Source organism: Streptomyces sp. ISL-10 (genome assembly GCF_018614575.1).
GTDB lineage: Bacteria > Actinomycetota > Actinomycetes > Streptomycetales > Streptomycetaceae > Streptomyces.
Genome location: NZ_JAGGOJ010000011.1, coordinates 624,596 through 682,266, shown reverse-complemented (window position 1 = coordinate 682,266; position 57,671 = coordinate 624,596). Strand labels below are relative to the sequence as shown.

Genomic DNA, 57,671 nt, shown 5'->3' with positions numbered 1-57,671 from the left:
AAGGTGCGGGCGCCCACCACGTGCAGCTCCGGCAGGCCGCGCGCCCCGCTCGAGAACAGCAGCTTTCCGAACGGGGCCAGCTCCAGGATCTCCGCGAGCACCGCCGCGGCCCGCGCGCCCGTCCGCGTCACCGCGGGCCCCAAGTCGGCGTACACGTGCGGATACTCGCTCGCCAGCCGGGCGGCGCCGCGGTGGTGCGGATAGCCGTGCAGCAGCACCAGGTCCGTGCCGAGGCCCGCCGTCGCCGCGGCGAACGCCGCGAGCAGCACGGGGTCGCCGGCGCCCAGGTGCAGTTGCAGCGGCCGGCCCGACGCGACCGCGATCCACAGCAGATGGCGCAGCAGCACCGGGTCGGTCAGCGGGTCGCCCGCGCGGCGCCCGGCGATCCAGCGGTCCGCGGCCCCGCGCACCTCCCCCGGTCCTGGCGGCTTCGGATCGCGGGCTGCGCCGCCCGCCGCGCCCGCGACGGTGGTGAAGGCGACGGCCGATCCTGCCGCTCCGTGCACCGCCTCGGCGAGGTTCGCGAGGAAGGACTCGACCGTGCCGGAGGTGTCGGCGACCTGTTCGGCGAGCAGCTCCAGGCGGACAATCTCCCGTGCGTCCGCCGCGCCCGCCGCGGCGATCTCCGCCGGCCCCGCGAGGTCCCCGGGAGGACCGGTGTCGACCAGGTAGGTGTCGATGCCGGTACCCCTGAGCAGCCGTCTGCCCGCCTCGGTCACTCCCAGCTCGCGTCGGCGGGCCAGATAGTGGGCGGGCGGGCAGTGGGCTTCGAGGCCGAGCAGCGGCGGGCACCAGCGCCGTACGGCGAAGCCGGTCTGGGTGTCGAAGAACGTGGTGCCGGAGGCCGGTGTCCCGGCGCCGGGGCCGAGGTGTGTCTCGAAGGTGCCGAGGCCCAGTTCCGTACGGAGCACCCCGTGGCAGTACTGGTCGACCAGACGCACCGAGGACGCGGCGTCGATCATCGGGAGCTCCCTGTCTAGGACCGTGCTTCCACAGACCTAACGGGTGAGCCCCGCGCGAGGTGTTGCTCAGTCGTTGGACGGGCCGCCGAGCTGGATGCCCGCCATGCGGGTCCACTCGTACGGGCCGGTGCGGACCTTCGCCGCGAAGTCGCCGTCGAAGGACTCGTGGAGCGTGATCCCGGCCTTCTCGGCGGCGCTGACGGCGACGGCGTGGGTCGGCGCGACGAGGTCGCCCCAGTCACCGTCCTCGCCGACGAGGACGATACGGGTGCCCATCTGTCCGATGTAGGCGAGCTGCCCCTCGGCGCCGCCGTGCGCCTTGGAGAACGACCGGATCTGCTTGGCGAGCTTCGCCGCCCTGTGCTCGGCCTTCGCGGCCCGGCCGGCGTCCTGCGCGCTCGTCTCAACCTGGGTGTCTGCCATGGTCAGGATGCTACCCGTGGGTAGATCGCTTGGCGACGCCGGAACGAGTGGCATGCCCCACGCCGGAGGCCGTGGGGAGCGTGCCAGCGCACGAGTCCGGCAGGATCCGAACGCGAGGCCCTAGCGGAGGAAGGGGTCCACCGCCACGGCCACGAACAGCAGCGACACATAGGTGATCGACCAGTGGAACAGCCGCATCTCCTTGAGCTTGCCGCCCGTCGCCCCGCTCTTCGCGCGGTTCTGCAACCCGTGGGCCTCCCACAGCCACCAGCCGCCCGCCGCGAGCGCCACCGCCGTGTAGAACCAGCCGGTGTAGCCGAGGGGGGTCAGCAGCAGGGAGACGGCGACCATCACCCAGCTGTAGGCGACGATCTGCCGGGCCACGACGCTGTTGCCCGCAACGACCGGGAGCATCGGCACGCCGACGCGCGCGTAGTCCTCCTTCACCTTCATCGACAGCGGCCAGTAGTGCGGCGGCGTCCAGAAGAAGATGACGAGGAAGAGGACGACGGCGGCCCACGACATCGAGTTCGTGACGGAGGACCAGCCGATCAGCACCGGCATGCAGCCGGCGATGCCGCCCCAGACGATGTTCTGCGCGGTGCGGCGCTTGAGGATCATCGTGTAGACCACGACGTAGAACAGCAGCGCACCGAGGGACAGGGCGGCGGACAGCCAGTTGACGAGCAGGCCGAACCAGAGTGTGGAGATCACGGCGAGGGCGAGGCCGAAGACAAGCCCCTCCCGCGGCGAGACCATGCCGGTGACGAGCGGGCGCTGGGACGTGCGGTCCATCAGTGCGTCGATGTCGCGATCGATGTACATGTTGAGCGCGTTGGCACCGCCGGCGGACAGGTAGCCGCCGAGACAGGTCGCGAGCACCAGCCACAGGTCCGGAACGCCCTGTTCGGCCAGGAACATCACCGGCACGGTGGTGATCAGCAGCAGCTCGATGATCCGCGGCTTGGTCAGCGCCACGAATGCCTTGACGCGGGCCCCGAACGGCCGATGGCCCCCCGGGCCGGTAGCCAAGACGACCCCCGCGGGTCGGGACTCGACGGCCGTCACGCACACCCCTGACAGAGAAATCCCAGCAAGCTTCTGGAGGCACCTCCCATGCCGAGAGGCTATGGGGGAGCGAAGACCCGTGAAGACTTGCGCGTACCACGCCACTCTAGACGTTGCCCAGACGCCGATCTTCGCGGGGGTGGCTCGTGTTGAGCCCACCCCCCGACGCCGTGCGTATACATGCCCGCCGGGCGAACGGCACCCGGGACCCGCACTCTGACAATGTCCGACCCATCTCGTGAGACACGCACTCGAAAAGGGGCGCGTTACTGCGAGGGTAGGCTCGACACCGCCCGGTGCACCCCTCGTCGCCGGGATTCGACATGTGGAGAGGAGCCCTGACTCAGGGTGAGCACCAAGCCGACCACCACAGACCTCGAGTGGACCGCAGTGGACCAGCGGGCAGTCGACACCGTCCGCGTCCTGGCCATGGATTCCGTACAGAAGGTCGGCAACGGCCATCCCGGTACGGCCATGAGCCTGGCACCGGCCGCGTACACCCTCTTCCAGAAGGTGATGCGGCACGACCCGGCGGATGCCGACTGGACCGGACGCGACCGCTTCGTGCTGTCCGCGGGCCACTCGTCCCTGACCCTCTACATCCAGCTCTACCTGGCCGGCTTCGGTCTGGAGCTGGACGACCTCAAGGCGTTCAGGACCTGGGGCAGCAAGACCCCGGGCCACCCGGAGTACGGGCACACCACCGGTGTCGAGACGACGACCGGCCCCCTCGGCCAGGGTGTCGCCAACGCCGTGGGCCTGGCCATGGCCGCCCGCTACGAGCGCGGCCTGTTCGACCCCGAGGCCGCACAGGGCACCTCGCCGTTCGACCACTTCGTGTACGCGATCGCCGGTGACGGCTGCCTCCAGGAGGGCATCTCCGCGGAGGCGTCCTCGCTCGCCGGCCACCAGAGGCTCGGCAACCTGATCCTGCTGTGGGACGACAACCACATCTCGATCGAGGGCGACACCGAGACCGCGATCTCCGAAGACACCATGAAGCGGTACGAGGCCTACGGCTGGCACGTGCAGCGCGTGGAGCCCAAGGAGAACGGCGACCTGGACCCGGCGGCGCTGTACGCCGCGATCGAGGCAGCCAAGGCCGTCACGGACCGCCCGTCGTTCATCGCGATGCGCTCGATCATCGCCTGGCCGGCCCCGCACGCGCAGAACACCGAGGCCGCGCACGGCTCGGCGCTGGGCGAGGAGGAGATCGCGGCCACCAAGCGCGTCATGGGCTTCGACCCGGAGCAGCACTTCGAGGTCTCCGACGAGGTCATCGCGCACACCCGCAAGGCGCTGGACCGCGGCCGCGAGGCGCGCGGCGAGTGGGAGAAGGCGTTCGCCGCGTGGCGCACGGCCAACCCGCAGCGCGCCGCGGAGTTCGACCGCATCCGGGCCGGTGAGCTGCCGGCGGGCTGGGAGGAGAAGCTCCCCGAGTTCGAGACCGGCAAGGGTGTCGCCACCCGTGCCGCGTCGGGCAAGATCCTCCAGGCCCTGGGCGCGGTCGTGCCCGAGCTGTGGGGCGGCTCGGCGGACCTGGCCGGCTCGAACAACACGACGATCGACAAGACGTCGTCGTTCCTCCCCGCGGACAACCCGCTGCCGGAGGCGGATCCGTACGGCCGCACGATCCACTTCGGCATCCGCGAGCACGCCATGGCCGCGGTGATGAACGGCATCGCCCTGCACGGCAACACCCGCATCTACGGCGGCACCTTCCTGGTGTTCTCCGACTACATGCGCAACGCCGTACGCCTGTCCGCGCTGATGCACCTGCCGGTCACCTATGTGTGGACGCACGACTCCATCGGCCTCGGCGAGGACGGCCCGACCCACCAGCCGGTCGAGCACCTGGCCTCGCTGCGTGCGATCCCCGGTCTGAACGTCGTGCGCCCCGCGGACGCGAACGAGACCGCCGTCGCCTGGCGCGAGATCCTCAAGCGGTACACCAAGGAGTTCGGCAAGGGCGCCCCGCACGGCCTCGCGCTGACCCGCCAGGGCGTGCCGACGTACGAGCGCAACGAGGACGCGGCCAAGGGCGGCTATGTGCTGTTCGAGGCCGACGGCGGCGAGCCGCAGGTCGTGCTGATCGGTACCGGCTCCGAGGTGCAGCTGGCCGTCGAGGCCCGCGAGCAGCTCCAGGCGGCCGGTGTGCCGACCCGCGTGGTGTCGATGCCTTCGGTCGAGTGGTTCGAGGAGCAGGACCAGGGGTACCGGGATGCCGTGCTTCCCCCGTCGGTCAAGGCACGTGTCGCGGTCGAGGCAGGTATCGGCCTGACCTGGCACCGCTACGTCGGCGACGCCGGACGCATCGTCTCGCTGGAGCACTTCGGTGCGTCGGCCGACGGCAAGGTCCTCTTCCGCGAGTTCGGCTTCACCGCCGACGCGGTCGCCGCCGCCGCGCGGGAATCGATGGAAGCCGCCGCGCGCTGACGCCGGTATACGACAAGTAGGAGATGCAATTCTCATGACAGACGCACTCAAGCGCCTCTCCGACGAAGGCGTGGCGATCTGGCTGGACGACCTGTCCCGCACGCGGATCACCTCCGGCAACCTCGCCGAGCTGATCGACCAGCAGCACGTCGTCGGTGTCACCACCAACCCGTCGATCTTCCAGAAGGCGATCTCGGAGGGCCACGGCTACGACCAGCAGCTGGCGGACCTCGCCGCCCGCAAGGTGACGGTCGAGGAAGCCCTCCGCATGATCACGACCGCGGACGTGCGTGACGCCGCGGACATCCTGCGCCCGGTCTTCGACGCGACGGACGGCCAGGACGGCCGGGTCTCCATCGAGGTCGACCCGCGCCTGGCGCACAACACCAGGGCCACGGTGGCCGAGGCCAAGCAGCTGGCATGGCTGGTGGACCGCCCGAACACGCTCATCAAGATCCCGGCCACCAAGGCGGGTCTGCCTGCGATCACCGAGGTCATCGGCCTCGGCATCAGCGTGAACGTGACGCTGATCTTCTCGCTGGAGCGTTACCGCGAGGTCATGGACGCCTACCTGGCCGGACTGGAGAAGGCCAAGGAGCGCGGCCTGGACCTGTCCAGGATCCACTCGGTGGCGTCGTTCTTCGTGTCCCGCGTGGACACCGAGATCGACAAGCGCCTGGACGCCCTGGGCACCCCGGAGGCCAAGGAGGCCCGCGGCAAGGCCGCGCTGGCCAACGCCCGCCTCGCCTACCAGGCGTTCGAAGAGGTGTTCAGCGGTGACCGCTGGGCCGCGCTCGACAAGGCCCAGGCCAACAAGCAGCGTCCGCTGTGGGCTTCGACGGGTGTCAAGGACAAGGCGTACAAGGACACGCTGTACGTCGACGAGCTGGTCGCCCCGGGCACGGTCAACACCATGCCTGAGGCCACCCTCGACGCCACGGCCGACCACGGCGAGATCACCGGCGACAAGGTCCGCGGCACCTACGAGCAGGCCCGGGCCGAGCTCGACGCGGTCGAGAAGCTGGGCATCGCCTACGACGACGTCGTCCAGTTGCTGGAGGACGAGGGCGTCGACAAGTTCGAGGCGTCCTGGAACGACCTGTTGAAGTCGACCGAGGCAGAGCTCAAGCGCCTCGCACCGTCGGAGGGCTGACCTACCTTGTCCGGTATTGGCGGAGCCAACCCGCTCCGTGATGCTGCAGACCGACGGCTCCCGCGTATCGCGGGGCCGTCGGGCCTGGTCATCTTCGGCGTCACCGGGGACCTGTCCCGCAAGAAGCTGATGCCCGCCGTCTACGACCTCGCCAACCGGGGGCTGCTGCCGCCGGGCTTCTCGCTCATCGGGTACGCCCGCCGCGAGTGGCAGGACGAGGACTTCGCGCAGGAGGTCCACGACGCGGTCAAGCAGCACGCGCGCACGCCGTTCCGCGAGGAGGTCTGGCAGCAGCTGAGCCAGGGCATGCGCTTCGTGCAGGGCACCTTCGACGACGACGACGCCTTCGAGCAGCTGAAGGCGACCATCGAGGACCTGGACAAGGTGCAGGGAACGGGTGGCAACTTCGCGTTCTACCTGTCCGTGCCGCCGAAGTTCTTCCCCAAGGTCGTGCAGCAGCTGAAGAAGCACGGTCTCGCGGACCAGACGGAAGGCTCCTGGCGCCGCGCGGTCATCGAGAAGCCGTTCGGTCACGACCTGACCTCCGCCAAGGAGCTCAACCAGGTCGTCCACGAGGTCTTCCCGCCCAACGAGGTCTTCCGCATCGACCACTACCTGGGCAAGGAGACCGTCCAGAACATCCTGGCGCTGCGGTTCGCGAACACTCTGTTCGAGCCGATATGGAACCGGTCCTACGTGGACCACGTGCAGATCACGATGGCCGAGGACATCGGCATCGGCGGCCGGGCCGGCTACTACGACGGCATCGGCGCCGCCCGTGACGTCATCCAGAACCACCTCCTCCAGTTGCTGGCGCTGACCGCGATGGAGGAGCCCGCCTCCTTCGATGCCGACGCGCTGGCGGCCGAGAAGACCAAGGTGCTGGGCGCGGTGAAGCTGCCGAAGGACCTGGGCCTCAGCACGGTCCGCGCGCAGTACGCGGCGGGCTGGCAGGGTGGCGAGAGGGCTGTCGGCTACCTCCAGGAGGACGGCATCGACGCGGCCTCCAAGACCGACACCTATGCCGCGATCAAGCTGGAGATCGACAACCGCCGCTGGGCGGGCGTCCCCTTCTACCTGCGCACCGGCAAGCGTCTCGGCCGCCGGGTCACCGAGATCGCGGTCGTCTTCCAGCGCGCCCCGCACTCCCCGTTCGACTCCACGGCCACGGAGGAGCTGGGGCAGAACGCCCTGGTCATCCGGGTCCAGCCGGACGAGGGCGTCACCATGCGCTTCGGCTCCAAGGTGCCCGGCACCTCCATGGAGGTGCGGGACGTGTCGATGGACTTCGCCTACGGCGAGTCGTTCACGGAGTCCAGCCCGGAGGCGTACGAGCGGCTGATCCTCGACGTCCTGCTCGGCGACTCCAACCTCTTCCCGCGGGTGGAGGAGGTCGAGCTGTCCTGGAAGATCCTCGACCCGATCGAGCAGTTCTGGGACACCAACGGCAAGCCCGCGCAGTACCCCGCCGGTACCTGGGGGCCCACCGAGGCGGACGAGATGCTCGCACGAGACGGACGGAGCTGGCGCCGGCCATGAAGATCGACCTTACGGACACCACGGCCAGCAAGATCAACAAGGCGCTGGTGCAGGGTCGTCGTGCGATCGGCACCCCGGCCGTCGGCATGGTGCTCACCCTCGTCATCGTCACCGACGAGGAGAACGCCTACGACGCGCTCAAGGCCGCCAATGAGGCCTCGCGCGAGCACCCTTCGCGCACCCTCGTCGTCGTCAAGCGTGTCTCGCGCTCCCCGCGCGACCGCGCCAAGGCGCGTCTCGACGCCGAGGTCCGCGTCGGCGCCGACGCGGGCACGGGCGAGACGGTGATCCTCCGGCTGTACGGAGAGATCACCGAGCATGCCCAGTCCGTGGTGCTCCCGCTGCTGCTGCCCGACGCCCCCGTCGTCGTCTGGTGGCCGGTGAACGCGCCGACCGACCCGGCGGCCGACCCGCTCGGCGCGCTGGCGCAGCGCCGCGTGACCGACACGTACGCAGCCGAGCAGCCGGTGCAGGAACTCACCGCCCGCGCCGAGGCGTACAGCCCCGGCGACACCGACCTGTCCTGGACCCGGATCACGCCGTGGCGCTCGATGCTCGCGGCCGCCCTGGACCAGGTCACGTGCAAGGTCACCTCGGTCGAGGTGGAGGGCGAGGAGTTCAACCCGAGCTGCGAGCTGCTGGCCATGTGGCTCGCGGACCGGCTGGACGTCCCGGTGAAGCGGTCGTCGTCCGCGGGCCCGGGACTCACCTCGGTGCGGATGGAGTCCACGTGCGGGCCGATCGTGCTGGACCGGCCGGACGGGTCGCTCGCGACCCTGTCCATCCAGGGCCAGCCGGACCGCGCGGTGGCGCTCAAGCGGCGTGAGACGGCCGAGCTGATCGCGGAGGAACTGCGGCGGCTCGACCCCGACGACACCTACGCCTCGGCGCTGCGGTACGGGGTCGACCGGCTGAGCGACACGGCAGTGGCCGTGGGCGAGTCGGCTGACCCGGTGGCCGACGCCGCGCAGGCTCCGGCGGAGAAGAAGGCGGCGCCCGCGAAGAAGGCCGCTCCGGCGAAGAAGGCGGCGTCGAAGTGAGCGCGGCGCAGGTGGTCGTGCACCACGACAAGGAGCTGATGGCACAGGCCGCGGCGGCCCGGCTGATCACGAGGATCGTGGACGCCCAGGCCGCCCGCGGTTCGGCCTCGGTGGTCCTCACCGGCGGCCGCAACGGCAACGGACTGCTGGCGGCGCTGAGTTCGGCCCCCGCGCGGGACGCGATCGACTGGTCGCGGCTCGACCTGTGGTGGGGCGACGAGCGCTTCCTGCCGGACGGCGACCCCGAGCGCAATGTCACGCAGGCCCGTGCGGCCCTGCTGGACACGGTGCCGGTGGACCCTGCGCGGGTGCATGTCATGCCGGCGTCGGACGGTCCGTACGGCTCGGACGTGGACGCCGCGGCTGCGGCCTACGCGGCCGAGCTGGCCGCGGCGGCCGGCCCGGAGGACCACGGCCCGGTGCCGACGTTCGACGTGCTGTTGCTGGGGGTGGGCCCCGACACGCATGTGGCGTCGCTCTTCCCGGAGCTGCCTGCCGTTCGCGAGACCGAGCGCACGGTGGTCGGCGTCCACGGGGCGCCGAAGCCGCCACCGACGCGTGTCTCGCTCACGCTGCCCGCGATCCGCGCGGCTCGCGAGGTGTGGCTGCTCGCGGCGGGCGAGGACAAGGCGAAGGCGGTCCAGATCGCGTTGTCCGGCGCGGGCGAGATCCAGGCACCGGCGGCGGGGGCGTACGGCAGGGCCCGCACGCTGTGGCTGCTGGATTCGGCGGCGGCGTCGCAACTGCCGCGGGCGCTGTATCCGCCGGCGTCGGCGTAGGTGGTGGGGCGGGGCGGTTTTCGGTTTTCCCCTCCTCGCCCATACCCGGGACCTGGGCTGCGCCCGTGACCCCGTAACGCCCTTCGGGGCGCGTTGTCCTCCCCACCGGACCGGCCCGAGCGGCAGTTGCTGCCCGCCGCCGATCCAGGGGCGATCCCGGTCGGGGGCAAGCGTCGACAAGCCTTTCAGCCCCGCCTGCGATTGAGGCGCGGGCCCGGGCAGAGGCCCGGGGCCGGCACAGGCGCGGGCCCGGGCAGAGGCCCTGCGTTGCTACCCCGCCCGGTTCTCCGTGCGGCGGACGAACTTCAGGGCCGACCAGTCCTCCCCCAGCGCCGCCACCTTCACATCCACGACGCCCAGTGGCAGGAACACCTCCCGCAGCACGTTCTCGGTGATGTCGCTGTCATGCCCGGCGGCCTTGCGCGGCCATGCGACCCAGAGCATCGCCCGGTCCGCCAGCCGTTCGACGAGGCCCGGCGCCTCGCGGGCCAGTTCGCGGCGGGTCCGGTGGAAGGTCAGCGTCACATCGGCGGTGTGCGAGGCCCGTTCGGTGAGGCTGACACCCTCGGGGAACCCGGGGACCTCCCAGTCGTCGGGGCGGTGACGCAGCACCACACGGTCGCCCGCCCTGATGCCGATCTTCCCGGCCAGGGGCGTACCCGCGTACCCGGCTGCGCTCATGGCGCGATTGTCGCGCCGTCAGCCGCCCGTGCGCACCCCGTCGTCGCGAATCAGGAACGGCTCCAGCAGACCCGGCACCGCTTCCGCCGCGAAGGTCAACCCCTGCGACTCCCCCGCGTCGGGAACGTCGTACGCCCCCGCGCCCGCCGCTGTCGTCGCCGTCACCGTGATCAGGCCCGCCCGGCGCTGGAAGACGGACTGCCGCACCGTCCAGCCGATCACCCCGGACCTCTGCAGCGCCACGGTGCTGCGCCGTACGGTGCCCGAGCGGCTCAGCAGGTACGCGCCCGTGACGCCGTGGCCCAGGCTCCGGTACGCGTCGAGTCCGAGCGCGACCGCCACCGGGACCGCGGCCACCGCGCAGCCCAGCGCTGTCCACAGCAGCACCGGCGTGAGCCACCACCCCAGCAGAGCGAGCAGCAAGGCGGGGAGCAGCGCCGTCGTCAACGCCCAGCGCAGGCGCCTGCCACGGGCGGCCCGTGGGTGCGGGGTCAGCAGCGACGCGGCGGTCGGGGCGACGGGCTCGCGCAGCACGCGCCCCGCGACCTCGTCGGCCAGGGCACGCGGCACCGCCGGGAGAAGGGTCTTGCGGTCGGCGTGCTCGTCCTCGCCGTCCTTGACGAGCCCCGTGGCCACCGCGTCCAGGCGTGCCGCGCCGACCAGCCGTACCCCCAGCGGCTCGACGAGGTCGATTCCGCGCAGGCGCCGTTCCTCGATCGATGTCGAGCGGGCGGTGAGCAGACCGCGCCGCACCCGCAGGGTGCCGCCCGGTTCCCGCTCCAGGCGGTAGTTCCACCACATCTCGATCCACAGGCCGAGCGCGCCCACGACGCCCGTGGCGATCGCCGCCCCGGCCAGCACGACGATCATCCATATCAGCGGGGTGTCCCTGAAGCGGCCCCATATCCAGTCGATGACCTCGGCCTGGGCGCCGAACCACTCGCTGACCTGCATCACGGCCCCGACCGCCGCGCCGCCGAGCAGTGGTGCGACGAAGGACACCGGCGCGTAGCGGATCCAGACGGGGTCGAGAGCGGCCAGGACGCCGTCCGTCGCCTCTACCGGGCCGGGGGACGGCGCCGTACGGGCCAGCAGTTGTATGCGCAGCCGCTCGGCCTCCGCCTTGGAGACGGCATCGAGTTCGAGCGTCGACTCGCCACCGGCGGTCTGCTCACCGGTGCCGATCCGCACCCGGACGAGGCCGAGGATCCGCAGCAGAACGTTGGCCGTCAGGTCGACGCTGCGGATGCGCTCGCGGGCGAGGGAACGCCGCTTGACGAGCAGCAGTCCGGTGCGGAGTTCGGCGCGTTCGGGTCCGATGCGGTAGCGGGTGCGGCGCCAGCGGACGTAGTCGGCTCCGGTGGCGGCGGTGACGAGCAGGACGGCGCCGGCCAGCACCCAGCCGAGCGCCTGCCACAGGGGCATGCCGCGGAGCAGACCGAACAGCGCGGGCAGACCGGCTCCTCCGGCGACGCCCGCCATGACGAGGGCGTTGACCAGGACCGTACGCCCGTCCAGGCGACGCCACTCGTGGTCAGGGGCGGGGAGCGCCTGGGCCTTTTCCCCCAGGTCACCGGGTCCGCCGGGACCACCAGGGCCGGCCTGGCCGCCGGCGCGGAGCGGGCCGTCCGGTACGCCAGGGCCCGCGGCGGCCGGACCCGGCGGGACACCGTCCGAGCCGCCCGAGCCCGCTGACCCGCCGCCCTCGCTCATGTCGCGTCCCCCGGCGTCGCCTGCGTGATCCGGGTGAGCCGCTCCGCGAGCTCCGCCGCGAGCTCGTGGTCGAGCCCCTCGATCCTGATCGCACCCTTGGACGAGGCGGTCGTGACGGTCACCGTGGCGAGCCGGAACGCCTGCTCCAGCGGGCCCCGCACGGTGTCCACGGTCTGGATGCGGGACATCGGGGCGATCCGCCACTCCTGCCACAGCGCGCCGGTGCGGACGTACACCGCTTCGTCGGTGACCTCCCAGCGGTGCACCCGGTACCACCAGGCGGGGAAGAACGCGGTGCCGGCGAGGCCGATGACGGCCACCGCGGCGGCCGGGCCCCACAACCAGGCGCGTGCGGGCACGATGAGCGTGCCGAGCACGGCCAGTACGGCCGCGGGAACGGCTGCCATCAGCAGGCACTGCGTGCGCCACCAGCCGACGGCGCGTTCGTTCAGCCGGTTCTGCGGCGGCCGCAGCCGCACCGCGTTCTCCCCCCGCATCGGCTCAGCGGCCGCGCAGCGCGCGGTACTCGGCCGCCAGCGTGGCGGTCGAGCTGTCGAGCTGCTCGCCGCCGGTGCCCTTGGTCAGCACGGGCTCGATCTTCTTGGCGAGCACCTTGCCGAGCTCGACACCCCACTGGTCGAAGGAGTCGATGTTCCAGATCGCGCCCTGGACGAAGACCTTGTGCTCGTACAGCGCGATGAGCTGGCCGAGCACGGACGGGGTGAGTTCATCGGCGAGGACGGTGGTGGTGGGGTGGTTGCCGCGGAAGGTCTTGTGCGGCACGAGCTCCTCCGCGACGCCTTCCGCCCGCACCTCATCGGGCGTCTTGCCGAAGGCCAGGGCCTGCGTCTGCGCGAAGAAGTTGGCCATGAGCAGGTCGTGCTGGGCGACGAGGCCGGGCAGCAACTCGTCGACCGGCCGGCCGAAGCCGATGAAGTCCGCCGGGATGACCTTCGTCCCCTGGTGGATCAACTGGTAGTAGGCGTGCTGCCCGTTGGTGCCGGGCGTGCCCCAGACGACGGGGCCGGTCTGCCAGTCGACGGGGTTGCCGTCCCGGTCCACGGACTTGCCGTTGGACTCCATGTCCAGCTGCTGGAGGTACGCGGTGAACTTGGACAGATAGTGGGAGTACGGCAGGACCGCGTGCGACTGGGCGTCGAAGAACGCCCCGTACCAGACACCCAGCAGACCGAGCAGCAAAGGTGCGTTGGCCTCGGGAGCCGCGGTGCGGAAGTGCTCGTCGACGAGGCGGAAGCCGGCCAGCATCTCCCGGAAGCGGTCCGGGCCGATTGCGATCATCAGCGAGAGGCCGATGGCGGAGTCGTACGAGTACCGCCCGCCGACCCAGTCCCAGAACTCGAACATGTTCGCCGTGTCGATGCCGAAGTCGGCGACCTTCTCGGCGTTCGTCGACAGGGCGACGAAGTGCTTGGCGACAGCCTCCTGGTCCGCGCGGAGCCCGGTGAGCAGCCAGGAGCGCGCGGAGGTGGCGTTGGTGATCGTCTCGATCGTGGTGAAGGTCTTGGAGGCGACGATGAACAGCGTCTCGGCCGGGTCGAGGTCGCGTACGGCCTCGTGCAGATCGGCGCCGTCGACATTGGAGACGAAACGGAACGTCAGGTCGCGCGCCGTGTAGGAGCGGAGCGCCTCGTACGCCATCGCGGGCCCGAGGTCGGAACCCCCGATGCCGATGTTGACCACGTTCCTGATGCGCTTGCCGGTGTGGCCGATCCACTCGCCGGAGCGGATCCGGTCCGAGAAGGCGGCCATCTTGTCGAGCACGGCGTGCACGGCGGGGACCACGTTCTCGCCGTCGACCTCGATGACGGCGTCACGCGGGGCGCGCAGCGCGGTGTGCAGGACCGCCCGGTCCTCAGTGGTGTTGATCTTCTCGCCGCGGAACATGGCGTCGCGCAGGGCGTACACGCCGGTGGCCTCGGCCAGCTCGCGCAGGAGCGCGAGCGTCTCGTCGGTGACGAGGTGCTTGGAGTAGTCGATGTACAGATCGCCGACCCGCAGGGTGTATCCGCTGCCGCGCCCGGCGTCGGCGGCGAACAGCTCCCGCAGGTGGGTGTCGCCCAACTGCTCGCGATGCTTGCCGAGAGCGACCCATGGCGACATCTGGTGGAGCCTCGTAGGACGTTCTGCGTTCATCTCGGACATCAGCCCACTTCTTCTCGTACCTGCCTGCATGCCCCGCTGCGTCTCCAACCTAATTGATCAGGCGGATGGATGACGTGCCAGCGGGCCGCGGGACGGCGAGAAGCGGCCGGGCGGCCCCGGAACGACGAAGTCCGGCCGGCACCCCATCAGGTGTCCGGCCGGACTCAACGTCTAGATCTCGCCCCGCAGTTTGGCGAGCGCCTCAGCGAGGATCGCCTCACCGTCCGCGTCACTGCGCCGCTCGCGCACATACGCCAGGTGCGTCTTGTACGGCTCGGTGCGCGGCGGGTCCGGCGGATTGTCCCGGTCCTGGCCGGCCGGGAACCCGCAGCGCGGGCAGTCCCAGGTGTCGGGGACCTGTGCGTCACTGGCGAAGCTCGGCTGCGTCTCGTGCCCGTTGGAGCACCAGAAGGAGATGCGGAGGCGCGGTGCCGACTCGCCCCGCTCTGCCTCGCCCATCGGCCCCGCTCCGACCCGGCTTCCCCGGATCGCGTTGCCACTTGCCACGGTCGTAACTCCCTGCGTGATGGTGCTGCACAGCGTCTCACAGCGGCTGCGCCGCGAGTGCCCCAGTCTACGTAAGGCCCAACGCTCGTCCAGTGATTGGAGTTACACCCCAGGTCGGGACGGGAAGGAGGTGGGTCAGCTGTCGAGCTTCACCAGCAGACCAAGTACGACAATGCACGCAAACCACAGCAGACCGATCACGACGGTGATGCGGTCGAGGTTGCGCTCGGCGACCGACGAGCCACCGACGGACGACTGCATGCCGCCACCGAACATGTCGGAGAGGCCGCCGCCCTTCCCCTTGTGCATCAGCACCAGCAGCATCAGCAGCAGGCTGAAGACGATCAGGGCGATCGAGAACCCCATAACCACGGCTGGACCAACTTCCTCGGACTGATCAGAACTGATACCGACATGTACTGCGGGGGCCGGGCTCGCCACGCGGCGGAGCCGCATAGTGGCACTGTGAGCCTCGGCCCCCGCAAGGGTACGCCGGATCCGCGCTAGCGCATACTCACTGGTCGCGGAAGCGGACGATCTTGACGAACTCGTCCGCGTCCAGTGCCGCGCCGCCGACCAGGGCGCCGTCGACGTCGGGCTGAGCCATGATCGCGGCGACGTTCCCGGCCTTCACCGAGCCGCCGTACTGGATGCGGACCCTTTCGGCCAGCTCCTGGCTGTACAGCTCCGCGAGACGGCCGCGGATCGCCCCGCAGACCTCCTGCGCGTCCTCGGGCGTCGCGACCTCACCGGTGCCGATGGCCCACACCGGCTCGTAGGCGATCACGATGGACTCGGCCTGCTCGGCCGGGACGTCCTTCAGGCCGCCGTCGAGCTGCGCGAGCGTGTATTCGACCTGGTTTCCTGCCTTGCGGATCTCCAGGCCCTCGCCGACGCACAGGATCGGGGTCAGGCCGTGCCGGTAGGCGGCCTTCACCTTGGCGTTGCAGACCTCGTCGCTCTCGGCGTGGTACTGACGGCGCTCGGAGTGGCCCACGGCGACGTAGGTGCACTTCAGCTTGGCCAGCATCGGGCCTGAGATCTCGCCGGTGTAGGCGCCGGAGTCGTGCGCCGAGAGGTCCTGGGCACCGTACTTGATCTTCAGCTTGTCGCCGTCGACCAGGGTCTGCACGGACCGCAGGTCGGTGAAGGGCGCCAGGACGGCGACCTCGACGGCGTCGTAGTCCTTGTCGGCCAGCGCGAAGGCGAGCTTCTGGACGTGGGCGATGGCCTCGAGGTGGTTGAGGTTCATCTTCCAGTTGCCCGCCATCAGCGGGGTGCGGGTGTTCATAAAGGGGTCAGTCCTCCAGTGCGGCGAGGCCGGGAAGCGTCTTGCCCTCGAGGTACTCGAGGCTCGCGCCGCCGCCGGTCGAAATATGGCCGAATGCGTTCTCGTCGAAGCCGAGCGTGCGGACGGCGGCGGCCGAGTCGCCGCCGCCGACGACGGTGAAGGCGGAGCTGTCGACGAGCGCCTGGGCGATCGAGCGGGTACCGCCGGCGTAGTCGGGGTGCTCGAAGACGCCGACGGGGCCGTTCCAGAAGACGGTCTCGGCGTCGGCGATCTTGGAGGCGTACAGCTCGCGGGTCCTGGGGCCGATGTCCAGGCCCTCCTTGTCGGAGGGGATCTTGTCGGCGTCGACCGTGATGACGTCGGCGGGGGCCTTGGTCTTCAGGTCGGGGAACTCGCCCGAGGCCAGGATGTCGACCGGAAGCACCAGCTCGACGCCGTTCTTCTCGGCGCGCTCCATGTACTCGGTCACGATCGGGATCTGGTCCTCCTGGAGGAGGGAGATGCCGACCTCGTAGCCCTTGGCCTTGAGGAAGGTGTACGCCATGCCGCCGCCGATCAGGAGGCGGTCCGCCTTGGCCAGCAGCTGGTCGATGACGGCGAGCTTGTCGGAGACCTTGGCACCGCCGAGGACGACGACGTACGGCCGCTTGACGTCCTCGGTGAGCTTCTTCAGCACGCCGACCTCGGTGGCGATGAGGTAGCCGGCGGCGTGCGGCAGCCGGGCCGGGAGGTCGAAGACGGAGGCGTGCTTGCGGTGCACCGCGCCGAAGCCGTCGCCGACGTAGACGTCCGCGAGGGCCGCGAGCCGGTCCGCGAAGGCACCGCGCTCGGCGTCGTCCTTGGCGGTCTCACCGGCGTTGAAGCGGAGGTTCTCCAGAACGGCGACCTGGCCGTCGGCCAGACCCGCGACGACGGCCTGCGCGGACTCGCCGACCGTGTCGGTCGCGAAGGCGACATCGGCGCCCAGCAGCTGTCCGAGCCGCTCGGCGGCGGGCGCGAGGGAGAAGGCGGGGTCCGGGCTGCCCTTGGGGCGGCCCAGGTGGGAGGCGACGACTACACGCGCGCCGGCCTCGGCCAGTTTCGCGATCGTCGGCTGGACGGCGCGGATGCGGCCGTCGTCGGTGATGGTGGTGCCGTCGAGCGGCACATTGAGGTCGGCGCGGACGAATACCCGCTTGCCCGCGACCCCGTCGGCCAGCAGCTGGTCGATGGTCTTCATGGTGTTTTACGGCTCCTCGGGGGACTGCACGCGCGACAGGGCTCGAACGGCGCCACATTGCGCTGCCCGAGCCCTGTCGCTCACATCGTGGTGCTCTCGTTGCAGTTCGGATCAGAAGGTACGGATCAGAGCTGGTTGCCGACGAAGACCGTCAGGTCGACGAGGCGGTTGGAGTAGCCCCACTCGTTGTCGTACCAGCCGACGACCTTGACCTGCTTGCCCTGGACCATGGTCAGGGAGGAGTCGAAGGTGCAGGAGGCCGGCCAGTTCACGATGTCCGAGGAGACGATCGGGTCCTCGGTGTACTCCAGGATGCCCTGCAGCTGGCCCTCGGCGGCCTTCTGGAAGGCGGTGTTGATCTCGTCCTTGGTGACCTCTCGGTCCAGCTCCAGGACGAGGTCGGTGACGGAGCCGGTGGGAACCGGGACGCGCATGGCGATGCCGTCCAGCTTGCCCTTGAGCTGCGGAAGGACCAGAGCGGTGGCCTTGGCGGCACCGGTCGAGGTCGGGATGATGTTCTCCGCGGCGGCACGGGCGCGGCGCAGGTCCTTGTGCGGGAAGTCCAGGATGCGCTGGTCGTTCGTGTACGCGTGGACCGTCGTCATCATGCCCTTGACGATGCCGAAGCTCTCGTCCAGGACCTTGGCCATCGGCGCCACGCAGTTGGTGGTGCAGGAGGCGTTGGAGACGACGTGGTGGTTGGCCGCGTCGTACTTGTCCTGGTTGACGCCCATCACGATGGTGATGTCCTCGTCGGTGGCCGGAGCCGAGATCAGGACCTTCTTGGCGCCACCGGCGATGTGCTTTTCGGCGTCGGCCTTCTTGGTGAAGATGCCGGTCGACTCGATGACGATGTCGACGCCCAGCTCACCCCACGGAATGTCGGCGGGGTTGCGCTCGGAGAGCACCTTGATGGTGTGACCGTCGACGGTGATGGTGTCGGCGGTGTGGGTCACGTCGGCCTTGAGACGGCCGAGGATGGTGTCGTACTTCAGCAGGTGGGCCGTGGTCGCAGTGTCACCCAGGTCGTTGACAGCCACGATCTCGATGTCTGCACCCTGCTCCAGCAGCGCGCGGAAGTAGTTACGACCGATGCGGCCAAAGCCGTTGATGCCTACGCGGATCGTCACGAACCGATCTCCTCGTTGGTACGCCGGTTTCGACGCCGGCGAGCTGTATGGGATGTCCCCGACCGCCTACGACCCTACCCCTCCGAGGTGCTCGTGGTGACATCGAGAGGGGCACGTCTGCGACAAGGTGGCCCGTACCCGCCAGTAGGAATACGGACCGCCTCGTTCTGTCCGGATACCGGGCTGCTCATCGGCCCGGCCTTGGCCCTTTCTGGCCGGTCAGCGCCGCAGAGCGGCGAGTGCCCTGCCGATGATCCGCGCCCGGTCGGCGGTGGCGGGCACGTGCTCGAGACCGAAACCGATCAGCACGCTGTCACGCGTGGTGACCGCCGACGCGGAGGGGTACAGGTCCTGGCTGCGTGCCCAGTTCCCGCGCAGCGCGGGGCTGCCCTGCGGCGGCCCCGTGACGGTCCAGGGGCCGAGCGAGGTCTCGAAGCCCTCGGCACCCTGCGGCTCCCCGGCCGTCACCAGACGGGTGTCGTCGACGAAGATGCCGCGGCCGCCGTCGCCGGGGTCGGTGATGGAGGAGACGGACACCTCGATCCGCTTGCCGGCGTAGGCACTGAGGTCGAAGGAGGCGGCGCGCCAGCCGTCGGACGCCCCGGTGAAGGAGTTCCAGACGCCGGTCGTGCCACGGGCCGTGCACCCGTCGGGACCGACGGTGAGGTAATGCTTCAGGAAGGGATGCATGGCGACGTAGAAGCCGCCGTCGCACTGGGTGGGGACGCGGGTGGAGGTGGCACCGTTGGCGTCGGGCAGGGTCGTCCAGTCGTCCTGGCCGACGGTGTGGACCTCCAGGACCGCGTTGTCGTAGCCGGGCTCGGTGTTGAAGCTCAGCTGCAGATTCAGCGCGGGCGCGTCGGCCGCGCTCGTACCGCTCAGGTCGATGGTACGCGCGAGCCGCATCCAGGAGGCGTTGCGGTGGCCCGCCGCCGCGTACCAGTCGCCCTCGTACGGTGAGAAGGGCATCCGCACCCCGGGGTAGTCGCCCGCCGGCGCGCTGCGGAACTGCGGGAACTCGTCGGACGGCAGGGTGTCGGACGTGATGGTGTACGCACCGGCCGCGTCCAGCGCGTTGCCGGGCGCCGCGGCGAGGGGCCCCGAGGCGCCGGCGAGGCGCCCGGTGCCGAGGAAGCTGCCGGCTCCGGCGAGCGAGGCGCGGCCCGACGCGCCGAGGTAGTACTGGGCGAAGTCGTCGCTCAGGGCACGGCCGAGGTCGGCGTCGCCGCCTGCGCGCTCACCGGTGGTGACGAGCTTCCCGCCCTCGTTGAGATAGGCGCGAACCGCCTGTGTGGTGGCCCAGGACGGCGCTTTCGCGCCGGTGTACCAGACGACGGTGTCGAAGTGACCGAGCACCGCGAGCGGGTGCGGGGCGCCCTGGGTCGCGACGTCCCAGACGGCGCTGCGCCGCTTGTTGTCGGCGAGTGCCCCGGTGTAAGCGGCGGTGTGCTGGGCGGGTCCGCTGCCGCCCTCCTCCGCCAGCACCAGCGTGGATGCCCGGGGCCGTTCGGCGATCCGGTAGGTGAAGTGCTCGCTGGAGGTGCTCTTTCCACTTGCCGTACGGCCGGTGAACCAGACCTCGACGCTGTCGCCGACGTCGCCGTCCTGCACCGGGGCGCGGTACTCGTCGAAGCGGATGTTGTCGTGGCCTCCGAAGGTCTCCCCGCCCTTCCAGGGGCGCAGCGCCTGGTCGTGCGTAGTGCCGCCGTTGACGCGGTACTTGAGCTCCTTGTCCCGCAGCGACTTGCGGGCGACCACGGACACTTCCTGGTCGCCGCCGCGGGCGTAGGAGGTCGTGAAGGTGTCGGGGGTGAAGTCCGCGGCGCCGAGGCCGATCGAGGAGGACGGCCGGTCGGGGTGGGCCGCGGTCTCGGCGACGGAGAGCGCGAAGGGAATGTTCTTCGCGAACTCCTGCTGGATCAGCTTCTCGTCGTCGGGGAAGGTGAAGACGGAGGCGCAGTCGGCCGCGTTCCAGGGGTCGTCGGGGTCGATGCGGGACGCGGTGGCGCAGGTCGACATCTCGGGGGTGTACATCATCATCCCGTTGACGTTGGCCGCGTGGCCGTCGCTCTCGCCGTTGGTCGTGTACAGCTCGGAGGAGACCTGGGGGCGGTAGCCCGGGACGGCCGGATTCTCGGGCGTGCCGGCCAGCGACTTGTACAGGACGTCGTCGGGCGTGGGGGTGGCGACCTGCCAGCCCACCCCGTAGAGGATCAGCTCGGCCGCCGAGTGGTAGTTGATGCCGTACTCGAAGCCGATGCGCTTTTGGAAGGAGTCCAGTGCGCGGGTCTCGGGTTCGGAGGCCGGGCCGGTGCCCCGGTAGGTCTCGTCGAACGGGTCAGGGGAGGAACCCTCGTTGTCGTAGCCCCACTTGTAGGCGAAGTTGCGGTTGAGGTCGACGCCGTCGCCGGGCGCGATCTTCCCGTCGCCGTTGTTGTCGCGCATGTTCTTGCGCCACTGGCGCTCGGCGGTCCCGGTGAAGGTGTAGTCGTAGCCGTCCGGGTTGGCGGAGAGCACGAACCACAGCTCGGTGGAGTCCACGATCTTCGTGATCCGCGGGTCCTTGCCGTAGTTCGTGAGGTAGTGGTGCATCAGGCGCCGGGTCATCTCCGGCGTGATCCACTCCCGGGCGTGCTGGTTGGACAGGTAGAGGGTGGCCGGCTTGCTGCCGTCCCGGACGCTGTCCGCGCCCTTGGAGATCTTCAGGGCGAGGATGTCCTGGCCCTTGACGGTCTTGCCGATGCTGACGGGCTTGGTGAGGGCGGGGTGGGCCGCGGCGGTCGCCAGGATCTCGCTCATGAGGCCGCCCTCGCCGCTGTACGGGCGGTAGACGCCGTCGCCCGCGGCGGCGACGCGGCGCTCGGCCGCGGGCGGGACGGTGTGCTCCGTGACGCCGACGCCCTGGCCGCGCAGTTCGTCCGCCTGCCGCTCGGTGAGGTACAGCTCGACCGTGGCGGTGCCCCTTTCCGGCACCTGCTCGGTGAGCTCGTGGCCGTCGGCGCCAGCTGCCAGGATCAGCGGCACCTGGGCCCTGGTGACTTCCGCATGCCATACGGACAGTTCGTCACTGTCGCCTCCACCTGGTTCGGCCTGCGCGATCGGCGCCGCCAGTCCCGCGACGAGCAGTGAAGCCGCTGCGAGGATCGATCTCGCCCTGCGTCTCATACGCCCCCCTTTTTGCTGTGGTCTGCCCGGTGAATGGACACGCGCAAGGCTCATGACTCTCCATGATCATGTCAATAGGGCATCGGATGGACCGGCGGCCCTCCGGGAAACGCCGCTGCCGACGCCCCAACGGGCGTCGGCAGCAAAGCTCTTGAGCTGCATGCCGGGGAGGGCTCAGCCGACGAGTCCCTCGGCCATCTCCTCGGTCAGATTGGACTCCGTACCCGGAATGCCCAGGTCCTGCGCCCGCTTGTCGGCCATCGCCAGCAGCCGCCGGATACGGCCGGCGACCGCGTCCTTCGTCAGCGGCGGGTCGGCGAGCGCCCCCAGCTCCTCCAGGGACGCCTGCTTGTGCTCCATGCGCAGCCGGCCGGCGGCGGCGAGGTGCTCGGGCACCTCCTCGCCGAGGATCTCCAGGGCGCGCTGCACGCGAGCCCCGGCAGCGACGGCGGCGCGGGCGGAGCGGCGCAGGTTGGCGTCGTCGAAGTTCGCCAGGCGGTTGGCGGTCGCCCGCACCTCGCGGCGCATCCGCCGCTCCTCCCAGGCCAGCACCGACTCGTGCGCCCCGAGGCGGGTCAGCAGCGCGCCGATCGCGTCACCGTCCCGGACCACCACGCGGTCCACGCCGCGGACCTCCCGCGCCTTCGCGGCGATCGAGAGCCGGCGTGCGGCGCCGACCAGGGCCAGGGCGGCCTCAGGGCCCGGGCAGGTGACCTCCAGCGACGAGGACCGGCCGGGCTCGGTCAGCGAGCCGTGTGCCAGGAACGCGCCCCGCCAGGCGGCCTCGGCATCGCAGGTGGCGCCGGAGACGACCTGAGGCGGCAGGCCGCGGATCGGGCGGCCGCGGCCGTCGACGAGGCCGGTCTGCCGCGCCAGCTGGTCACCGCCCGCCACGACCCGCACGACGAAGCGGGAGCCGCGGCGCAGCCCGCCGGGGGCCATCACCATCAGCTCGGAGCTGTGGCCGAAGATCTCCAGGATGTCGCGCTTGAGGCGGCGCGCCGCGATCCCGGTGTCGAGCTCCGCCTCGATCACGATGCGGCCGCTGACCAGATGCAGACCGCCCGCGAACCGCAGGATCGACGAGACCTCCGCCTTTCTGCAGCAGGTCCGGGTGACGGGAAGCCGGGAAATCTCGTCCTTCACCGCTGCCGTCATCGCCATGGGCCGATCCTTCCATGCATCCGAAAAATACGGTCGTACGCGGCGGCCAACAGCTCCGGGTCGTGCTTCAGAGCGCCGTCGGGCGAGGCCACGGGCGCCAGCTCGACCGCGGCGCCGAGCCGCTGCGCGGCGTCGTCGAGAGACTCGCGGTCGGGCACGGCGGCCTCGTCGGCCAGCACCACGTCCAGGGCGAGTTTAGGCGCGTGTCGTCCCAAAACCTCCAAATGACGCTGCGGGGAGAAGCCTTCTGTTTCGCCCGGCTGCGGCGCGAGATTGAGGGAGAGGACCCGGCGCGCCTTGGTCTCTACCAGGGCATCCAGCAGCTCGGGCACCAGCAGGTGCGGTATGACCGAGGAGAACCAGGAACCGGGCCCGAGAACCACCCAGTCGGCGTCCAGGACGGCCTCGACGGCCTCCGGGACGGCCGGCGGGTCGTTCGGCACGAGGTGCACCGACTGCACCTCGCCCGGGGTGAGCGCGACGGTCGCCTGACCGCGCACCGTGGACAGCTCGTCCGGGCGCGCCGGATCATGCCCGCGAACAAGCGCCTGGAGCTCCAGCGGCACGGCCGACATGGGCAGCACGCGGCCGTGCGCGCCGAGCAGCCTGCCCACCAGGTCCAGGGCCTGCACATGGTCGCCGAACTGTTCCCACAGCGCCACGATCAGCAGATTGCCCACCGCGTGCTCGTGCAGCTCGCCCTGCGACTGGAATCGGTGCTGGATGACGCGGGCCCACGTCTGACCCCAGTCGTCGTCCCCGCACAGGGCCGCGAGCGCCTTGCGCAGGTCGCCCGGCGGCAGCACCCCGAGCTCCTCGCGGAGGCGGCCGCTGGAGCCGCCGTCGTCGGCGACCGTGACGACCGCGGTCAGGTCGCCGGTGATGCGGCGCAGGGCCGCGAGCGACGCGGACAGACCCATGCCGCCGCCGAGGGCGACGACCTTGGGCTGTGCGCCGCGCTTCCGTGTCGAGGGCGTGCGCGTGGACCTGCGCAGCCGACGCAGACGGAGGTTCCGTCCGGTCACTCGCGCCCCATGTCCCGGTGCACGACCACGGTCTCTACGCCGGCGGAGGACAGCCGTGCCGCCAGCTTCTCGGAGGTGGCGACCGAGCGGTGCTTGCCGCCCGTGCAGCCCACGGCGATGGTCACGTACCGCTTGCCCTCGCGGCGGTAACCGGAGGCGATCAGCTGGAGCAGCTCCGTGTAGCGGTCCAGGAACTCCTTGGCACCGGGCTGGTTGAAGACGTAGTTCGACACCTCATCGTTGAGGCCGGTGAAGGGGCGCAGCTCGGGGACCCAGTGCGGGTTCGGCAGGAAGCGCATGTCGACGACGAGGTCGGCGTCGACGGGCAGTCCGTACTTGAACCCGAACGACATCACGGTCGCCCGAAGCTCCGGCTCCTCGTCGCCGGCGAACTGGGCGTCCATCTTGGCGCGCAGCTCGTGCACATTGAGGCTGGAGGTGTCGATCACCAGGTCCGCGTCGCCGCGCAGCTCGCGCAGCAGATCGCGCTCGGCCGCGATGCCGTCGACGATCCGGCCGTCACCCTGGAGCGGGTGCGGGCGGCGGACCGACTCGAAACGGCGCACCAGGGCGTCGTCGGAGGACTCCAGGAACACGATCCGGCGCGTGACCTGCTTGGCGTCGAGGTCGGCGAGGGATTCGCGGAGATTGTCGAAGAAACGCCGGCCACGCACGTCCACGACGACGGCGATGCGCGCGACATTGCCCTGCGAGCGGGCGCCGAGCTCCACCATGGTGGGGATCAGCGCGGGCGGCAGGTTGTCCACGACGAACCAGCCGAGGTCCTCCAGGCACTTCGCCGCCGTGCTGCGGCCGGCCCCGGACATGCCGGAGATGATCACCAGCTCCGGGATGGCCACGTCACCGGCGGCGTCGGCGGGCTCGGCCGTATTGCCCGTACTCACGTCTGCTGCTCCGTCTCCGTCGTGCTCAGTCATGTCGTCCTGCCCCCGTCGTTCTCTTCAATGATCTCTCCTGTCGCCGTGTTCACGGCGGGTGCGGCCGGGGCCGCCTGCGCAAGGGCCACGACGACCGACTCGGCCGTCTTGCGGCCCATGCCCGGGACCTCGCAGATCTGCTCGATTGTCGCCTGCCGCAGCCGCTTCACCGAGCCGAAATGCTTGATCAGAGCCTGTTTCCGCGTTTCCCCGAGGCCGGGGACGGCGTCCAGCGGGCTGGTCCTGATGCGCTTCGTCCGCTTGGAGCGCTGATAGCGGATGGCGAAGTCGTGAGCCGTGTCACGGACCCGCTGCAGGAGGTACAGGCCCTCGCTGGAGCGGGGCAGCACGACCGGGTCGTCGTCGTGCGGCAGCCAGACCTCTTCCAGGCGCTTGGCGAGGCCGCAGACGGCGACGTCGTCGATGCCCAGCTCGTCCAGGGCGCGCTGGGCGGCGGCGACCTGGGGCTGACCGCCGTCGACGACGACGAGCTGCGGCGGATAGGCGAACTTCTTGGGGCGGCCGTCGTCCTCGGGGGCCTGGGTCTCGGGGTCGTCGCCGCCGATCCACTCCCCCGTCCTGTCCTTCTCGGCGAGGTACCGCTTGAAGCGGCGGGCGATCACCTCGTGCATGGACCGGACGTCGTCCTGGCCCTCGAAGCCCTTGATCTGGAAGCGGCGGTACTCGCTCTTGCGCGCCAGGCCGTCCTCGAAGACCACCATCGACGCCACCACGTCCTCGCCCTGGAGGTGGGAGATGTCGAAGCACTCGATGCGCAGCGGCGCCGAGTCGAGGCCGAGTGCCTCGGCGATCTCCTCCAGGGCCCGCGAGCGGGTGGTCAGATCGCTGGCGCGCTTGGTCTTGTGGAGCGCGAGGGCCTGCAGGGCGTTGCGCTCGACGGTCTCCATCAGCGCCTTCTTGTCGCCGCGCTGCGGGATCCTCAGGGAGACGGCGGAACCACGGCGGCCGCTCAGCCACTGGGTGACCGCGCCGTCGTCCTCGGGCAGCGCGGGGACGAGGACCTCCTTGGGGACGGCGTCGCCGCTCTCCTCGCCGTACAGCTGCTGGAGCGCGTGCTCGACCAGGCCGGCGGTGTCCACGTTCTCCACCTTGTCGGTGACCCAGCCGCGCTGGCCGCGCACCCGGCCGCCGCGGACGTGGAAGATCTGCACGGCGGCTTCCAGCTCGTCCTCGGCGAGAGCGATCAGGTCGGCGTCGGTGGCGTCGGCAAGCACCACCGCGTTCTTCTCCAGGGCGCGCTTGAGCGCCTCTATGTCGTCGCGCAGCCGGGCCGCCTTCTCGTACTCCATCTCCTCGGCGGCCGCCATCATCTGCTTCTCCAGGCGGCGGATGTAGGTGCCGGTGCGGCCGGCCATGAAGTCGCAGAACTCCTCGGCCAGTTCGCGGTGCTCCTCGGGGGTGACCCGGCCGACGCAGGGGGCGGAGCACTTGCCGATGTAGCCCAGCAGGCAGGGCCGGCCCTTCTGCACGTGGTTCTTGAACACGCCCGCCGAGCAGGTGCGGACGGGGAAGACGCGCAGCATCAGGTCGACGGTCTCGCGGATCGCCCACGCGTGTGCGTACGGCCCGAAGTAGCGCACGCCCTTGCGCTTGGCGCCGCGCATCACCTGGACGCGGGGGAACTCCTCGTTCAGCGTGACCGCGAGATACGGGTAGCTCTTGTCGTCGCGGTACTTGACGTTGAACCGGGGGTCGTACTCCTTGATCCAGGAATACTCCAGCTGAAGCGCCTCCACCTCGGTGGAGACCACCGTCCACTCCACGGAGGCGGCGGTGGTGACCATGGAGCGGGTGCGCGGGTGGAGGCCCGCCAGGTCCTGGAAGTAGTTGGCAAGGCGCTGGCGCAGACTTTTGGCCTTGCCGACGTAGATCACGCGGCGGTGCTCGTCGCGGAACCTGTAGACCCCCGGCGAGTCGGGGATCTGTCCCGGCTTGGGGCGGTAGCTGGAGGGGTCTGCCATGCCAACCACCCTACTTGCGGGCGGTGACAGCGTGGTCATCACCGGGCAGGGACATGATCAGCCCGGCCCGGGGTGGCCGGGCTGGGCGCGGGGCGGAGCACGGGCTGCTGGTGCGGGCTGCCGGTACAGGCTGCGGGGGCGGAAGGCCGGAGGCCGGTACAGGCTGCTGGTGGAGGGACGGAGGCCGGTCGCAAAGGCGGTGCAGGAGCCCGGGAAGCCGGCCGTGGAGGCCGGATCCCGGCCACCGGCCCTGCATCCCTCCTTGTCGCGGGAAGATCAACACGCTTCAATGCGGAGTGACGCGGCGCTGTGATCGGTACGGCCCGGATGTGAAGACCTCCGTCCCTCCCCGCCCGGAATGCCGCCGCCCACCCCCAGCGGCGTCCCCCGCCACGTGATCATCCAACGCACGCCATGAGCCCCCGGAGGAGTCCATGGGCCACACCCAGGCAGACCTGGCACAGGTGCTGAACAGCGGCCCGTTCCACCTGGCCCTGCGCGCCGCCCTCGCGGTGCGCGGTCTGCCGCTCCAGCGCGTCCAGCACCACCTCGCCCACCGGGGGATCAAGGTCGGGGTGACCAGCCTCAGTTACTGGCAGCAGGGCGCGCGCCGCCCCCAGCGTCCCGAGTCGCTGCGGGCCGTGCGCGCCCTGGAGGAGGTGCTGGAGCTGCCCGCGCAGTCACTGGTCCGGCTGCTCGGCCCCGGGACGGACAGCGCCCACGCGGACGCCGACCGTCCCGGCGCGCGCTCCTACCGCTCGCTGGTGGAGGCCTCCGGCACGGTGGAACGGCTCTTCGCCGGTCTCACGCCGCCTGCCGACGGCGGACTGCACACGGTCGGGCACCAGGAGCGGGTGCGCATCGGCGCCGACCGGCGCCTCGCGGGGCGCGACTCGCACCACGTCGTACGCGCCCAGCGGGACGGCATCGACCGTTACCTGGCCGTGCACCACGGCGATCCGGGCTGTGATCCGGCTCGCGTGCGGGTGAACGCGCTGGAGAACTGCCGTACGGGCCGGGTGCGATGGGACACCGACTCCCGCGTGGTGGTCGCCGAGCTCCTCTTCGACACACGGCTGCGCGTCGGCGAGACATACGTCTTCGGCTACGGCTTCGTGGACGGTACCGGCGGCCGGAGCAGCGAGTACGTGCGCGGCTTCGGCCTCGCGGGCGGGCAGTACGTGCTCCAGGTGCGGTTCGACGAGAGCGCGCTGCCGGTGCGCTGCCACCGGTTCGCCCGGGCTACGACGGGCGCGCCGCGCGGCGCCCGTACGGATCTGCCGCTCAGCGGGCGCCATCGCATGGTGCATCTGGTGGAGCAGGGCGTACGGCCGGGGATCCTCGGGATCGACTGGGACTGGGACTGACGGCCCGGGCTCACGAGGCTGCCCGGGCTTGCCGACTCAGGCGCTCTAGGCGTCCGGGCCCGCGACGAGCCTGCCGCCCTCCGCCGTGATCGGGACCTCCGGAAGCGGCACGGTGGCCGGGCCCACGAGCGCCTTGCCGGTCGTCACATCGAAGCGGCTGCCGTGGCAGGGGCAGTTGCCCTCCGTACCCTCCAGCTTGTCGAGTACGCAGCCGGCGTGGGTGCACTGAGCGCTGAACGCCTTGTACTGCCCCTTCGCCGGGCAGTGCACGACCAGCCGCTGCTCGCGGTAGAGCTTCGCACCGCCGACGGGCACGGCGTCGGCGGCCCCGAGGTCGACGGGCGCGGTGGGCGTGGGGTTCTCCGCATGGCCGACCTTGGACTCGGTGGAGCAGGCGGCGACGCCCAGCCCCGCGGCCCCGGCGAGGGCGGCGCCCTTCAGGACGGTACGGCGGGCGGGCGGCTGGCCGGGCATGGGAACTCCACAGTTCAAAGGCGTCGGGTGCGTCCGAGGGCGCGTGTCGGTGACGCAAACGACGATACCGGCGCAACCCTGCGGTGCCCTGGGCGGGCTCCCTGGTCGGCGCACTGCGCCATGGGCTGCGTTCTGGGCCGTGATCGTCGTCGCCGGTGAGTCCCTGATCGACCTGGTCCTGCAAGGGGCCGGCACCCCCTGCCTCGCTGCTGCCGCGCCTCGGCGGCGGCCCCTACAACACGGCGGTGACTCTCGGCCGGCTGGGCTCCCGGGCGGCGTTCTGCTCACGGGTGTCGACCGACGCCTTCGGCGAGGCCCTGCTGGGTGGGCTGCGCGCGGCCGGCGTTGACGTCTCACTGGTGCAGCGCGGCCCCGAGCCGACGACGCTGGCTGTGGCCGTGATCGGCTCGGACGGCTCGGCCGGTACGGCTTCTACGCGGAGGGCAGCGCGGACCGCCTCTTCACCCTTCCCGGCGCACTTCCCGAGGAGGTGCGGGCGGTGGCGCTCGGCACCTGTTCGCTGGTGCTGGAGCCGGGCGCGAGGGCGTACGAGGCGCTGCTGCGGCGGGAGGCCGGCCGCGCGGTCTTCACCCTGCTCGATCCGAACATCCGGGCCGGTCTGATCCCCGATGCGGACGCCTATCGGGCGCGGTTCGCGGGCTGGCTGCCGTTAGTCACGCTGCTGAAGCTCTCGGAGGACGACGCCGACTGGCTGGGCGGCGTGCCGAGGGCCCCCGGCGGTGGTCCTGACGCGAGGCGGCTCGGGGCTGACGGTGCGGACCCGGTCCCGTGTCGACGTCTCGGCCCCCGCCGCGCCGGTGACGGTCACGGACGCGATCGGGGCGGGCGACACGGTGAACGCGACGCTGCTGCACGTCCTCGCAGCCCGGGACGCGCTGTCCCCTGCCGCGCTGTCGTCGCTGGACGCGGCTGCCTGGACCGAGGTGCTGGGCTTCACCGCGCGGGCGGCGGCCGTGACGTGTTCCCGTACAGGAGCGGAGCCGCCGTACGCCGCGCCTGAGGACCGGGCGCAGAGTCCGGCGGCGGAGAGGCGGGGGTACGGAGTCCCAAAACCGGACTCCGTACCCCTTCCCCCGGCCCCGTCAGGCGCGGCGCGCCCGCGCCGCCGCCGTCTTCTTCGCCGCCGCCTTCCGTACCGGCTTCCGCGCCGCCGGTACGGACACCGCGTCGCTGATCCGCTCCGCGTCCAGGATGTCCCGCAGGAATTTGCCGGTGTGGCTCGCCGGGATGCCCGCGACCTGCTCCGGGGTGCCCTCGGCGACGACCAGTCCGCCGCCGCTGCCGCCCTCCGGGCCCATGTCGACGACCCAGTCGGCCGTCTTGACGACATCGAGGTTGTGCTCGATGACGATCACCGTGTTGCCCTTGTCGACCAGGTTCGACAGCACGCTGATCAGCTTGCTGATGTCCTCGAAGTGCAGACCGGTCGTCGGCTCGTCCAGCACGTAGACCGTCCGGCCGGTGGAACGCTTCTGGAGCTCGGAGGCCAGCTTCACGCGCTGGGCCTCACCGCCGGAGAGCGTCGGCGCGGACTGGCCGAGCCGGACGTACCCCAGGCCGACCTCGTTGAGCGTGCGCAGGTGGCGCGAGATCGTGGGGACGGCCTCGAAGAAGTCCAGTGCCTCCTCGATCGGCATGTCCAGCACCTCGGCGATGGACTTGCCCTTGTAGTGGACCTCCAGGGTCTCGCGGTTGTACCGCGCGCCGTGGCAGACCTCGCACGGGACGTACACGTCCGGGAGGAAGTTCATCTCGATCTTGATGGTGCCGTCGCCGGAGCAGTTCTCGCAGCGGCCGCCCTTGACATTGAAGGAGAAGCGGCCCGGCAGGTAGCCGCGGACCTTCGCCTCCATCGTCTCCGCGAAGAGCCTGCGGACGTGGTCGAAGACGCCGGTGTACGTCGCCGGATTCGACCTCGGGGTGCGGCCGATGGGCGACTGGTCGACGTGCACGACCTTGTCGACGAGGTCGTCGCCGTCGACACGGGTGTGCCGGCCCGGCACCGACTTCGCGCCGTTCAACTCGCGAGCGAGGTGGGTGTAGAGGATGTCGTTGACCAGGGTCGACTTTCCGGAGCCGGAGACGCCGGTGACCGCGGTGAGCACACCGAGCGGGAAGGAGACGTCGATGTCCCGCAGGTTGTTCTCCCGGGCGCCGTGCACCGTGAGCCGGCGCGTCGGGTCCATCGGGCGGCGCAGGTCGGGCGTGGGGATGGACCGCTTGCCGGACAGGTACTGCCCGGTCATGGACTCCTTGTTGCCCAGCAGTTCCTTGAGGGGGCCGGAGTGGACGACCTTGCCGCCGTGCTCACCCGCGCCGGGGCCGATGTCCACGACCCAGTCCGCGACCTTGATCGTGTCCTCGTCGTGCTCGACGACGATCAGGGTGTTGCCCATGTCCCGCAGGCGTACCAGCGTCTCGATCAGGCGGTGGTTGTCGCGCTGGTGAAGGCCGATGGACGGCTCGTCCAGCACGTACAGCACGCCGACCAGTCCGGAGCCGATCTGGGTGGCGAGCCGGATGCGCTGTGCCTCACCGCCGGAGAGGGTGCCGGCGGCCCGGTTGAGGGAGAGGTAGTCCAGGCCGACGTCGACGAGGAAGCGGAGCCGCTCGTTGACCTCCTTGAGGACTCGCTCGGCGATCTTCTTGTCGCGGGCACTGAGCTTGAGGCGGCCGAGGAACTCGGCGCAGTCGCTGATCGACATGGCGGAGACCTCGGCGATGGACTTCTCCATCACGGTGACCGCGAGGACGATCGGCTTGAGGCGGGTGCCCTCACAGGTCGGGCACGGGACCTCGCGCATATAGCCCTCGAAGCGCTCCCTGCTGGAGTCGCTCTCGGCCTCGGAGTGCCTTCGCTTCACGAACTGGACGGCGCCTTCGAAGGCGGGTGTGGTGTACGCCCGCTCGCGCCCGTACCTGTTGCGGTAGCGGACCTCGACCTGGGTCTTGTGACCGAACAGCAGGGCCTTCTTGGCGCGCTGCGGCAGCCCGGCCCAGGGCATGTCGGTCGAGAAGCCGAGCGCCTGGGCGAGCCCGCCGATCAGGCGCCCGAAGTACTCCTTGGTGTGGCCGTGCGACCAGGGGTGGATCGCGCCGTCGTCGAGGGACTTCTCCTCGTCGGGAACGATCAGCTCGGGATCGACCTCCATGCGCGTACCGATGCCGGTGCAGTCGGGGCAGGCGCCGAACGGCGAGTTGAACGAGAAGGAGCGGGGCTCGAGCTCCTCGAAGGACAGGTCGTCGTAAGGGCAGTACAGATGCTCCGAGTACATCCGCTCGCGCTCGGGGTCGTCCTCGGGCAGGTCGACGAAGTCGAGCACGACCATGCCGCCGGAGAGGCCGAGCGCGGTCTCGACGGAGTCGGTCAGCCGGCGCTTGGCGCTGTCCTTGACGGTGAGGCGGTCGACGACCACCTCGATGGTGTGCTTCTCCTGCTTCTTGAGCGTGGGCGGCTCGGCGAGCTGGATCGTCTTCCCGTCGACCCTGGCGCGGCTGTAGCCCTTGGTCTGGAGGTCGGAGAAGAGGTCGACGAACTCTCCCTTGCGCTCGCGCACCAGCGGCGAGAGCACCTGGAAGCGGCTGCCCTCGGGCAGCTCCAGCACCTTGTCGACGATGGCCTGCGGCGACTGGCGCGAGATGGGGCGGCCGCACTCGGGGCAGTGCGGCTTGCCGATGCGGGCGAACAGCAGACGGAGGTAGTCGTAGACCTCCGTGATGGTGCCCACCGTGGAGCGCGGATTGCGCGAGGTCGACTTCTGGTCGATCGAGACGGCCGGCGAAAGGCCCTCGATGAAGTCCACGTCCGGCTTGTCCATCTGGCCGAGGAACTGCCGGGCGTACGAGGAGAGGGACTCGACGTAGCGGCGCTGCCCCTCGGCGAAGATCGTGTCGAACGCGAGGGACGACTTCCCCGACCCCGAGAGCCCGGTGAAGACGATGAGGGAGTCACGCGGGAGGTCGAGCGAGACGTTCTTCAGATTGTGCTCGCGCGCGCCACGGACGATGAGACGGTCGGCCACGCCGGTCCGCACCTTTCTTGAGAGAAGCGGGGGCACGGCCCCCGTCCCAGACTGTTCCAAGCCTAGGGGGGCCGCCAGAAGGATGAATGCCTGACTTTCAAGGATGCCTCCACCGAGCGTATAGCACGCGCATTCGATTTACGGACACCTGCCGATTCCTTCACCCGATCGAGTGCCGAGGGCTAGGGTCGGCCTCATGATCGATCCTCACAGCGACCTGCGCTCCGTGCGCGAAGCGACCGAGCGGCTCCTCACGGGGGTCGCCGCGCTGGACAGCGCTGCCGTGGCGCAACCGTCACGGCTGCCGGGGTGGACCCGCGGCCATGTGCTGGCCCACCTCTGTCGTAACGCCGACGCGCTCGTGAATGTTCTCGAGGGCCGCCCCATGTACGTCAGCGGCGAGGCGCGCGACGCCGACATCGAGCGCGACGCACCCCGCCCCCTCGCCGGACAGCTCGACGACCTGCGCACGAGCGCCGCGCGCTTCCAGGACGCCGGCTCCGCACCGGCCGACTGGGAGCGCACGGTCGAGCTGCGCAACGGCGTCACCGACCGGGCGGCGCGGCTGCCCTTCCGCCGCCTCGTCGAGGTGGAGCTGCACCATGTCGACCTCGGCATCGGCTACGAACTGGAGGACCTGCCGAAGGACTTCACCGAGCGCGAGACCGAGTTCCTCGCCCAGCGGTTCACCGGTGCCGCGGGCGTCCCGCCGACCCGCATTCTCACCACCGGCGGCGAGTGGCGCACGGGCGGCGCCGAGGGGCCCGGAGTGACGGTCTCCGGCACCCCGGCGGACGTGCTGGGCTGGCTCGCGGGACGACGGGACGGCGCAGCTCTGGAGACGGTGGGAGGCCCGCTTCCCGCGTTGCCCCCGCTATAGGCTGAGACACATGACATACAGCGGAGTGGTGAAGGTCGGCGGCCCTGCGGATGTGCACGAACTGACCGACCTGATGATCTCCAAGGTCGCGGTCGGCCCGATGGACAACAACGCCTATCTGCTGCGCTGCCGGGCCACGGGCGAGCAGTTGCTGATCGACGCCGCCGCCGAGCCGGACACCCTGCTGCGCCTGATCGGGGACGACTCGATCGCGTCGGTCGTCACCACGCACCGCCACGGCGACCACTGGCAGGCGCTCGCCGACGTCGTCGCGGCGACGGGCGCCCGCACCTACGCCGGTCGTCACGACGCCGAGGGCATCCCCGTCCCCACCGATGTGCCGGTGGAGGACGGGGACACGATCCGGGTCGGCCGCGTTGAACTGACCGCCCGTCACCTGGCGGGCCACACCCCGGGTTCGATCGTCCTTGTCTACGACGACCCGCACGGGCATCCCCATGTGTTCACCGGGGACTGCCTCTTCCCGGGCGGTGTGGGCAACACCCATGACGACCCGAAGGCGTTCACGGACCTGCTGAGCGGTGTCGAGGAGAAGCTCTTCGGTCAGCTGCCCGACGAGACCTGGGTCTACCCCGGCCACGGCAAGGACACGACACTGGGCGACGAGCGGCCGAAGCTGCCGGAGTGGCGCGAACGCGGCTGGTAGCACAGCCGGGGACGGCGAGGCGCGTGGCGCGAACCACGCGCGTCGGCGGCGGGGCCGCGCAACCCGGCCGAGTGCCGGGTGGTCGGCGCGGCCAGCGCATCCGTCACCCTCCGTTGCCGCCGTCCGGCCTGCGCCCTCCATGGGACGGCTCGCGGCTGCCTCACTCCAGGAGACCGCCGCGGGGTCCTTCGACTCTTCTCTACGGTTCGCCCCACGGGCGCGGCGGTCGGCTCCAACCCCGCGGGGTGCTCGGAGGTCCTGACACCGCCGGTGGAGACGGCTACCTCCGCCGGCTCGGAAACGCCGTGGGGAGTGGCGGCCCACCTGACGACGATGCCGCCACTGACCCTCCGGCTGCTTCGCCCCGCCGCCGGACTCCCGGCCCGAACCGACGCCCCGGCCACGTGGCCGACCCCGGCCTGGACGGCGCGAGGCCGGCCCGGAGCGTGCTCCGGGCCGGCCATCGGGTCGGCACTGGGCGTCAGACCTCGACGCCGGTCTTCTCGCCGGACTCGGCGGCTTCCCGCTCGGCCTGCCTCTTCGAGGCGATGAGGCTGGTGATCGTCGTGACGACCAGCACGCCGCAGATGACGGTCAGCGAGAACGGGATGGAGATCTCGGGGACATGCACCCCGCTCTCGTGCAGTGCGTGGAGCACCAGCTTGACGCCGATGAAGCCGAGGATCACCGACAGGCCGTAGCTGAGGTGGACCAGCTTCTTCAGCAGCCCGCCGATGAGGAAGTACAGCTGGCGCAGACCCATCAGCGCGAAGGCGTTGGCCGTGAAGACGATGTACGGGTCCTGGGTGAGGCCGAAGATCGCGGGGATGGAGTCCAGCGCGAAGAGCACATCGGTGGTGCCGATGGCGAGCATGACCACCATCAGCGGGGTCAGGACGCGCTTGCCGTTGTTCTGTATGAAGAGCTTGGTGCCGTGGTACTTGTCGGCGACACCGAACTTCTTCTCGACGGACTTGAGGAGCCTGTTCTCCTCGAACTCCTCGTCCTCCTCGTCCGAGCGCGCCTCCTGGATGAGCTTCCAGGCGGTGTAGATGAGGAAGGCGCCGAAGATGTAGAACACCCACGAGAAGCTGGCGATGATCGCGGCGCCGGCGGCGATGAAGATCGCCCGGAGCACGAGCGCGATCAGCACACCGATCAGCAGCACCCGCTGCTGGAGGTGGGAGGGCACCGAGAACTTCGCCATGATCAGGACGAAGACGAAGAGGTTGTCGACGCTCAATGACTTCTCGGTGATGAAGCCCGCGAAGAACTCGCCGGACGCCTGGCTCTCACCGACGACGAGCAGGCCGAGGCCGAAGAGCGCGGCCAGCACGATCCAGACGACGGTCCAGATACCGGCTTCCTTGATCGACACGTCATGGGGCTTGCGCCCGATGAAGAAGTCGATCGCGATCAGGGCGCTGAGACCGAGAATGGTCAGCACCCACAGGGTCAGGGAAACGTCCACTGTGCCTCCGGCTTCGTACGGCTACTGATCAGCGTCGTCGCTGCCGGAGGTCTCCTCCACCCGCGCGGCGTCGTGCCGCACCACGGGCCGGCGCCCCGGGACCTTCTCTGTGGGTCCGTACTGACGGGCACGCCGCGAGTCGGGAGTACTCCCCTCCGCTCGAAGAAGAGTACAGGAAAGACCAAGGGAAGGTAAAGGGAAAGAAAAGCCGGACCATGTCGCCAGGTCAGCGGCCCCATGAGCGGCGGGCGTCGGCCACCTGGTCCAGTACCTGACGCAGAACGGCGCTGCCGGGCGGCACGGTCAGCGGCTCGTACGTCCATGCATGCCGCACCCAGGGGTCGGCGAGATGGTCGTCGGGCACGGGCGTGATCCGCAGGAGCGAGCGCCACAGGGGATCGAGCACCGGACCGTAGGCGGAGGCGTCCTCGCGGTCGGCGACCATCAGCAGATGGACGCCGACCGCCGGGCCCTCATCGGCCAGATACCGCAGCTGGGTGACCGCGCGGTCGTCGAAGCCGTGCGGGAAGTCGTTGACGATCAGCAGTTGCTCGCCACGGTCGAGGTCCGGCGGGAGCGAGTCGGCCGCGCCGCCGCGCAGCGCCATCGTCACCAGGTCGACCCGCTGCGTCAGTTCGGCGAGCACGGAACTCACGCCCTGGGCACCGGCTGCCGGGGGCCGGGCGAGCACGCCCGAGCCGACCAACGGGGCCAGCGATCCGGACGCCGCCCCCGCGGGGTCGATCACATGCACCGTGAACTCGCCGGGCGGATACACCGCGATGAGCCGGGCGGCGAGCGCGACCGCCGTGTCGGCGGCCTGTCGGCGCAGCAGCCCTTCGTCCAGCGCCATGGCGGCGTCCGAGCCGGACCGTCCGCTGTCCACCCACAGCCCCCGCTCCAGCGGGAGCCGTACGAGCAGCGGAAGGCGCAGTTCGGGACTCTCGGGCAGGTGGATGTCCCCGATGCGCAGCGCCATGGGGATCTCCATGGGGACGCGGTAGGCGTGCCAGGCCGGGTTGTCCCAGCGCGCGAAGGCCGGCGGAAGCGCGGGCTCCACGACCTCCGCCTCGGCGGTGAGCTGGGCCAGGTCGCGGTCGAGGACCTGCCGGGCCTGGTCGGTCAGCTCCTCGTACTTGGCACGCGCGGCGGCCCTGGCGGCGTCGCCGCCGCTGCCGATACGACTGCGCGGGTCGGACAGGACCCCGTCGAGCTCCTTGTCCATACGGGCCTCGGCGAACTCCACGGCGCTGCGGTAGGCGGCGACGGTCCGGGCCAGGTCCTCGAACATGCCCCAGATCTGGTTGTAGAGGCGCTCCTCCATGGACCAGCCGGTGGCGTCGCCCGCGACGGGCGCGGAGGGGCGGCCGGGCTCACCGGGTGGTGTGGCCGGGGGCGGCGTCGGAGGCGCCGACTGCCGCCGGGGGTGGGAGTAGTTGACGGGGCCGCCGGGCACTTGCGGCGCGTCGGGGCCGGGGGTCTGCTGCGGCCCCGCCGAGGCCGCCGCGGCCTGGGCCGCGGGCACGGAGAGACCGTCCGGGCGCGAACGGCCGCCGGACCTCGTCGTGTCCGGATTGGCGGGCTGGTCGGGGCTGGGCGCGGCGGGAGCGGCCGGACCCGCCTCGGCACCCGTGCCCAGCCGCGCGGGTTCGGTGCGTGGGGTCCGGGGAGCGGCGGTCGCGTGTATGTCCGCGGCGATCTGCCGGGCCCGGGCGAGGCCCTGGTCGGCCAGGAGGTCCGCGAGCCCGCCCTCGTACCCCTGGCCCACCGCGCGGATCTTCCAGGCGCCCTGGCGCCGGTAGACCTCGACCGCCACGAGCGCGGTCTCGGTGTCCAGTCCGGTGACGGTGAAGCTGGCGATGTCGTCGCCGTCCTCGCCGACGACGGCGACGAAGGGCGCCGCGGTGGCGCCGAACCGGTCGGGGCCACCCGCCCCGGCGAGCGCGAGGAGCACATTGATCTGCTGGGCGGCCTCGGGCACGGCGTCGAGGTGGAGCGTGAACCGGGGCGTCCGCTCGGCCTGTTCCGGCACTTCGATCCCGGGCCGCGTACGGGCGCCGGGATGGGCGATCCACTCCTCGCGTGCGACGCCGCGGTCGTCGACGTAGCTCGCGCAGGCCACGACCGGATGACCGGCCGACACCCGTACGTCCAGGCGGGTGTGCGGCAGCGGGTGGTTCTGCCCCCGGACCAGCTCGGCCGTCATCGCTCTGTCCCCTCAGTGCTGTGCGGTGCTCGTGGTGTGTGCGTCGTGCACGGTTGCCGGTGTGCGGGCGGCCGGTGCACGGTTGCCGGTGTTGCGGGTGGCCGGCGGTGTCGTGCGGTGCAAGCGGTGCAGCTCCCGGCGGCGATGCCTCCGGGAGCTGCGGGTCCGTCGATACGGTCCGTGCCTGCGGTGAACGCCTACAGGTGCGGCAGGATCGCCGGCATCAGGTCCTGGAACGTACGGCCGTTGGCCGGGTTGCCCAGGGCGGTCATCTGCCAGCCGGCACCGGCACGGTGCACCTTGGCCATGATCTGCGCCGTGTACTGGCCGCCGCCGTCGAGCGTGTAACGGGCGAGCTCCTGGCCGTTGGTCTCGTCGACGATGCGGCAGAACGCGTTCTGCACTTCCTGGAACGTCTGGCCGGTGAAGGAGTTCACCGTGAAGACGATCTGGTCGATGTGAACCGGCACCCGCTGCAGGTCGACGAGGATCGCCTCGTCGTCCCCGCCCGAACCGGCGCCGCCGACCAGGTTGTCACCGGTGTGCTTGACGGAGCCGTCGTCGCTGACGAGGTGGCGGAAGAAGACCACGTCCACCGGCTGCTTGTCGGCGAACAGCACCGCCGACGCGTCGAGGTCGATCTCGCGGGTGCGCGAGCCGAACAGACCGCGGCGCGGCGCCGCCTGCCAGCCGAGCCCCATCCGCACAGCAGTGAGGGTGCCCCCGTCGCTCTTCTGCAGGCTGATGGCCTGGCCCTTGGTCATGTTGACCGTCACGCGCTGTCCCCTTCTTGAGAATTGCCACCGCCCAAATGTGCGGTTGACCTGCACCCTACGCAGTCATGACGGCGGAGCAGGACCGTCCGCCCGATTTTGTGTCGGTCTTGCAACACAGCGTCCCCGGCTGCTTCACGCGAGACCCGCCTCCTTCATCTGGCGGAGCTCCTTCTTCAACTCGCTCACCTCATCGCGCAGTCGTGCAGCCACCTCGAACTGCAGCTCTGCCGCGGCGGCCCGCATCCGCTCGGTCATCTCCTCGATGATTCCGGCCAGTTCTTCCGCGGGACGGTCGCTGAGCACCTCGCCCTTCCTGCCGCCCGACGTGCCGAGAGCCGGGACCGGGGCCTTGGCGGCCCTGCCCGCCTTCTCGGCCTTCGCCTGGCGGTAGCCGGTGCCGAGCAGCTGCTCGGTGTCGACCTCCTCGCGCGCGATGGTCGCGACGATGTCGTTGATCTTTTTGCGGAGCGGCTGCGGATCGATGCCCCTCTCCGTGTTGTACGCGATCTGCTTCTCGCGGCGGCGGTTGGTCTCCTCGATGGCCTTCTCCATCGCGGCCGTGATCTTGTCCGCGTACATATGGACCTGGCCGGAGACATTGCGCGCCGCGCGGCCGATGGTCTGGATCAGGGAGGTCCCGGAGCGCAGGAATCCCTCCTTGTCGGCGTCCAGGATCGCCACCAGCGACACTTCGGGGAGGTCGAGGCCTTCGCGCAGGAGGTTGATGCCGACGAGGACGTCGTACTCGCCCGCGCGCAGTTCGCGCAACAGCTCGACGCGGCGCAGGGTGTCGACGTCGCTGTGGAGGTAACGGACCTGGATGCCCAGCTCGAGGAAGTAGTCGGTGAGGTCCTCGGCCATCTTCTTGGTGAGCGTGGTGACGAGGACCCTCTCGTCCTTCTCCGTGCGCAGCCGGATCTCGTGCACCAGGTCGTCGATCTGGCCCTCGGTGGGCTTGACGACGACCTCCGGGTCGACGAGACCGGTCGGGCGGATGATCTGCTCCACGAAGCCGTCGCCGCGCGAGAGCTCGTAGGTGCCGGGAGTGGCGGACAGGTAGACGGTCTGGCCGATCCGCTCCTTGAACTCCTCCCACTTCAGCGGGCGGTTGTCGAGCGCGGACGGCAGCCGGAAGCCGTGGTCCACCAGCGTGCGCTTGCGGGAGGCATCGCCCTCGTACATCGCCCCGATCTGCGGGACCGTCACATGCGACTCGTCGATGACGAGCAGGAAGTCCTCGGGGAAGTAGTCGAGGAGGGTGTTCGGCGGGGATCCGGGCTCGCGGTCGTCGAAGTGCATCGAGTAGTTCTCGATGCCCGAGCAGGAGCCGATCTGGCGCATCATCTCGATGTCGTACGTCGTGCGCATGCGCAGCCGCTGCGACTCCAGCAGCTTTCCCTGCCTGTCGAGCTCCGCGAGGCGCTGCTCCAGCTCGGCCTCGATCCCGTTGACCGCCTTCTCCATGCGCTCGGGGCCGGCCACGTAGTGACTGGCGGGGAAGACGTACAGCGACTGGTCCTCGGTGAGGATCTCGCCGGTCAGGGGGTGGAGGGTGGACAGGGCCTCGATCTCGTCGCCGAACATCTCGATGCGGACGGCGAGCTCCTCGTAGACCGGGAAGATCTCGATGGTGTCGCCGCGCACCCGGAAGGTGCCGCGCTGGAAGGCCATGTCGTTGCGCGTGTACTGGATGTCGACGAAGCGGCGCAGCAGCTGGTCCCGGTCGATCTCGTCGCCGACCTTGAGCTGGACCATGCGGTCCACGTACTCCTGCGGCGTGCCGAGGCCGTAGATGCAGGACACGGAGGCGACGACGACCACGTCACGGCGGGTGAGCAGTGAGTTCGTCGCCGAGTGGCGCAGGCGCTCGACCTCCTCGTTGATCGAGGAGTCCTTCTCGATGTAGGTGTCCGACTGCGGGACGTACGCCTCGGGCTGGTAGTAGTCGTAGTACGAGACGAAGTACTCCACCGCGTTGTTCGGCAGGAGCTCGCGGAATTCGTTCGCCAGCTGGGCGGCCAGAGTCTTGTTCGGCGCCATCACCAGGGTGGGGCGCTGAAGCTTCTCGATCATCCAGGCGGTGGTCGCCGACTTGCCGGTGCCCGTCGCGCCGAGCAGGACCACGTCCTTCTCGCCAGCGCGGATACGCCGCTCCAGGTCGGCGATGGCCGTCGGCTGGTCGCCGCTGGGCTGGTAGGGGCTGACGACCTCGAAAGGCGCCACCGTACGTTCGATCTTGGAAACGGGCCGCATGGAATCCACCGTACGACCCACCACTGACAGCCGGGCGTGAACCGCCCGGATCCCCGGTCCGCCAGGTCCCGATCGCCGGCCGGACCCGTTCCGACCAGCAGCTTTCCCGCCGTGCTGGGTCGCCACGCCCCCTGGAACGGTGCTCAGCGGCCGTCGGCACGCCCCGTGAGACGTCGGCGGCGGTCGCGGTCACGAGCCCGGTCGCGGTCGGCGGCCCAGGCGGCCGGGCGACGGCTCGGCACCGTCCCGCGGCCGGCCGGGACTCCCGTGCGCCGGCCCCCGTCGCGGGCGCTCCACCCCCGTTCCGGTTCGCCCAGCACGAGCAGCGGGTCGAACATCACTACGACAGCGGCGAGCAGCAGGAAGACGGCGGGACCGACGAGGATGGGCGTGAGGAGGCCGGCCGGAGACTCACCCGCGGCCGCCAGGTCGATCACCGGGTGCAGATGGACGCTCACGGCCGCCATCCCGACGTAGTGCATGCCGCTCACGGCGAAGCCCATCATGAGGCTGGCGCCGAGACTGGCCAGGAAGCCGTGCACGGACACCGCCGCCCACAGCGCTGCGGTCGCCGCGACGACGGCGATCACCGCGGAGAGCGCCACGGTGAGGGTGTCGTATTCGAGGGTGCCCTGCAGTCGCATTCCGGCCATGCCCAGATAGTGCATGGAGGCGATGCCGAGCCCGGTGAGCGTTCCGCCGGTGACGAGCACCATCACGGATGTGCCGCGGTGGCCGACGACGAATATCCCGATGCCGACCATGACGACTGCCACCGCCAGGCTCGCGTAGGTCGTCGGCCTGTCGTAGCTGATCGGAACCTCCTCGACGGTGAACCCCATCATCGCGATGAAGTGCATCGTCCAGATCCCGGAGCCGATGGCCGTGGCGCCGAGCGCGAGCCAGCCGGCCTTGAAGCGGCCGTTGTCGCGCACGGACCGCGTGGTGCAGCGCAGGCCCAGGGCGCCGCCCAGGCATGCCATGAGATAGGCCGCCACCGGGGTGACGAGGCCGTAGCCGAAACCGTCCACCGTGCCCTGCATCCCCTGGCCCTTCAACCGCGTGATCCCCTGCGCCCGCGCCCGACGTTCCCCTGTGACCCCCGCGATCGACAGGGAACGTCCGGTTGTGGGCGAGAGTACGGCCAAGGGAACGGGAAGCAAACGCCGGGGCGGCGATTTGTCGACATCCGCGCGGAGTGCGGTCTCCGGCGGGCGGATCCGTTCACGCTGTGGCCATACTTCGCCTGTCCCGCGTTGACCGACAACTGTCACTCTCGGCCCGTCCGTGACCCGACGACGTGAGGAAATCCTGTGCACGCACGCCCCGTCACAGCCCTGGCCGCGACCGCACTCGGAATCGCCGCGTTCCTGGCTCCCGGCTCGGCCTCGGCCACGCCCGAAGCCGCCGCGCAGCACGACGAACCCCTCGTGATCGCCCACCGCGGTGCCTCCGCCTACGCCCCCGAGAACACCCTCGCGGCGGTCGATCTCGCGGACAGCATGGGATTCGTGTGGGTCGAGAACGACGTCCAGCGCACCAAGGACGGCGAACTGGTCGTCGTGCACGACGATTCACTCGCCCGGACCACCGACGTGGAGCAGCTCTTCCCCGACCGCGCCCCGTGGAAGGTGAAGGACTTCACCGCCGCCGAGATCGCCCGCCTCGACGCGGGCAGCTGGCGCGGCGCCACGTGGGCGGGAGCGCGGGTGCCCACGCTGAAGCAGTACCTGAACCGCGTCGACGCCAACAACCAGAAACTCCTTCTGGAGATCAAGAAGCCCGAGCTGTACCCCGGCATCGAGCTGGACACACTCCGGGTGCTGGGCGCGGAGGGCTGGCTGGACCGCCGGCACGTGGCGGGCCGGCTCGTCATCCAGAGCTTCGGCGCGGACAGCGTGAGGGCCGTGCACCAGCGGCGGCCCGACGTCACCACCGGCTTCCTCGGTACGCCGGCGGTCGCCGATCTGCCGGCGTACGCGGCGTTCACCGACCAGATCAACCCCACGCACACCTCCCTCACCGCCGAGTACGTCGCGGCCGTCCACGCGCTCAAGGGCGCGCACGGCAAGCCTCTGCGGGTCAACACCTGGACCGTGAACGAGGCGGCCGGCGCCGTGCGCGTGGACGCCTTCGGGGTGGACGGGATCATCACCAACAACCCCGACGTCGTCCGGGACGCGGTCGGCTGAGGGCCGCTTCGGCACCGGGCCCGGCCTCGATGTCGGTGCCCGGCCGTACGGTGGTCCGTATGAAGACCACCGGCAGGAACACCTTCGAGTGGAGCGTCGTCGCCACGGGCATCGGGCCGCTGTTGCTCGCGGCGACCGCCGACGGTCTCGTGAGCGTGGTGTTCCATGCCCGGCCCGCAGTGCGGGACCGGGCGCTGAAGCAGTTGGCGGACCGTCTCGGGGCCGGACCGGTCGAGACGGCGACCGGTCGGCTCGCCGAGCCGATACGCCAGCTGCGGGCGTACTTCGAGGGTGGTCTGCGGGAGTTCGACCTGCCGCTGGACTGGTCGCTGTCGGCGGGATTCAACCGCCAGGTGCTGCGCGAGCTGCTCGCCGCCGCGCCGTACGGGACGGTCGTCGGCTACGGGGACCTCGCGGCGCGGGTCGGCCAGCCGGGTGCTGCCCAGGCGGTCGGGGCGGCGATGGGCTCCAATCCGCTGCCGGTCGTGGTGCCGTGCCACCGGGTAGTGGAGACGGGCGGAGGTCTCGGCGGCTTCGGCGGGGGCCTGGAGACCAAGCGCAGGCTGCTCGCACTGGAGGGCGTGCTGCCGGAGCCGCTGTTCTGACACGGTCCGCAGCCGGCATGGCCGCGCGGTCGCTCGGGGCCGTCGTCCGCACCCGGCACGGCCGCGCGGTCCCCCAGCCAGCACGGTCGGTCGCTCGGGCTGGGCGTCCGCCCCGACACCCCGGCGCGGACGCCCTTGGAATACACGGTTTCGTCCGGGCGTGGCCGCTGGCACACTGCGCCAAGTGACCATCAGCCCTGACGCTCCTGACATATCCAAGGCCCCTGGCATCGGGGCCGCCGAGCTCCCGGCGCTGCGGCGCCGTATCAACGCCGTGCTGATCGCGAGCCAGATCCTGGGCGGCCTGGGCGTCGCCACCGGTATCGCGCTGGCCGCGGTACTGGCGCAGGATGTCAGCGGCACAGAGGCCCTGTCCGGGCTCGCGCCGACCGCGACCGTGGCCGGGACCGCGCTGCTCTCGATGCCGCTGGCCGCGCTGATGACCGCCCGAGGACGGCGGCCGGGTCTGGTCCTGGCGTACCTCATCGGGGCACTGGGCGCGGGCGTGGTCGTGGTGGCCGCCGTCGTCGACAACTTCCCGCTCCTGCTGCTCGGCATGGCCGGCTTCGGCGCGGCCTCCTCGGCGAATCTCCAGGCCCGGTTCGCCGCGGCCGATCTGGCCGAACCGGAGCGGCGCGGGCGGGCGATCTCCACGGTGGTGTGGGCGACGACGATCGGGGCGGTGCTCGGCCCGAACATCGCCTCACCCGCCGGACGCAGTGTGTCCGGCATCGGCATTCCGGCGGCCGCGGGTCCGTTCCTCTGGGCGGCGGGCGTCTTCCTCGTCTCGGCGGTGCTCGTGCTGGTCATGTTGCGGCCCGACCCGCTGCTGACAGCCCGTGCGCTGTCCCCGGGCGACCGCTCCCCCGAGGGCCGTTCGCTGCGTGCGGGGGTACGGGCCGTACGCGACTCCCCCATGGCGCAGCTGGCCCTCGTGACGGTCGCCGTGTCGCACACCGCGATGGTGTCGATCATGTCGATGACCCCGGTCGCGCTGAGCCACCACGGTGCCGGGATCCAGCTGATCGGCCTGGTGATCAGCGGCCATATCGCGGGCATGTACGCGTTCTCGCCGGTGATGGGCTGGCTGGCCGACCGTATCGGCCGACTGGCCGTGATCGGCCTGGCGGCCGGCCTGCTCAGCACAGCGGCGCTGCTCGCCGGCACGGCGGGCCCGAGCCACGGCCGGACGGCGGCCGGCCTGTTCCTGCTGGGCCTCGGCTGGTCGGCGGGCCTGGTGGCCGGATCCACGCTCCTGACGGACTCCGTGCCGCAGCCGGCGCGGGCGGCGGTCCAGGGCCTGTCGGACCTGACGATGAACACGGCGGCCGGACTGGGCGGGGCGGCGGCGGGCCTGGTGGTGGCCCAGGCAGGCTACGGCTGGCTGAACGCGATCGGCGCGGTGCTGCTGCTCCCGATGGCCGCGCTGGCGGTGAGGCGCGCGCGCACGCGGGCGTGAGCCGGGGCGGTGTCAGGAGGTGCCCCGGCGCGCGCGGGCGTGAGCCGGGCCGGTGCCAGGAAGGGCGCCAGGTGTGGACGCGAGCCGGGGCCGCGCGACCAGGCCGGTGCGTTGCCGTGGGACAGGGGCGGACTCGGGCCGGGCCGCCGCGCCCTGCGGAGCCGGGGCTCCGCCCCGGAGCCCTCGCCGCCCACGGCCCGATCGGACGGGCGCGGGGCCGCCAGGCACGGCCGGGCTTCATCTGTGGGCGACCCCGGCAGACCCGGCCGCCCGGGACAGGTCACCTCACCGGCGGCGGTGACGTCGCCCCCCGGACCAGCAGGGCCGGCCGGCCGGCCCCGGATGCCGGGACCGACCAGATGTCCCCCGGTGCGAGCGCATAGGCCGCCCTCTCGTCGTCCAGCCAGGCGACCTGGTCGTCCACGCCGCGGGTCTCCGCCAGTGGGCGCTCACGCATCGTGCGCAGGTCAAGGGCGTGCAGACGCCACGGGCGGCGCGGGTCGTCCCGGACCTTCTTTTTGAAGACCAGCCGCGTGCCGTCCGGGGACAGGGAGGACCATTCGACGTTCTCCCGCAGCGCCCGCGCCGACCATGCGCCCATGTCGCCCTCCACGAGATGCGTGCGGCCGTGTGTCGAGACGGCCGCGTAGAAGCGGTTGTCGTCGCGTGCGAACGTCCCGCCCCAGTAGTTGACGGGAGGAAGCCTGTCCCGCTGGGCCGCGCATGGCTGCCCCGCGACGTTTGGGCGGCCCGCCGCCGTGCCAGGGATGGGACATGCTGAAGACCGCGATAACGGTGTCCGAAGAAGTACGGGAGGCGCTCGACGCCGACGCGCCCGTCGTCGCCCTGGAGTCGACGATCATCGCGCACGGATTGCCCCGCCCCCGCAATCTGGCCGTGGCCGATGAGCTGGAGGAGCTGGTACGGGCCGAGGGAGCCGTGCCTGCCACGATCGCCGTGCTCGACGGGCGGGCGCACATCGGCCTGGGCAAGGCGGAGTTGGAGCGTGTCGCGGCCGACCCGGGCATGCGCAAGCTGGGCCATCGCGACCTGGGCCCTGCCCTCGCGACCGGCGCGAGCGGGGCGACGACGGTGTCCGCCACGGCGTTCCTCGCCGACAGAGCGGGCATCGCCGTCTTCGCTACCGGCGGGCTCGGCGGTGTGCACCGCGGGTGGACGCAGACGCAGGACGAGTCGGCCGATCTGCGGCTGCTCGCGCAGGTCGGCCTCACCGTGGTCTGCGCGGGCGTCAAGTCGATCCTGGACGTCCCGGCCACGCTGCAGCGCCTGGAGACGCTCGGTGTGGGGATCGTCGGCTACGGGACCGACCGCTTTCCCGGCTTCTATCTGACGTCGTCGGGCGAACCGGTCGACTGGACCGTCGGCACCCCCCAGGAGGTCGCGGCGGTCATGCACGCCAAAGACCTGCTGGCCGAGCCGTACTCCGCCCTGATCGTGGCGAACCCGGTCCCGCCCGAGGACCAGCTGGACCCAGAGCTGCACGACCGGGTGCTCGCGCGGGCGCTCCGCGAGGCCCAAGAGGAGGGAGTCACCGGGCAGGCCGTCACTCCGTTCCTGCTGGAACGGCTGATGCGCTACACGGACGGTGCGTCACTGGAGGCCAACCTGGCGGCGGTGCGGGGCAACGTACGTCTGGCGGCGCGCATCGCGGCGGCCTACGCATGACGGGCGGCGGCAGGGGGACCCACTCGCCCGGGCTGCTCGTCGTCGGCGACGTCGTCACCGATGTCGTGGCACGCCATCGCACGCCGCTCGCGCGGGGCACGGACACGGCCGCCCGCATCCGCATCCTGCCGGGCGGTGCCGGGGCCAATGTCGCCTGCTGGGCGGCCCGTTGGGGCTGCGCCGACGTACGGCTCCTCGCCCGCGCGGGCGAGGAGGACATGGCGTGGCACGCCGAGCGGCTGACGGCCGCGGGAGTGCGTGCGCACCTGGTGCCCGACGCGGAGGCCCCCACCGCCACCGTCGTGGCCCTCGTCGACGAGGGAGCCGAGCGCACCTTCCTCACGGACAGCGGCGCGGTGCTCCGGCTGAGCCCCGGCGACTGGTCACCGGCCCTGTTGGACGGAGTCGGCCATCTGCACCTCTCGGGCTATCTGCTGTTCTCCGGTACGAGCGGGGAGGCCGCCGGGCTGGCGATGCGGTCGGCACGGGAGAGGGGCATTGCAGTGAGCGTGGACCCGGCCTCGGCCGGCTTCATCGCCGGACTGGGCATCGAGCGCATGCTCTCGGCCCTCCACGGCGCGGACATCCTGTTCCCCAACGCGGACGAGGCGCGTCTGCTCACCGGACTGCCCGATGCCGCCGACGCCGCCGCAAAGCTCAGCCGCGTCGTGCCCCTCACGGTGGTGACGCTGGGAGAACGGGGCGCACTGCTCGCCGAGTCCGGCAGGGTCACGGCACGCGTCCCGGCCGAAGCGGCCGAGGCGGTGGATACGACGGGCGCGGGCGACGCGTTCACGGGCGCGTTCCTCGCCGCCCGCCTGGCGGGCGCGGACGCCCGCACGGCCGCGGCGGAGGGCTGCCGGGCCGGGGCCAGGGCGGTGACGCTGGTCGGCGGCCGGCCCTGAAACACACGAGGGCGCGGTCGTGGGCGTGCGGCCTGTCAGGGCATTTCCGCCCGACGCGGGGTGGCGTGAACCCGAGAGGCGCGCGTCGCGGCCTGTCACGGCAGCCCGCCCCACGCGGGGTGGCGCGGATCGTCGGCGTGTACGAGCACGTCGGCCGATTCCCCGGGCCGGACCTCCTCCTCGTAGCGCGCGTACGCCGGCAGCGTCCAGCGCTCCTGCCTGTCGGTGCGGCGCTCCAGCGCGCCCGGGGAGAGCCGCAGATGCACGGTCAGATCGAACGGGAACCAGTGGCCCAGCAGAAACGGCCCGTGCAGCAACAGCACCCCGCCCGGCGGGAGTTCGACGCGGAGGGAACGCGTCGCCCTGTCCGTCGCCGGGTCCCACAGATCCGGCAGCACACGCCCGGACCCACCCGGTTCCAGGGGCCCGAAGACCTCCCGCCACAAGGCGCCCGTGTCGAACCAGGAGCCGTAGTACGAGTCGGGGTCCTCCCGCCCGTACTCGTAGCGCAGCGAGGCGGGCCGCAGAAACCCGCCCGTGCCGACCACGAGAACGCTGCGCCCGCGCAGCCGCAGCGCGTCGCCGATGCGCTCCGCGGGCTCGCCGGGGCGTGCGGCGGGCGCTCCGTCGATGCCGATGCGCAGCCAGGGGCTGCCGTCCTCGGCGGTGGTCCGCAGCGCCCGCTCGGCCACGGCCTCGGCCAGCCGATCCCAAGTGATCGCTTCGAGTCGCACGCTCCATCATCACCCGACCGGATCATCACCCGGCCGGTGCGGGGACGTCGCCAGGACCGTCGCCAGGGCCGTCGCCGGCACAGAAGCGGAATGGCACCGCGAAACGCGCGCCGAGCGCGCAACCTGCCTCGGTGGCCCTGCCGTACAGATCGCCGCCGTCGCGGAAGGAGCCGATGCGCACCCGGCCTGCCGGCTCCGGCAGGACCGCGTACAGATCGGCGATCCAGCCCTGGGTGTCCCCGTCCCACTCGGCCTCGAAGGCGAGGGGCGCGCCGGGCAGGTCCGCCGCCCTGGCGAGGAGTGTGGGCACGTCGTCCGGTGGCGGCAGTGGCTCCAGCCGGTCGGCGAGGTCCTCGCCGCGTGCCGCGACCACGGCCTGGCAGGCGTACAGACCGGGCGCGGGGCTGCCCGCCTCCCGGAACGCCTCACGCAGCGCGAGCACCGCGTGCAGCCTCCGGCGCCCGACGACTTCCGCGTCGACGCGTTCCCGCGCCGCCGGTGACAGCTGCGCCCACAGTCGGGCGGCCTCCTCGTTTCCCATGGACCCGACCCTGCCATGAGCGGCAGGTGGTCCGCACCACGCCCGCCTGTGCACATCACACTTGTCGGAAATCGTCATCGGCGGCGTGCAGGTGGAGGCGGGACGTGACGTGGTGCTCATCGGGGAATGCGCGCGGCCGCCCGCAAGGGCGTGGTGACGATCACGGCGGGAGCACGGCCTCGCCGCAAGGGCCCCTGATCGCCCTGGTGGTCGTGCCTCTCGTGTTGCCGGGGCTGCGGCTGGTGTCGCTGCTGCTCTCGATGACGACGGACGGACCTCGCTCTTGACGTCGTTCTCCACTGCGATGATCTGATGGGTTCCGCCACAGGGTGAAGCCGGCGGCCACCGGCCGCCCACACGATTCACCGCAGCTCAGGAGCGCGCACATGTGGACAGCCGTCATCGCGGTCATCGGCACTCTGCTCGGATCGGTGGCCACCCACCTGTTCCAGCGCCAGACCGCCGAACGCAGCGCCGCCCTCACCCGCGCCGAGCAATTGCGCCAGGAGCGGATCTCGGCGTACAGCGCCTTCGCGGGCGCGCTCGTCGACTACCGGCGCGGGCAGAACGACCGCTGGCACCGGGCACTGGAGGCTCCGGGCAGCGCCGCGGCCGAGGAGGCCCGCATCGACTCGTACCGGCTGCGCTCCAGCGCGCATCAGGCACTGATCCGTGTGCAGTTGGTGTGCGACGACCCGCAGGCGCTGGAGCTGGCCGCGGCCGCCTTCGAGGTCACCAACTGCATGCACGAGGCACCGGACGAGTCGGACCGCGCGCAGCGCTCCGAGCAGGCACGCGAGACGCTGTCGGAGTTCATCGGCGCCGCGGCGCCCGGCGTGCGTTAGGGGCGGTGCCCGGCTGCCCCGATCAGCGGCTGGTCGCTCAGGCCGTGGCCGGGTCGACGAGCGTGCGGAACGGGCTGCCCGCGAGGTACGCGGCGATGTCCTCCACCGCCTCCCGGAAGTACCCCTCGTAATTGCGCCGCGTGACATATCCCAGGTGGGGCAGGCCCAGGAAGTTCGGTGCGGTGCGCAGCGGGTCGTCGGCGCGCAGCGGCTCGTGGGCGAAGACATCGGAGCCCGCACCCGCGATCCACCCCTCCCGAAGGGCCTGCACCAACGCGATCTGGTCGACGATCGCGGCCCGTGAGGTGTTGACGAGGTAGGCGGTGCGGCGCATCCGCTTGAGTTCGTCGGCCCCGATCAGTCCGCGTGTGCGGTCGGAGAGCTGCAGATGCACGGAGACGAAATCGCCCGCTTCCAGGAGCTCTTCGAGCGACGCGGCCCGTACGACGCCGTGTTCGGCGGCCCGTTCGTCGGTGAGGTTTCGACTCCATGCCATGACATCCATGCCGAAGGCATGACCGACCCGGGCGACCTGGGCACCGTCTTCCCGAGGCCCATCAGGGCCAGCCGGCTGCCGTGCAGGTCCGTGCCGAGGGTGGACTGCCACGGCCCGCCACCGCGCAACGCCGCGCTCTCCGTCGTCACATGACGTGCGAGCCCCAGGATGAGCGCCCAGGTCAGCTCGGCGGGAGGCTCAGAATTGCTGGCGGTTCCGCAGACGGTGACGCCGTGGCGTGCGGCCGCCTCGAGGTCGATGGAGGCGTTGCGCATGCCCGAGGTGATGAGGAGCCTCAGCCGCGGCAGGCGGGCGAGCAGCGAGGCGGTGACGGGGGTCCGCTCGCGCATCACCACGAGGATCTCGCAGTCGCCGACCTCGGCGGCAAGAGCTTCCTCGGAGGTGAAGTGCTCCTGGAGGGAGCGGACTTCGACGGTGCCGGGGAGCGAGGACCAGTCGGCAAGGGTGAGCGCGACGTCCTGGTAGTCGTCGAGCACGGCACAGTGCAGCGTCATGAGAGCGGAGGGTACCCGCTGGGTACGCTGCCGATATGGGTCTGGTGGTGATCCAGCCGCTCAAGGGCAGACACTGCGCGGAGTGCCGCCAAGGGCCGCTGGAGATGCACGTGCTGGAGACCGGCGTCCCCGTCTGCCTGGACTGTGCCGACCTCGGGCACCTGGTGTATCTGCCGCGGGGAAGCGCTGCGCTCACGCGCCGGGCACGCGAGGGGAGTTCACTGTTCGCGGTTGTGGTCCGCCTCAACCGCCGCCACAGCCGTTACGAGCGCCAGGGTTTGCTGGTCGAGGAGGCCGCGCTCGCCCGCGCCGAGTCGGTCTGCCTGGCCGACGCGGAGGCGCGGGCCCGCCGCCGGCCCCGGGACGCCGTGCGCCGGGCGGCCGAGGACGTGCGGTTCACGGCGGCCCTGGCGGCGGAGATCGTGCGGCTGTTCCCCCGCTGTCCCGCCGAGCGGGCAGTCGGTATAGCGGCACACGCGTCGGTGCGGGGCAGCGGCCGGGTGGGCAGGACCGCGGCCGGCCGGTCCCTGGAGGAAGGAGCGGTCACGGCCGCGGTACGGGCGTCGGTGCGGCATCTCGACACCGGCTACGACGCCCTGCTCACGGCCGGGGTCGACCGCCACGAGGCACGGGCCCGGGTGGCCGCGGAGATCGATGCCGTTCTGGCGTCGTGGCGGACCGCCTCGGGAGAAGGACCGCCCGGTGCGGTGAACGGCCGTGCGGATCGGCAGACCTGCGCGGGGCGGAAGCGGCGGTAGAGAGCGAGGCCGCCGAGCACCGTGGCCGCGCCCGCCGGCTGCGAACGCCAGCGGCTCGGCGCCGGTGTGGGCGAGCGACGCACCGCTCATGCGGGTGGTTTCCGGACGACGTCGGCGTTCCGCCGGTCGTGACCTGGGTGCGATTGCCACAGTGAAGGCCGTCCTCCGGCAGGCCGGTGCGCGCCGACCCGTGCTGTGCGGCGCCATGGCGTCACGGTCCGGACCGAACCGAATGGAACCAACCGAACGAAGGGATCCTCCGTTGTCCTTCCCGCACCCGTCGCGCCCCCTCAGCCGCTCCGTGAAGCACCGGACGCTGCTCGCCGCCGTGGGCGCCGCCATCGCCGTACTGGCGGTCGCGACGCCCACCGCCCAGGCCGGCCTCGACAGCGAGCGGACCGTGACCATCGCCTCGTCCGCCCCCACCGAGCCGCAGCGCGGCGAACGCTATGTCGAGACGCGGCTGTTCTTCGGGACGGAGCGTCCCGACGGAGGACCGGACGTGACGGACGCTCAGTTCATGTCCTTCATCGACCGCAATGTGACCCCGCATTTCCCCGACGGGCTGACGGTCCAGGAAGGCCGCGGCCAATGGCGCGACTCCAACGGAACGATCGAGCGGGAACGTTCGTACGAACTGATCCTGCTCTACCCGGCCACCGAGGCGCGTCATCGCGATCCGCTGATCCAAGCGGTCCGCGAGGCGTATGTGCAGGCGTACGCGCAGGATTCGGTGGCGCGGCTCGACGAATCGGCCTTCGCCGACTTCTGAGTCGGCGGGCGGCTGCCGCCCTCCCCTGGCCGGGTCATCCGCCCACCAGCGCGGTGAGAGCTCCGACGGGGTCCGTGTCGGGTGTGCCACGAGGCCACCAGTCCTCACGGCCGGGATCCGACTCGTAGCCGTACCAGAGGCCGTCGCGGCCGAGGCGGAGCTGGAAGGAGCGCGAGGAGAGCTGGTTTCGCCAGGGCCGGAAGTGCGGGAAGTCGGCCGCGGCGAGGGCGGGCCTCGCCCGGTCGAAGGGCCCGGCGGGCGGGTCCCAGGGCTCTTCCAGGACGCGCAGTGCGGCAAGTCCGCCCTGGCGCCAGGCGGCGACGGCCCGGGCCAGGTCGGTGGATGTGCGGTCGGCCGCTGCGGCGAGGTCGCGGTAGAGCGCGCGGGTGGAGGCGGTCAGGCCGGAGCCGGGGTGAGCTGCGGCCAGGCGGACGGCGTCCTGCCAGGGGGTGAGCCGGGCTACGGGGTCCTTGCCGGTGGCGAGGAGGGTGTGGGCGCGTGCCGCCGCCTCACCGGCGAGGAGGTCGAGCGCGAGCGGGTCGGGTGCGCCGGGCGCGTGCGGATAAGCGGGCGGACGGCCGGGCCGGGCGGGCAGCGGGAACGGCGGGGGCAGCGTGGGCAGTTCTCTCGCCGCGACGGCTTCGCGGGCGGGCACCCTCGCCACGGGTGCCTCGGCCGCTACCGCGGCACGCTCGGCGGCGGATCGGGTCGCGTTGCGCCGGGACAGGGCGGAGAGGATGTCCCGTTCGCCCCGCCCGCGCATCAGGAACAGCACGAACGGGTCTTCATCGAGCAGCCTGGCCGTCTGATAGCACAGCGCGGCCGCGTGCTTGCAGGGGTAACCGTCGTCGGGGCAGGAGCAGTCCGGGATCAGGTCACCAGGCGTCGGCAGCAGGTCGGCGGCGTCCGCCAGAGCATGCGGGACGTCCTTGTCGAGCAGGGCGGCGATGTGGTCGGGGCGGGCCGATGCGGCGGCGAGGAATTCGTCCCAGTCGTCTTCGCCGAGGGTGCGCAGGCGGATCTCGGTGCGGTAGGGGCGCGGTCTGCTGCCGTGGACGTACGCCGTGACCCGGCCGGGTGTGACGGTGATCGACGCGACGCTGCCCCGGCCGGCGTAGACGCGGCCGCGTTCGAGGCGAGCCCGGTCGAGGGCGGCGGCCTCCAGCGCCTCCACCCAGGCGTTTCCCCACCAGGTGGAGGCGATCTCCTCGCCCTCGCAGGGGTCGAGGGCGGGGAAGGTGCGGCGAAGGTCGTCGTGGCGGGGATCCGTGCGCGCGGTGGACCTGTGGCCGTGACGCGGCCGCGTGGACGGGCTCATGACGGCCTCCTGAGCGAGACGAGATCGGCAAGCTCGCGGTCGGTCAGCTCGGTGAGGGCGGCTTCGCCGGAACCGAGCACCGCGTCGGCCAGCGCCCGCTTGGCGGTGAGCATCTCGGCGATCCGGTCCTCGACCGTGCCCTCGGCGATGAGCCGGTGGACCTGCACGGGCTGTGTCTGGCCGATGCGGTAGGCCCGGTCGGTCGCCTGCTCCTCGACCGCCGGGTTCCACCAGCGGTCGAAGTGGACGACATGGCCGGCCCTCGTGAGGTTGAGCCCCGTGCCCGCGGCCTTCAGGGAGAGGACGAACACCGGGACCTCGCCCGACTGGAAGCGGTCCACCATGCGCTCCCGCTCCGCCACCGGGGTGCCGCCGTGCAGCATCTGGCTCGGGATCGCCCTGGACGCCAGGTGGTCCGAGAGCAGTCGGGCCATGGCAACGTACTGGGTGAACACCAGGACGGAGCCGTCCTCGGACAGGATGGTCTCGAGCAGTTCGTCGAGGAGCGCCAGCTTCCCGGAGCGGCCCGACAGCCTGGCCGGGCCGGCGCCCCGTCCGTATCCCGAGCCGCGGCCCGACAGACCGGTCGGGCCCGCAGGCTGCCCGTATCCCGTGCCGTGCTCCTTGAGGAACTGAGCGGGGTGGTTGCAGATCTGCTTCAGCGCGGTGAGCAGCTTCATCACCAGGCCGCGGCGTGCGATGCCCTCCGCGCCCTCGATGGCCGCCATCGTCTCGCGCACGACCGCCTCGTACAGCGCCGCCTGCTCGCGGGTGAGCGGGACCGGATGATCGGTCTCCGTCTTCGGCGGCAGTTCCGGCACGATGCCCGGGTCGGACTTCCGGCGGCGCAGCAGGAACGGCCGCACCAGGCGGGCGAGGCGCTCGGCAGCCTCGTCGTCCTCGCCGTTCTCCACGAGGCGGGCGTGCCGGGCGCGGAACGCCTTCAGCGGCCCGAGCAGCCCGGGCGTCGTCCAGTCCAGCAGCGCCCAGAGCTCGGAGAGATTGTTCTCCACGGGGGTGCCGGTGAGGGCCACGCGCGCGGGTGTGGGGATCGTCCGCAAGGCTTTGGCGGTGGCGGAGAAGGGGTTTTTCACGTGTTGGGCCTCGTCGGCGACGACCATGCCCCAGCGGTGCCCGGCCAGCGGCTCCGCGCTGGTGCGCATCGTGCCGTACGTGGTCAGGACGAAGCCCCCGTCGGAAGCCGGCAGTGTGCGGTCGGCTCCGTGGAAGCGGCGTACGGGGACGCCGGGCGCAAAGCGCGCGATCTCTCGCTGCCAGTTGCCGAGGAGGGAGGCCGGGCAGACGACCAGGGTGGGCTCGCGGCGCGCCCTTCGCAGGTGCAGGGCGATGACGGTGACCGTCTTGCCGAGACCCATGTCGTCGGCGAGGCAGCCACCGAGGCCGAGCGATGTCATCAGGTCCAGCCAGGCCAGACCGCGCAGCTGGTAGTCGCGCAGGGTCGCGGCGAGTCCCTCGGGTGGACTCACGGGCTCCGACGCCGCGGTGAGCCGGTCGCGCAGTGCGGCGAGCGCCCCGGTCGGCACCGCTTCGACCGTCTCCCCGTCCACCTCCGCCGTGCCGGTCAGCGCCACGGCCAGCGCGTCCACTGGCTCCAGCAGGCCCAACTCGCGCTTGCGCGCCTTGCGTACGAGGTCGGGGTCGACCACCACCCACCGGTCGCGCAGCCGCACGACTGGCCGGTGCGACTCGGCGAGCGCGTCCATCTCGCCCTCGGTCAGCGGATCGCCGTCCAACGCCAGCTGCCAGTTGAACCTGAGCAGTTCCTCGCTGTCGAAGAAAGGTGTGCCGTCGGTGGCCGATCCCGGTGCGGGCCGCACGACGGCGGCCGCGGTGAGCGACCGCGCGAGCTCCTTCGGCCAGTGCACCGCCACGCCCGCCGCGTCCAGGCGGGCGGCCCCGGGCCCCAGCAGCTCGTACAGCTCGTCCTCGGTCAGCGGCAGGACGTCCGGCACGTCCATCTCCAGCAACCGGGTGAGCGGTGACCAGACGCGTGCCGCGCGGCGCAGTGCCAGCATCGCGTCGATCCGCGCCCGCGGCCCGAACTGCTCGTCACCGGCCCCGGCCCACAGCGGGGCCGCGTCCATGACCAGCGTCGGGTCGGCCAGGCTGTGCACCTGCACGAGTGCGGCTCCGGCGCTGGGCTGCGCCCCGTCCTCCTCGGCCTGGTCGAAGAGCTCGAACGCGGAGAGGTCCAGGCGCAGGGAGACCCGTACACCCGCGTCCATGCCCGCGGCGGCCTCGGCGGCCCACTCGCGCGCGCCGGGCAGATGCTGTGCACCGGAAGCCGCGAACGGCGCACCCGCGGCGTGTGCGGCAGCCGGTGTGCGCGGCAGGGTGTCGGCGACCGCGTCGAAGAACTGCCGCACGAGAGCCTCGGGCTCGGGCAGGGACAGCGGCCGGATGCCCGGAACCGGAGCGGCGTACGCCTCGTACGGCATGGCGGCCGCGATGGCGCGCAGTTGGGCGATGTCGTCCGCGTCGAGCGGACCGGCCCGCCAGGCGTCGTGATCGGTCGCGGTCAGGCCCGGCATCAGGCGACCCCGTGCGACAAGGTGCAGAGCGTGCAGCACGGCGGCGCCCCAGCAGGCGGCCGCAGGATGGGCGAAGGGGTCGTGGCGGGCCTGCATGAGCAGCGGGGCCGCATCGGCGACGGACAGGATCCTGGCGGGAACGGTACGGCTGCGCACGCCCGCGCCGTGCGCCCCGACGACGGTGAGCTCGCTGTCTGCACCCGTCACCTCGTCCCCGTCCGGGCCCCAGAAGGCGATCCGTCCCTGACGGGGCAGGGCTCCGGGCAGGAAGACCGCCGCACACCGCCGCAGCGGACGCGCCTGGTCAGCACGCATCTCGATGGAGAACGCAAGATCCGGGCCCATGAGGTCACCTCCTCCCGCAGGTCGCCGGCGACGTATCAGTCACTGGATCCATGACCTTACGGGCGGGGTCTGACAATCGACCCCGGCACCCTGTTGACCTGCAACTTCGCCGCCCGGGACGACCGGACGCGCGCCGTGCCGGACCGGGCCCGCGTCTGCGGTCGATAACCCGTCGATGGCCCGGCCCCCGTTCGCCAGGCGCGCCAGAGCGCGGAATCGGGCAACCGGTGTGCATCGCCGGCTCAGGACGGCGATGTCTGCCCAGAACTCTGGCGAGCCCCAGGGCCCTGGCGAGCGGACCAGTTGCGCACACTCACGCGGCAGGGGTGGATGTCGTGGGCGGTGCGGGCCGGTGGCCGGACGGCCCATCGGCCGGCGGAGCGCCCCGCTGCTCCCGACCCTGCCCCTCCGGCGCAAGCGGTGCCTGGCCCGCATCGGGGACCTCGGGCGCAAGCGGTGCCTGGCCCGCATCGGGGACCTCGGGCGCGATCGGTACCGGCTCGTGCGCGGTCCCGCCGCCCGTCACCTGCTGTTGAGGAGCGGGCTGGCCCACGGCCCCGGGCTGGGCACCGGGCTGCTGGGCACGCTCCAGGAAGCGCAGCAACTCGACGGGGAAGGGCAGGACCAGTGTGGAGTTCTTCTCGGCGGCGACGGCGACCACGGTCTGGAGCAGTCGCAGCTGCAGGGCGGCGGGCTGCTTCGACATCTCCCCGGCGGCCTCCGCCAGCTTCTTCGACGCCTGCAGTTCGGCGTCGGCGTTGATGACTCGCGCCCGGCGCTCGCGGTCCGCCTCGGCCTGCCGCGCCATCGAGCGCTTCATGGCCTCGGGCAGCGAGACATCCTTGATCTCCACGCGGTCGATCTGGACCCCCCAGCCGACGGCGGGGCTGTCGATCATCAACTCCAGGCCTTGATTGAGCTTCTCGCGGTTGGAGAGCAGGTCGTCCAGGTCGCTCTTGCCGATGATCGAGCGCAGTGACGTCTGCGCCATCTGCGACACCGCGAAGCGGTAGTCCTCGACCTCGACAATGGCGTTGGCAGCGTCGACGACCCGGAAGTACACGACCGCGTCGACGCGCACCGTCACGTTGTCGCGGGTGATGCCTTCCTGGGCGGGCACCGGCATGGTGACGATCTGCATGTTCACCTTGTGCATCCGGTCGACGATCGGAATGATCATGGTGAATCCGGGCGTGCGGACCTCACGGCGCAGCCGACCGAGCCGGAGGACCACGCCCCGCTCGTACTGCCTGACCACGCGGGCGGCCGCCATCGCATAGGCGACGCCTCCCGTCAGGGCGGCAATGCCGGCCACCACCAGCTCCTCGACCATGGGGGCACCCCCTGTTGTCGGGCCGCAGACTGCACTACCACGGTATGACCGTTATGCCCTGAGGACGAGCCCTCATCCGCGAGTGCCGGCCGTCGGCCCG

Annotated in this window: 46 protein-coding genes and 2 pseudogenes (1 of these 48 cut by a window edge); 17 read left to right on the top strand and 31 right to left on the bottom strand. The window is 71.3% G+C overall.

What is annotated here, in order from left to right; genetic code table 11:
• From J7E88_RS15685 to J7E88_RS15675, 3 genes are all read right to left on the bottom strand, one after another.
• On the bottom strand, positions 1-962 hold the 5' portion of the coding sequence (locus J7E88_RS15685) for an amidohydrolase family protein (protein WP_215181282.1). 133 nt of this gene lie to the left of the window's left edge; only the first 962 of its 1,095 coding nucleotides appear in the window; the start codon lies at positions 960-962; its stop codon lies beyond the left edge, outside the window.
• A 66-nt stretch (positions 963-1,028) separates the two neighbouring features.
• Complete coding sequence (locus J7E88_RS15680) at positions 1,029-1,385, bottom strand: hypothetical protein (protein ID WP_215181280.1); 357 nt, start codon at positions 1,383-1,385, stop codon at positions 1,029-1,031.
• Between the two features lie 120 nt (positions 1,386-1,505).
• Entirely contained in the window at positions 1,506-2,459 is a 954-nt protein-coding gene (locus J7E88_RS15675) for a heme o synthase (protein WP_215181278.1), read from the bottom strand.
• A gap of 342 nt (positions 2,460-2,801) precedes the next feature.
• On the opposite strand from J7E88_RS15675, the gene tkt reads away from it, so the two are divergent.
• From tkt to pgl, 5 genes are read left to right on the top strand one after another with little or no spacing between them, the layout of a single operon-like run.
• Positions 2,802-4,889 (top strand): transketolase, encoded by a 2,088-nt coding sequence (tkt, locus tag J7E88_RS15670; RefSeq protein WP_215181277.1) that lies wholly within the window; start codon positions 2,802-2,804, stop codon positions 4,887-4,889.
• A gap of 34 nt (positions 4,890-4,923) precedes the next feature.
• A complete protein-coding gene (gene tal / locus J7E88_RS15665) occupies positions 4,924-6,042 on the top strand; it encodes a transaldolase (protein ID WP_215181275.1) in 1,119 nt (372 codons plus the stop codon).
• Between the two features lie 15 nt (positions 6,043-6,057).
• Positions 6,058-7,581 carry a glucose-6-phosphate dehydrogenase gene (gene zwf / locus J7E88_RS15660; protein ID WP_374196282.1) on the top strand — a complete coding sequence of 508 codons (1,524 nt, stop codon included), beginning with the start codon at positions 6,058-6,060 and terminating at the stop codon, positions 7,579-7,581.
• Positions 7,578-8,621 (top strand): glucose-6-phosphate dehydrogenase assembly protein OpcA, encoded by a 1,044-nt coding sequence (opcA, locus tag J7E88_RS15655; protein ID WP_215181271.1) that lies wholly within the window; start codon positions 7,578-7,580, stop codon positions 8,619-8,621. The genes zwf and opcA overlap by 4 nt, the downstream gene beginning before the upstream one ends.
• Positions 8,618-9,400 (top strand): 6-phosphogluconolactonase, encoded by a 783-nt coding sequence (gene pgl / locus J7E88_RS15650; protein WP_215181269.1) that lies wholly within the window; start codon positions 8,618-8,620, stop codon positions 9,398-9,400. Before opcA ends, pgl begins: the two co-directional genes overlap by 4 nt.
• A gap of 270 nt (positions 9,401-9,670) precedes the next feature.
• On the opposite strand, the gene J7E88_RS15645 is transcribed toward pgl, so the two are convergent.
• From J7E88_RS15645 to uvrC, 14 genes are all read right to left on the bottom strand, one after another.
• On the bottom strand, positions 9,671-10,081 hold the full coding sequence (locus J7E88_RS15645) for a DUF3052 domain-containing protein (protein ID WP_215181267.1): 411 nt from the start codon (positions 10,079-10,081) through the stop codon (positions 9,671-9,673).
• Between the two features lie 18 nt (positions 10,082-10,099).
• Positions 10,100-11,794: a PH domain-containing protein gene (locus tag J7E88_RS15640; RefSeq protein WP_215181265.1), complete on the bottom strand. Its 1,695-nt coding sequence runs from the start codon at positions 11,792-11,794 to the stop codon at positions 10,100-10,102.
• Complete coding sequence (locus tag J7E88_RS15635) at positions 11,791-12,291, bottom strand: PH domain-containing protein (protein ID WP_215181263.1); 501 nt, start codon at positions 12,289-12,291, stop codon at positions 11,791-11,793. Before J7E88_RS15635 ends, J7E88_RS15640 begins: the two co-directional genes overlap by 4 nt.
• Positions 12,292-12,295: 4 nt before the next feature.
• A complete protein-coding gene (pgi, locus tag J7E88_RS15630; protein ID WP_215181571.1) occupies positions 12,296-13,948 on the bottom strand; it encodes a glucose-6-phosphate isomerase in 1,653 nt (550 codons plus the stop codon).
• Positions 13,949-14,128: 180 nt separating this feature from the next.
• Complete coding sequence (locus J7E88_RS15625) at positions 14,129-14,464, bottom strand: RNA polymerase-binding protein RbpA (protein ID WP_003957010.1); 336 nt, start codon at positions 14,462-14,464, stop codon at positions 14,129-14,131.
• 135 nt (positions 14,465-14,599) lie between these two features.
• Positions 14,600-14,830 (bottom strand): preprotein translocase subunit SecG, encoded by a 231-nt coding sequence (gene secG, locus J7E88_RS15620; RefSeq protein WP_215181569.1) that lies wholly within the window; start codon positions 14,828-14,830, stop codon positions 14,600-14,602.
• Between the two features lie 148 nt (positions 14,831-14,978).
• Positions 14,979-15,755: a triose-phosphate isomerase gene (gene tpiA / locus J7E88_RS15615; RefSeq protein ID WP_215181261.1), complete on the bottom strand. Its 777-nt coding sequence runs from the start codon at positions 15,753-15,755 to the stop codon at positions 14,979-14,981.
• Positions 15,756-15,762: 7 nt separating this feature from the next.
• A complete protein-coding gene (pgk, locus tag J7E88_RS15610) occupies positions 15,763-16,974 on the bottom strand; it encodes a phosphoglycerate kinase (protein WP_215181260.1) in 1,212 nt (403 codons plus the stop codon).
• A 125-nt stretch (positions 16,975-17,099) separates the two neighbouring features.
• Positions 17,100-18,104, bottom strand: a complete 1,005-nt coding sequence (gene gap, locus J7E88_RS15605) for a type I glyceraldehyde-3-phosphate dehydrogenase (protein WP_215181258.1) — start codon at positions 18,102-18,104, stop codon at positions 17,100-17,102.
• Between the two features lie 219 nt (positions 18,105-18,323).
• The gene (locus tag J7E88_RS15600; RefSeq protein ID WP_215181256.1) at positions 18,324-21,269 is read right to left on the bottom strand and encodes a M14 family metallopeptidase; all 2,946 of its coding nucleotides are present in this window, start codon (positions 21,267-21,269) and stop codon (positions 18,324-18,326) included.
• 174 nt (positions 21,270-21,443) lie between these two features.
• Positions 21,444-22,433: a DNA-binding protein WhiA gene (gene whiA / locus J7E88_RS15595; protein WP_215181253.1), complete on the bottom strand. Its 990-nt coding sequence runs from the start codon at positions 22,431-22,433 to the stop codon at positions 21,444-21,446.
• Positions 22,424-23,458, bottom strand: coding sequence for a uridine diphosphate-N-acetylglucosamine-binding protein YvcK (yvcK, locus tag J7E88_RS15590; RefSeq protein ID WP_215181251.1), 1,035 nt, complete (start codon positions 23,456-23,458; stop codon positions 22,424-22,426). The genes whiA and yvcK overlap by 10 nt, the downstream gene beginning before the upstream one ends.
• Positions 23,455-24,396 carry an RNase adapter RapZ gene (gene rapZ, locus J7E88_RS15585; protein WP_215181249.1) on the bottom strand — a complete coding sequence of 314 codons (942 nt, stop codon included), beginning with the start codon at positions 24,394-24,396 and terminating at the stop codon, positions 23,455-23,457. The genes yvcK and rapZ overlap by 4 nt, the downstream gene beginning before the upstream one ends.
• On the bottom strand, positions 24,393-26,378 hold the full coding sequence (uvrC, locus tag J7E88_RS15580; protein ID WP_215181247.1) for an excinuclease ABC subunit UvrC: 1,986 nt from the start codon (positions 26,376-26,378) through the stop codon (positions 24,393-24,395). Before uvrC ends, rapZ begins: the two co-directional genes overlap by 4 nt.
• A 434-nt stretch (positions 26,379-26,812) precedes the next feature.
• On the opposite strand from uvrC, the gene J7E88_RS15575 reads away from it, so the two are divergent.
• The gene (locus tag J7E88_RS15575; RefSeq protein WP_215181245.1) at positions 26,813-27,745 is read left to right on the top strand and encodes a hypothetical protein; all 933 of its coding nucleotides are present in this window, start codon (positions 26,813-26,815) and stop codon (positions 27,743-27,745) included.
• A gap of 45 nt (positions 27,746-27,790) precedes the next feature.
• Here the strand turns inward: J7E88_RS15575 and J7E88_RS15570 are convergent, their stop codons facing one another.
• On the bottom strand, positions 27,791-28,219 hold the full coding sequence (locus J7E88_RS15570; protein WP_215181244.1) for a Rieske (2Fe-2S) protein: 429 nt from the start codon (positions 28,217-28,219) through the stop codon (positions 27,791-27,793).
• 139 nt (positions 28,220-28,358) lie between these two features.
• Here J7E88_RS15570 and J7E88_RS15565 point away from each other — a divergent pair.
• Positions 28,359-29,232: pseudogene (locus tag J7E88_RS15565) on the top strand (carbohydrate kinase); the annotation flags it as partial.
• 90 nt (positions 29,233-29,322) lie between these two features.
• On the opposite strand, the gene uvrA reads toward J7E88_RS15565, so the two are convergent.
• The gene (uvrA, locus tag J7E88_RS15560) at positions 29,323-32,262 is read right to left on the bottom strand and encodes an excinuclease ABC subunit UvrA (RefSeq protein WP_215181243.1); all 2,940 of its coding nucleotides are present in this window, start codon (positions 32,260-32,262) and stop codon (positions 29,323-29,325) included.
• 196 nt (positions 32,263-32,458) lie between these two features.
• On the opposite strand from uvrA, the gene J7E88_RS15555 reads away from it, so the two are divergent.
• Together J7E88_RS15555 and J7E88_RS15550 are read left to right on the top strand one after the other, a co-directional pair.
• Positions 32,459-33,142, top strand: coding sequence for a maleylpyruvate isomerase family mycothiol-dependent enzyme (locus tag J7E88_RS15555; RefSeq protein WP_215181242.1), 684 nt, complete (start codon positions 32,459-32,461; stop codon positions 33,140-33,142).
• Between the two features lie 10 nt (positions 33,143-33,152).
• The gene (locus J7E88_RS15550; RefSeq protein WP_215181240.1) at positions 33,153-33,809 is read left to right on the top strand and encodes an MBL fold metallo-hydrolase; all 657 of its coding nucleotides are present in this window, start codon (positions 33,153-33,155) and stop codon (positions 33,807-33,809) included.
• Positions 33,810-34,290: 481 nt separating this feature from the next.
• Here the strand turns inward: J7E88_RS15550 and J7E88_RS15545 are convergent, their stop codons facing one another.
• The 5 genes from J7E88_RS15545 to J7E88_RS15525 form a co-directional block, all read right to left on the bottom strand.
• Positions 34,291-35,280 carry a TerC/Alx family metal homeostasis membrane protein gene (locus J7E88_RS15545; RefSeq protein ID WP_215181238.1) on the bottom strand — a complete coding sequence of 330 codons (990 nt, stop codon included), beginning with the start codon at positions 35,278-35,280 and terminating at the stop codon, positions 34,291-34,293.
• A gap of 226 nt (positions 35,281-35,506) precedes the next feature.
• A complete protein-coding gene (locus J7E88_RS15540; RefSeq protein ID WP_215181236.1) occupies positions 35,507-37,486 on the bottom strand; it encodes a TerD family protein in 1,980 nt (659 codons plus the stop codon).
• Between the two features lie 197 nt (positions 37,487-37,683).
• Entirely contained in the window at positions 37,684-38,262 is a 579-nt protein-coding gene (locus J7E88_RS15535; RefSeq protein ID WP_147990386.1) for a TerD family protein, read from the bottom strand.
• Positions 38,263-38,394: 132 nt separating this feature from the next.
• A complete protein-coding gene (gene uvrB, locus J7E88_RS15530) occupies positions 38,395-40,515 on the bottom strand; it encodes an excinuclease ABC subunit UvrB (protein WP_215181234.1) in 2,121 nt (706 codons plus the stop codon).
• Positions 40,516-40,658: 143 nt separating this feature from the next.
• Positions 40,659-41,558 carry an MHYT domain-containing protein gene (locus J7E88_RS15525; protein ID WP_215181232.1) on the bottom strand — a complete coding sequence of 300 codons (900 nt, stop codon included), beginning with the start codon at positions 41,556-41,558 and terminating at the stop codon, positions 40,659-40,661.
• Between the two features lie 270 nt (positions 41,559-41,828).
• On the opposite strand from J7E88_RS15525, the gene J7E88_RS15520 reads away from it, so the two are divergent.
• The 3 genes from J7E88_RS15520 to J7E88_RS15510 all read left to right on the top strand — a co-directional run bounded on the left by J7E88_RS15520 (position 41,829) and on the right by J7E88_RS15510 (position 44,771).
• The gene (locus tag J7E88_RS15520) at positions 41,829-42,707 is read left to right on the top strand and encodes a glycerophosphodiester phosphodiesterase family protein (protein ID WP_215181230.1); all 879 of its coding nucleotides are present in this window, start codon (positions 41,829-41,831) and stop codon (positions 42,705-42,707) included.
• 59 nt (positions 42,708-42,766) lie between these two features.
• Complete coding sequence (locus J7E88_RS15515) at positions 42,767-43,312, top strand: methylated-DNA--[protein]-cysteine S-methyltransferase (protein ID WP_251022585.1); 546 nt, start codon at positions 42,767-42,769, stop codon at positions 43,310-43,312.
• 184 nt (positions 43,313-43,496) lie between these two features.
• Positions 43,497-44,771, top strand: a complete 1,275-nt coding sequence (locus J7E88_RS15510) for an MFS transporter (protein ID WP_374196277.1) — start codon at positions 43,497-43,499, stop codon at positions 44,769-44,771.
• 280 nt (positions 44,772-45,051) lie between these two features.
• Here J7E88_RS15510 and J7E88_RS15505 read toward each other — a convergent pair whose 3' ends face one another.
• Complete coding sequence (locus J7E88_RS15505; protein WP_374196276.1) at positions 45,052-45,372, bottom strand: hypothetical protein; 321 nt, start codon at positions 45,370-45,372, stop codon at positions 45,052-45,054.
• Positions 45,373-45,545: 173 nt separating this feature from the next.
• Between J7E88_RS15505 and J7E88_RS15500 the strand changes: the two genes are divergently transcribed.
• Together J7E88_RS15500 and J7E88_RS15495 are read left to right on the top strand one after the other, a co-directional pair.
• Positions 45,546-46,457: a pseudouridine-5'-phosphate glycosidase gene (locus J7E88_RS15500; RefSeq protein WP_215181226.1), complete on the top strand. Its 912-nt coding sequence runs from the start codon at positions 45,546-45,548 to the stop codon at positions 46,455-46,457.
• The gene (locus J7E88_RS15495; RefSeq protein WP_215181224.1) at positions 46,454-47,362 is read left to right on the top strand and encodes a carbohydrate kinase family protein; all 909 of its coding nucleotides are present in this window, start codon (positions 46,454-46,456) and stop codon (positions 47,360-47,362) included. The genes J7E88_RS15500 and J7E88_RS15495 overlap by 4 nt, the downstream gene beginning before the upstream one ends.
• Before the next feature lie 95 nt (positions 47,363-47,457).
• On the opposite strand, the gene J7E88_RS15490 is transcribed toward J7E88_RS15495, so the two are convergent.
• Both J7E88_RS15490 and J7E88_RS15485 read right to left on the bottom strand, forming a co-directional pair.
• Positions 47,458-48,096 (bottom strand): uridine kinase, encoded by a 639-nt coding sequence (locus J7E88_RS15490; RefSeq protein ID WP_215181222.1) that lies wholly within the window; start codon positions 48,094-48,096, stop codon positions 47,458-47,460.
• Between the two features lie 25 nt (positions 48,097-48,121).
• Positions 48,122-48,637 (bottom strand): hypothetical protein, encoded by a 516-nt coding sequence (locus J7E88_RS15485; protein WP_215181220.1) that lies wholly within the window; start codon positions 48,635-48,637, stop codon positions 48,122-48,124.
• Between the two features lie 386 nt (positions 48,638-49,023).
• Between J7E88_RS15485 and J7E88_RS15480 the strand changes: the two genes are divergently transcribed.
• Complete coding sequence (locus J7E88_RS15480; RefSeq protein ID WP_215181218.1) at positions 49,024-49,482, top strand: hypothetical protein; 459 nt, start codon at positions 49,024-49,026, stop codon at positions 49,480-49,482.
• A gap of 37 nt (positions 49,483-49,519) precedes the next feature.
• Here J7E88_RS15480 and J7E88_RS15475 read toward each other — a convergent pair.
• Positions 49,520-50,493: pseudogene (locus J7E88_RS15475) on the bottom strand (D-2-hydroxyacid dehydrogenase family protein).
• Positions 50,494-50,528: 35 nt separating this feature from the next.
• Here J7E88_RS15475 and J7E88_RS15470 point away from each other — a divergent pair.
• Positions 50,529-51,251 carry a DUF2293 domain-containing protein gene (locus tag J7E88_RS15470; protein ID WP_215181216.1) on the top strand — a complete coding sequence of 241 codons (723 nt, stop codon included), beginning with the start codon at positions 50,529-50,531 and terminating at the stop codon, positions 51,249-51,251.
• Positions 51,252-51,483: 232 nt separating this feature from the next.
• The gene (locus J7E88_RS15465) at positions 51,484-52,023 is read left to right on the top strand and encodes a DUF3574 domain-containing protein (protein ID WP_215181214.1); all 540 of its coding nucleotides are present in this window, start codon (positions 51,484-51,486) and stop codon (positions 52,021-52,023) included.
• Positions 52,024-52,057: 34 nt separating this feature from the next.
• Here J7E88_RS15465 and J7E88_RS15460 read toward each other — a convergent pair whose 3' ends face one another.
• From J7E88_RS15460 to J7E88_RS15450, 3 genes are all read right to left on the bottom strand, one after another.
• The gene (locus J7E88_RS15460) at positions 52,058-53,341 is read right to left on the bottom strand and encodes an SWIM zinc finger family protein (protein ID WP_215181212.1); all 1,284 of its coding nucleotides are present in this window, start codon (positions 53,339-53,341) and stop codon (positions 52,058-52,060) included.
• Positions 53,338-56,208 (bottom strand): DEAD/DEAH box helicase, encoded by a 2,871-nt coding sequence (locus J7E88_RS15455; protein WP_215181565.1) that lies wholly within the window; start codon positions 56,206-56,208, stop codon positions 53,338-53,340. Before J7E88_RS15455 ends, J7E88_RS15460 begins: the two co-directional genes overlap by 4 nt.
• 343 nt (positions 56,209-56,551) lie before the next feature.
• Positions 56,552-57,571, bottom strand: a complete 1,020-nt coding sequence (locus J7E88_RS15450) for a slipin family protein (protein WP_215181210.1) — start codon at positions 57,569-57,571, stop codon at positions 56,552-56,554.
• Positions 57,572-57,671 lie beyond the last annotated feature (100 nt).

Excerpts from the sequence above, each read along its gene's own strand:
- J7E88_RS15550 (WP_215181240.1), top strand. The coding sequence starts at position 33,153 with ATGACATACAGCGGAGTGGTGAAGGTCGGCGGCCCTGCGGATGTGCAC.
- J7E88_RS15505 (WP_374196276.1), bottom strand. The coding sequence starts at position 45,372 with ATGGGCGCATGGTCGGCGCGGGCGCTGCGGGAGAACGTCGAATGGTCC.
- rapZ (WP_215181249.1), bottom strand. The coding sequence starts at position 24,396 with ATGACTGAGCACGACGGAGACGGAGCAGCAGACGTGAGTACGGGCAAT.
- uvrB (WP_215181234.1), bottom strand. The coding sequence starts at position 40,515 with ATGCGGCCCGTTTCCAAGATCGAACGTACGGTGGCGCCTTTCGAGGTC.
- secG (WP_215181569.1), bottom strand. The coding sequence starts at position 14,830 with ATGGGGTTCTCGATCGCCCTGATCGTCTTCAGCCTGCTGCTGATGCTG.
- pgk (WP_215181260.1), bottom strand. The coding sequence starts at position 16,974 with ATGAAGACCATCGACCAGCTGCTGGCCGACGGGGTCGCGGGCAAGCGG.
- J7E88_RS15460 (WP_215181212.1), bottom strand. The coding sequence starts at position 53,341 with ATGAGCCCGTCCACGCGGCCGCGTCACGGCCACAGGTCCACCGCGCGC.
- J7E88_RS15570 (WP_215181244.1), bottom strand. The coding sequence starts at position 28,219 with ATGCCCGGCCAGCCGCCCGCCCGCCGTACCGTCCTGAAGGGCGCCGCC.
- J7E88_RS15495 (WP_215181224.1), top strand. The coding sequence starts at position 46,454 with ATGACGGGCGGCGGCAGGGGGACCCACTCGCCCGGGCTGCTCGTCGTC.
- J7E88_RS15515 (WP_251022585.1), top strand. The coding sequence starts at position 42,767 with ATGAAGACCACCGGCAGGAACACCTTCGAGTGGAGCGTCGTCGCCACG.
- J7E88_RS15680 (WP_215181280.1), bottom strand. The coding sequence starts at position 1,385 with ATGGCAGACACCCAGGTTGAGACGAGCGCGCAGGACGCCGGCCGGGCC.
- J7E88_RS15635 (WP_215181263.1), bottom strand. The coding sequence starts at position 12,291 with ATGCGGGGGGAGAACGCGGTGCGGCTGCGGCCGCCGCAGAACCGGCTG.
- J7E88_RS15455 (WP_215181565.1), bottom strand. The coding sequence starts at position 56,208 with ATGCGTGCTGACCAGGCGCGTCCGCTGCGGCGGTGTGCGGCGGTCTTC.
- J7E88_RS15640 (WP_215181265.1), bottom strand. The coding sequence starts at position 11,794 with ATGAGCGAGGGCGGCGGGTCAGCGGGCTCGGGCGGCTCGGACGGTGTC.
- whiA (WP_215181253.1), bottom strand. The coding sequence starts at position 22,433 with ATGGCGATGACGGCAGCGGTGAAGGACGAGATTTCCCGGCTTCCCGTC.
- J7E88_RS15645 (WP_215181267.1), bottom strand. The coding sequence starts at position 10,081 with ATGAGCGCAGCCGGGTACGCGGGTACGCCCCTGGCCGGGAAGATCGGC.
- J7E88_RS15540 (WP_215181236.1), bottom strand. The coding sequence starts at position 37,486 with ATGACGGCCGAGCTGGTCCGGGGGCAGAACCACCCGCTGCCGCACACC.
- J7E88_RS15500 (WP_215181226.1), top strand. The coding sequence starts at position 45,546 with ATGCTGAAGACCGCGATAACGGTGTCCGAAGAAGTACGGGAGGCGCTC.
- J7E88_RS15470 (WP_215181216.1), top strand. The coding sequence starts at position 50,529 with ATGGGTCTGGTGGTGATCCAGCCGCTCAAGGGCAGACACTGCGCGGAG.
- J7E88_RS15480 (WP_215181218.1), top strand. The coding sequence starts at position 49,024 with ATGTGGACAGCCGTCATCGCGGTCATCGGCACTCTGCTCGGATCGGTG.
- J7E88_RS15450 (WP_215181210.1), bottom strand. The coding sequence starts at position 57,571 with ATGGTCGAGGAGCTGGTGGTGGCCGGCATTGCCGCCCTGACGGGAGGC.
- pgi (WP_215181571.1), bottom strand. The coding sequence starts at position 13,948 with ATGAACGCAGAACGTCCTACGAGGCTCCACCAGATGTCGCCATGGGTC.
- J7E88_RS15525 (WP_215181232.1), bottom strand. The coding sequence starts at position 41,558 with ATGCAGGGCACGGTGGACGGTTTCGGCTACGGCCTCGTCACCCCGGTG.
- J7E88_RS15600 (WP_215181256.1), bottom strand. The coding sequence starts at position 21,269 with ATGAGACGCAGGGCGAGATCGATCCTCGCAGCGGCTTCACTGCTCGTC.
- tal (WP_215181275.1), top strand. The coding sequence starts at position 4,924 with ATGACAGACGCACTCAAGCGCCTCTCCGACGAAGGCGTGGCGATCTGG.
- J7E88_RS15465 (WP_215181214.1), top strand. The coding sequence starts at position 51,484 with ATGGAACCAACCGAACGAAGGGATCCTCCGTTGTCCTTCCCGCACCCG.
- tpiA (WP_215181261.1), bottom strand. The coding sequence starts at position 15,755 with ATGAACACCCGCACCCCGCTGATGGCGGGCAACTGGAAGATGAACCTC.
- J7E88_RS15555 (WP_215181242.1), top strand. The coding sequence starts at position 32,459 with ATGATCGATCCTCACAGCGACCTGCGCTCCGTGCGCGAAGCGACCGAG.
- J7E88_RS15485 (WP_215181220.1), bottom strand. The coding sequence starts at position 48,637 with ATGGGAAACGAGGAGGCCGCCCGACTGTGGGCGCAGCTGTCACCGGCG.
- opcA (WP_215181271.1), top strand. The coding sequence starts at position 7,578 with ATGAAGATCGACCTTACGGACACCACGGCCAGCAAGATCAACAAGGCG.
- uvrC (WP_215181247.1), bottom strand. The coding sequence starts at position 26,378 with ATGGCAGACCCCTCCAGCTACCGCCCCAAGCCGGGACAGATCCCCGAC.
- J7E88_RS15575 (WP_215181245.1), top strand. The coding sequence starts at position 26,813 with ATGGGCCACACCCAGGCAGACCTGGCACAGGTGCTGAACAGCGGCCCG.